Below are 57561 nucleotides of genomic sequence, written 5' to 3'. Positions count from 1 at the left end.
CCACGGTAGAAATCAAAGACCAAGACGGCAACGTGATTGGTACAGGAACTGTGGATAGCAATGGTGATTTTAGTGTTGAACTTGAAGAACCGTTAACCAATGGTGAAACCATTGAAGCAACAGTAACCGATCCAGCTGGCAATGAATCTGAACCAACAGAAGCAACTGCGCCAGATACAACAGCACCATCAGCACCAACCGATGTAGTGATATCGGAAGACGGTACAACGGTTACAGGTAAGGGGGAACCTGGATCAACAGTTAAAATAAAAGATAAAGATGGCACCGTGATTGGTACTGCTACTGTTGATTCTGCAGGAAATTTTGAAGTTGAATTGAAAGATCCATTAACTAATGGTGAAAAAGTAGATGTCACACTAACAGATAAAGCTGGCAACGAATCTGAACCAACAGAAGCGACTGCGCCAGACACAACAGCGCCAGTAGCACCAACCGATGTAGTGATATCGGAAGACGGTACAACAGTTACAGGTAAAGGTGAGCCTGGCTCCACAGTAGAAATCAAAGACCAAGACGGCAACGTGATTGGTACAGGAACTGTGGATAGCAATGGTGATTTTAGTGTTGAACTTGAAGAACCATTAACCAATGGTGAAACCATTGAAGCGACAGTAACGGATCCAGCTGGCAACGAATCTGAACCAACAGAAGCAACTGCGCCAGATACAACAGCGCCAGAAGCACCAACAGATGTAGCGGTATCAGAAGACGGTACAACAGTTACAGGTAAAGGTGAGCCCGGCTCCACGGTAGAAATCAAAGACCAAGACGGCAACGTGATTGGTACAGGCCCAGTGGATAGCAATGGTGATTTTAGTGTTGAACTTGAAGAACCGTTAACCAATGGTGAAACCATTGAAGCGACAGTAACGGATCCAGCTGGCAACGAATCTGAACCAACAGAAGCGACTGCGCCAGATACAACAGCACCAGAAGCACCAACCGATCTAGCATTCAACGATACAGGTAGTCAAATTAAGGGTAAAGGTGAAGCTGGAACAATTGTAGAAGTAAAAGATGCAGATGGTAATGTGATTGGTACTGGTACTGTAGATTCTACGGGTCATTTTGTTGTTGAACTTGAAGAGCCATTGGTTGATGGAGAAACAGTTTCTGTAACACTTACAGATAGTTCAAATAACACATCGCCATCAAGTAATGTTGTTGCTCCAGATTTAATAGAAGCCGATGCGGATGCAGATGCGGATGCCGACGCTGACGCGGATGCGGATGCGGATGCGGATGCAGATGCCGATGCCGATGCCGATGCCGATGCCGATGCGGATGCGGATGCTGATGCTGATGCAGATGCCGATGCTGATGCAGATGCGGATGCCGACGCGGATGCAGATGCGGATGCCGATGCTGATGCTGATGCTGATGCTGATGCGGATGCCGATGCTGATGCGGATGCAGATGCAGATGCTGATGCTGATGCAGATGCCGACGCTGATGCCGATGCTGATGCAGATGCGGATGCCGATGCGGATGCAGATGCAGATGCGGATGCCGATGCCGACGCTGACGCGGATGCAGATGCGGATGCCGACGCAGATGCAGATGCTGACGCTGATGCGGATGCTGATGCCGATGCTGACGCTGACGCTGATGCGGATGCCGATGCAGATGCAGATGCAGATGCAGATGCGGATGCCGATGCCGATGCGGATGCGGATGCTGATGCTGATGCCGATGCCGATGCTGATGCAGATGCTGATGCGGATGCCGACGCGGATGCAGATGCGGATGCCGATGCCGATGCTGATGCCGATGCGGATGCCGATGCGGATGCGGATGCGGATGCAGATGCCGATGCCGATGCCGATGCTGATGCGGATGCCGATGCGGATGCGGATGCTGATGCCGATGCCGATGCTGATGCAGATGCTGATGCGGATGCCGACGCGGATGCAGATGCGGATGCCGATGCCGATGCTGATGCTGATGCGGATGCGGATGCGGATGCGGATGCGGATGCAGATGCGGATGCGGATGCGGATGCGGATGCCGACGCGGATGCCGATGCCGATGCTGATGCGGATGCAGATGCCGACGCGGATGCAGATGCCGATGCGGATGCGGATGCTGATGCTGATGCTGATGCCGATGCGGATGCCGACGCGGATGCCGATGCTGATGCCGACGCGGATGCCGATGCGGATGCCGATGCGGATGCAGATGCTGATGCCGATGCGGATGCCGATGCAGATGCTGATGCCGACGCAGATGCGGATGCGGATGCCGATGCCGATGCTGATGCTGATGCCGATGCGGATGCCGATGCGGATGCGGATGCCGATGCGGATGCGGATGCCGACGCGGATGCCGATGCTGATGCGGATGCAGATGCCGACGCGGATGCAGATGCCGATGCGGATGCCGATGCGGATGCGGATGCGGATGCTGATGCTGATGCGGATGCCGATGCGGATGCGGACGCGGATGCCGACGCGGATGCCGATGCGGATGCCGATGCGGATGCAGATGCTGATGCCGATGCGGATGCCGATGCAGATGCAGATGCCGACGCAGATGCGGATGCGGATGCGGATGCCGATGCCGACGCAGATGCGGATGCCGACGCTGACGCGGATGCTGATGCGGATGCCGACGCGGATGCCGATGCAGATGCTGATGCCGACGCAGATGCGGATGCCGATGCCGACGCAGATGCCGATGCCGACGCAGATGCCGATGCCGATGCTGATGCTGATGCTGATGCCGACGCGGATGCCGATGCAGATGCCGATGCAGATGCAGATGCTGATGCTGATGCTGATGCGGATGCCGATGCCGATGCTGATGCGGATGCAGATGCAGATGCAGATGCTGATGCTGATGCAGATGCCGACGCTGATGCCGATGCGGATGCCGATGCTGATGCAGATGCCGACGCTGATGCCGATGCGGATGCCGATGCGGATGCCGATGCGGATGCAGATGCTGATGCTGATGCTGATGCCGATGCCGATGCCGACGCTGACGCGGATGCAGATGCGGATGCCGACGCAGATGCAGATGCTGACGCTGATGCGGATGCTGATGCGGATGCCGATGCTGACGCTGACGCTGATGCGGATGCCGATGCTGACGCTGACGCTGATGCGGATGCGGATGCCGATGCCGATGCCGATGCCGATGCGGATGCGGATGCAGATGCCGATGCCGATGCCGATGCTGATGCGGATGCCGACGCGGATGCAGATGCGGATGCCGATGCTGATGCTGATGCTGATGCTGATGCGGATGCCGATGCCGATGCCGATGCCGATGCTGATGCTGATGCAGATGCCGATGCTGATGCTGATGCCGATGCTGACGCTGACGCTGACGCTGATGCGGATGCAGATGCAGATGCAGATGCAGATGCGGATGCCGATGCCGATGCCGATGCGGATGCAGATGCTGATGCTGATGCCGATGCCGATGCCGATGCTGATGCAGATGCTGATGCGGATGCCGATGCTGATGCTGATGCCGATGCTGACGCTGACGCTGACGCTGATGCGGATGCAGATGCAGATGCAGATGCGGATGCCGATGCCGATGCCGATGCGGATGCAGATGCTGATGCTGATGCCGATGCCGATGCCGATGCTGATGCAGATGCTGATGCGGATGCCGACGCGGATGCAGATGCGGATGCCGATGCCGATGCTGATGCTGATGCTGATGCGGATGCCGATGCTGATGCTGATGCGGATGCTGATGCAGATGCCGACGCTGATGCCGATGCTGATGCCGATGCGGATGCAGATGCAGATGCAGATGCAGATGCCGATGCTGATGCTGATGCCGATGCGGATGCCGATGCCGATGCCGATGCGGATACTGACAGTGATAGTTCCGATTTATTAGCAGTAGATAATGATGTTCAACTGAAACTTGATATCACTCCTACAAGAGTTCAACTAGGAGAAGGTGAAAGCTTAGTAGGTCAAAAAGCGACGAGCTTTGGTGTCGCGAGTATCGGACTGGGAGGTGTTGCAAACGTTAGTGCTTTAGCATTTGGATCATATATTGATGTCAGTGTTGGTAATGATCAGGTACGAGATTTGACCTTAAAAGCTGATGGTGGTGGTATTTCTATCGGTGAAACACATGATTTAGTGATATTGAAAGAAGATGAATGGGGGAACTGGAATGTAGTTCAATACCATAAAGATTGGTTCACAATTCCATTGCTTGGTTATATAAAGACTGGAGATATCCGTCTTGATGAACCAGGAAACTATAAAGTTTACCTTGCTAAAACAAATGGTGTAGGCGTACTTTCGGGTTCAGGTTTAGAAATTACTGATGATCAAGTATATGATTACTCAACAGTAACTGCAGTATCTGGTTCGGTATCTGGAAATATTTTGACCGATATTAATAATCAGAATGACTTAGTAGGTTCAGAAAATGGACAAGATATTTTTGGTCAAAATGTCATTATTGAGTCTGTTACTGTGGGTACAGAAATCTATCCTATTGATCAGTTGCAACCGACAGTAATCCAAGGTGAATATGGTGCTTTAACGATAGAGCCAAACGGTCAATATACTTATACTTTAAATGTAGGTGCTAAACCGCCATTCGGTTCGGTTGAGCAATTCAGTTATACATTGAAAGACACTGTGACAGGAGAAACCTCAAGTGCCAACTTGAATATTTCATTAAACAAAGAAGTTTCGGTGATAGATCCTGTTGTACAACATTTAACTTTGGATGTTCAATCGGTTATTACTCCAACAGAAAAGCTACAGGACTCAAGTCAAGTCAATGTTGCTAGTATTGGTTTAGGTATTGCAGATATTAAAGTTGCTACGATTGAAAAAGGTATGACCATCAATGTTGCTGAAGGTCACACACGAGAGATCAGTTTCTCTTCAAGTGGTGGTGCGCCTGTTGCATTAGGTGCGACCCCAGTCAGTCTAGCGATTTACAAATACAACGAAACCAATCAGAACTGGGAATTATATGCATTCAAAGAAAATTGGTATACCGTAGTTGGAGTGGTGATTGGTGCAGGCGTGTCTACAGAAAACGTAGATGTACTATTTACGGAAGGCACTTATAAAGCAGTGACCATGAGTGTGACAGCCGGTATTTCAGTATTGCCAACTATTGTATTAAAAGCAGATACTGACATTTTATATGACCATACCCAAACGTCGACGCAGCAACAGTTGCAAGGAGATCTAACAACGGGTGACTATGCAAGCTTTGAAATGCGTAGTGTGAATGATCAACCAGTAGATGGTACGCCGATACAAGGTAAATATGGAACATTGTATATTAATGCCGATGGTACATATCAATACATTGTAGATCAAAATACTGCTGCAAATTTTGGTGATATTGATACCTTCTCATATAGTATTAAAGATCCAGTAACTGGTGAATTGGCTACAGGTACCTTAAATATTCAACTTGATATTGTAGAAGCGAAAGATGATCAAGATCATGCTAAATTTGGCTTAGATAATATCGAAGATTATACTGGTTGGCATGTTGATGAGAGAACTGCAAACTCTTCAAGTGTTAAAGAATTCAGCCATGAAATTACCGTTGGGAAAAATCAAATTCTTGATTTGCAATTAGCTTATGCATTTGATCAATTTGCAACTAGTTCAAAAGCAGATCAGTATTTAATTACGCTAACGAATTTAGTTACTGGTCAAGTTATAGAAATTCTAAATACTTCAATAGACAGTATTCAAAATACTATAGCTTTACCATCATTAACTGAAGGTAAGTATAGAATTGATGTGACTGTTGATAATAGTTTGTCGTGGCAAGTTAATGTTAAATTAGATTTGACAGGAACAGTAACAACGCTAGATGGGTTTAGTGCGCAAGAATCTAATCTTGTGCTTGCAGAAGGTGATTTATTAGCAAATGACATTTACTATGAAAACCAAATTGCGAGTCTGAAAATTCAAGGGCAAACATTAGCGTTTGATAAGTACGGTCAGTATGAACATGCGGCAAATACTTCAATAGTATTACAAGGTCAACATGGTGTTTTAACTGTCAAAGAAGATGGTACATATAGCTATGAGGCATCAGGTGATTCCTATGGTGTAGAGAGGTTCGAATATATTTTGAATTCTATCCATGGTACTTCACAGTCAGCAGAGTTAGTGATTAATGTCGGTAAAAATATGACTGGCTCAAAATATGATGATGTAATAAGTGGTAGCGATGGACAGGATTCAGTGATCTTTAAATTACTGGATGAAGCAGATGCAACTGGTGGCAATGGTAAAGATACTTGGTCTGATTTCCATGTCGGAGATGTTGAAACTGATGTTGATGCAGATAAGATTGATGTAAGAGAGTTAATTTCAGGTAGTAGTACTGATATTAAAGATTATATTAGTTTGAAAGATGATGGTAATGGCAATACTATTCTTTCAATTGATCGTGATGGATCTGTAACAGATATGACTTATAACCCAACAGAACTGTTGGTTCTACAAGGTGTAACGAAGACAGATGAGTTGCTAGATCAACTGATTAATAATGGTCAACTATTATTTTAAATAACTAAATAAAAAAGAGGATCTTCGGATCCTCTTTTTTATTTTATGTGAACAAATATTATTTTTTATGAGAAGTACATGTTGGTAAAGGCTTTGTTGCATAAACATTCAGAAACTAAACGTTCCCCAAGTTATCACTTAAATTTGGATGGATTGGGGGGGATAACTCACCTTTTTAATTTTTAAGAAAAAAGCTATAAAATATTGTAATTTAAGTGGTTTATTGAAAATTTTCCAGAATTACCTATAGTATTAGTAAACTAAATATAATCAAGTATATTTGACAAAAGAAGTGTTCTAACAGACTCTAATTTTCTACACACACTTTATAACATATTAATTTTTGGATTTTTTAAATTTTTTGTATGTTATACATCAATTATGTTGTGGAAATCTTATGACCGTCAACCGCCACCAAAAGATATTTTTTGCTAGAATAGAAAATTTTACACGTGGCCGAACAGCTGCTGCTCGAAAATAATCAGGATATTATTGTAGGGGAATTAGCAGAAGAATTAGACATTGCGAAGGGCATCATTTGTAAATATTTTAAATGTAAAAATCAGCTACATCTCGAATTGCTCATTTTGAATGAAAAGCGACTCTTGGAAATCGCTCAAAAAATTAAAACGGATGTGCAAGAGGGAATTAGACAGTTCATGCTCTATCATTTGATGAATTCAAATCGAACGGTATTACTGCGTAGTATTGAAGAGCGAATTACCAGTCAGGAAAGAGGAATAAAAAATAAGTTTGAAGAACTGTACGAAGTTCGAGAAAAAAGAATAGTCGAGGTTAAGGATATTGCGGTCGACTATTTAATTTCTCGCAATTGTGCGATTAGCCTGCGTGATTATCTCTCTTATGTTTTGACCATCACACATGGTGCCTGCCTGTTGTTAAGTTCAACCTATTTCAAAAATCTATTGGTGAAAGTCAGAATTTAATAATTTTTTATATAAAACAAGTTATTAATGTATAGCTTGTACTTTCAGTATTAACTTTCTGGCCAATCTAATTCCAATATACGTCTTAGCTGTTTAACGTTGTCCTTTCCCAAATGTTTTGCGAGTTCTTGCTCAGCTTGATGAATTTCTGCCAATGCAATATCCGACATTTCTTTTCCGTTCGTCGAAAACTTAACCATTTTGATGCGTTTGTCATTTGGACTATCAATAACTTCTAAGAACTGAGAATTAAGTCCTTCAGCGACTAACTGATGTACCGCTTGGCGGGAAATTATTAAGCGACATGCCAATTCAGACATTGGCACAGGTGTTTCGCCAAGATAACTATAAAGCCTCGCCATCGATGGTGTTACGTAGCCATAACCATTTTTTCTGCATTTTTCATTAATTGGTCTTCGATCCATTCGAGACGAGATCGAAGCAAAGTTCTGAGAGATTTCACGGCTAATACATGGTTAAAAATGAGCTCTCAATATAAGCAATATGATTTTTTTCCATTTTTATCTATGCCTTTTTTCTAATTTTTAAAACGTCAAGTATGCTTGACAATATGTTCATATTAAATTAGTTTTTTTTGCTAGGAACGCAAAACAAAAAGGGCACTTTGTACGGAACAATAACAAAATACACAGCGTAATGCTGTGATGACGATTTTAATCTGCTTTCTAATCGCCTTGATTTACAGTCTGCAGATGTTGCTGCTTCGGGTGTCAGCGCAAATTTTGACTTAGATAAATCGAGCCTAGGCTTATTTTTTAGTGCTGCAATTTTAGGATTATTGCCCGGTGGTCTAATTGGTGGTCGATTAGGGGACCGCATTGGCCGAAAAAAAGTATTGGTTATTTCAATTGCTTTTGGATACTCTAGAAAACATACCCGCCATTACATGGAAAGGTGTGGAGGGTTTTACACATTGGCAGTTTATGAATGCTGAAAATCAAAGTGTAGATATAAAATTCAAACCGCGCTTGATTGTTGATGATATCACGATGATGAGAAATGCAGCCCTAGATGGATTGGGGCTCGTTTTGATCCCGTATATCTATGTAGAAAATGTTATCGCCCTAGGCCGTATAATTCACATAGAATCCGAGCTTATTCCCAGAAAAAGCATTATTCGCGCTGTTCATTTAGGTCAAAAAGGCATGCGGTCTGCGGTGCGCCACTTACTTGATTGGTTAAAAGAGCTCACCGTTAATTTGAGATAGTTGAATTTGCTAAATAAGTTTTTTAACGATAGGTTTATGCAACACAGCCCTAATGAGTTAACCAAGGTTTGTTCTGAAAAAATATTTTCAATTTGGTTTAAATGATTATTTAAGATATATAAAGTATATTGAAAAACATAATACAGCCTACGCAATATTTTTAGAAATGATGATGGCAGCTTATAAAATGGTGATCCGTTAAAAAAAACAGGGCTTTGATGATTTATATGAATAAGCAAAATCTGATGAATTAAAAACCTGAACGAAAGTCGAGTAGAATTTCAATGTGTTACTGGATATTTTTATCCTGGATTTGCAACGTATATGTCTAAACCTGAGAAAATTCTAAATTAATTTTATGTATGTCATGATCACTTTCACTATCGTATTGATGAACATGAGCATAATTTGTTAGGTTACGTGGCTTATTTAAACTATTTTGTAGAGTAGATCTTTTGAAAAAAAAATTTATTGAAATAAAAAATGACTTACAGAAGCATAATATTTTCTTCACCAGAAATGGTATAGAGCGTTTCAAAGAAGATGATGAAATTAGTTATCAAGAAGGCATTGTAATTGAGCCATATTGTGCATTTTTAGTGGGTAGAAATATCTGGGAAATGGGAGCTTTTTCTTATAGTTGGTCTACTTTACCTATCACGACTAAAGTAGGGAGATATTGTTCTATAGCAACAGATATCAAAGTGATGGGATTAAGACATCCTTATGAATGGCTAACGACCTCTGCAACAACTTATGATAGAAACTTTATTATTTATCAAAAATATCTTGATGATCAGCAAAAATTACAAAATGCGAGGAAGTTACCTCATATTCATTATAATAGATTAACTATTGGACATGACGTTTGGATTGGTTCAAGAGTAACATTAAAAGCAAATCTATGTATTGGAACTGGAGCTGTAATTGCGGCTGATTCAGTAGTGACGAAAGATATTCCTGCATATGCAATTGTAGGGGGGAATCCAGCAAAAATTTTAAAATACCGTTTTGACCAAGAGACTATAGAGCGGATTTTAAAAACAGAATGGTGGAAATATGATTTTAGTGACATTCAGCATTTAGATATTACTAATATAGATTTCTTTTTAGAGGAATTTGAAAATAAGAAAAGAGTTCTTACTCAAATGAATGTAGATCACTTAACACTTTAATTTATTTGTTTTGGAGGGCTTATTTCACAATATTATTTTCAAACGAATAAGCCTGCACCTAAAATTTACCGTACTCTAAATTGGTCTACATACAATTGCGCACTTATTAATCGTGGGAATATTGCTATTTGGTTCGATCCAAAGACCCAGTGGTATGCACAATCACAAGGCAAGCAAGATCGAAATCAAACTTATTTCGATATGGATATTCAATGCTGCTTAATGATCAAATCTTTATTTAAATTTTCTTTGCGAATGGTCACAGGCTTTATCCAAAGTCTGATTAAGCTTTGTGGATTAGATTGGACAGCCCCGAATATCAGTGATATTCGTATTCCACACTGTGCAGAAGACAAAGGCATATCGATATTGCAATTGGCTATCAAAAAAGTAGTGGTGGTCTCCATCTACTCGTAGACTCTACTTGCCTAAAGTTTTTAGGTGAAGGTGAATGGAAGCGTAAGAAACATGGATCTGAATATCGTCGCCAATGGCGTAAGCTTCATATTGGTATCGGTGTTGAAACTATTCAAATACGTGCTGTACAACTCACCGCAGATAATGTCAGTGATTCCTAGGTACTGGAAGATTTACTTGCTCAGATCCCTTTAGATGAGCAGATTGACTCTGTTTATACGGATGGCGCTTATGACACCAAACAATGTCGTCAGGTCATTGCAGATCGGCAAGCACATGCGGTGATTCCTCCAAGAAAAAATGCAAAGCCCTGTAAAGATATAAAAGCTCATTCATGAGAGCGAAATGAACTCCTTCAAACGGTTAATCTTGCGAAGCAGTGCTTCTCAGGCAGAACACTCTGGAAAAAATAGTCAGGCTATCATCGGCGAAGTCTGCTTGAAACCAAGATGCATTGCATTAAATTACTAGGCGATAAACTCTGCTCAAGGAATTTTAATAGTCAAGTGAATGAGATTCATGCACGCGTAGATGTCTTAAATAGATTCACAGGATTAGGTCGCCCTCATACCCAAGTTGTCACTTAAATATGAGTAGGTATGGGAGATTTTAATTTTTTAATATTTGTGCAACAAAGCCGTAGTGCTTTATACAATGTATGCTATAGCGGATTATTTGAAACAAAAAAGCCGCATTCTATGCGGCTTTTAATTGAACAAATAAATTATGCATCTTCAGTTTCTAAAATTTCAAAGTCATGGGTGATTTCTACACCACCGTCCATCAGCATTTTACTAGCAGAACAGTATTTTTCAGCAGAAAGTTCAACCGCTTTTGCAACTTGCTTTTCCTTCACGCCATGACCAGTGACTACAAAGTGCAAATGAATTTTAGTAAATACAGCAGGAATAGTGTCGGCACGTTCTGCATTTAATTCACAACGAACATCAGTAATGTCTTGGCGTGCTTTCTTTAAAATCGTCACAATATCGAAAGATGCACAACCACCAAGTCCTGTTAAAATCAGTTCCATTGGGCGCGGACCACGGTTTTCACCGCCATATTCTTGTGATCCATCCATCATAACAGTGTGACCACTTTGAGTTTTTGCTTCAAAAGCAACATTCTCTAGCCAATGAACACTAGTTTGCATTGCAAGTCCCTAAAAAAAGCTATAAATTTACGCAGTACCTGTACACTAACATAAATTGAGTTGATAAGGAATTTCAACTCTTACGTGTGACAAGTTCACTTTAGGTCTTGTGCGATCTATAAATTATCCATATTCGGAAACTGTTAGCATGACTTCAAACTTTTCACAACTTAGCACAGATGCGCTATCTCCGGGGCAGTTACCTGAGTCGGTGAAGGCATTATTAAAACGTGCATATATTAATCGTTACCCAAAACGTACAACAATCATTGATGCGGGCTCAGAATCTAAATCTTTGTATTTAATTCTTAAGGGTTCAGTATCTATCATTTTACGCGAAGATGATGAGCGTGAAATTGTGGTTGCGTACTTAAATGCGGGTGACTTTTTTGGGGAAATGGGTCTATTCGAAGCAAATGCACAGCGTACTGCAGAAGTGCGTACGCGTGATGTATGTGAAATTGCTGAGATTACCTATGAAAACTTTCATGAATTAAGCAAACAATACCCAGACTTAAGTTATGCGGTATTTGCACAGCTTGTACGCCGTCTTAAAAATACGACACGTAAAGTCACTGACCTTGCGTTTATCGACGTATCAGGTCGTATTGCACGTTGCTTAATTGATTTATCTTCACAACCTGAAGCAATGATTTTGCCAAATGGTCGTCAGATTCGTATTACTCGTCAAGAGATTGGTCGTATTGTGGGTTGTTCCCGTGAAATGGTTGGTCGTGTTCTAAAAACACTTGAAGAGCAAGGCATGATCGAAACTGATGGTAAAGCGATTCTAATTTTTGATGCATCGCTTGAAGAGAAAAGCCAATTGGCTTCTGACGATTTCGACGACGAAGAATAATCAGTCTTCCGAATCTAAAAAAAGCAAACTCAGGGGTTTGCTTTTTTTATGTCCATTCATTTCTCACTATTATAGCGGAAACAACCTTTCTCACATTTTTTGACAAATAAACAGAAAATTATGATTTAAACAAAGCCGATATCTTATGTAAGCTACTTCGTGACTTATATATTGATATTTAAAATAAAGAGGGAATTTGCGGCATGCAATTTAAACCATTGGCACATAGCGGAATTTTAGTTCCAGAAATTTGTTTAGGCACTATGACGTTTGGTGAACAAAACACCCAAGCAGAAGCTTTCGAGCAACTGGATTATGCTTTAGAGCGTGGTCTTAACTTTTGGGATACTGCAGAAATGTATCCTGTCCCACCGAAACCTGAAACCCAAGGTTCAACGGAAACTATTATTGGTAATTGGATTGCAGCTCGCGGTGGCCGCGATAAAATAATCTTAGCTTCAAAAATTGCAGGACCGTCACAAGGCGGTAGTCATATTCGTGACGGGCAAACTAAATTTATTGCTTCGGAAATTGAGTCTGCACTGGATCATTCTCTTCAGCGCTTACAAACAGATTATCTTGACTTATACCAGTTGCATTGGCCGCAACGTCCAACCAACTTTTTCGGTAAATTGGGTTATGGCAATGCCGAAGCAAACAGTACGCAAACTATTACCAATTTAGAAGAAACATTAGTTGCTTTAAGTCATGAGGTGAAAAAAGGTCGAATTCGCTCAATTGGACTATCTAATGAAACGCCATGGGGAACGTTGAAATTCCTACAACTTGCAGAAAAGCATGGTTTAGAAAAAATTGTCAGTGTGCAAAATCCATATAGTTTGTTGAATCGTACTTATGAAATCGGTTTATCTGAAATTGCACACTACGAAGGCGTGGGCTTATTGGCATATTCACCTTTAGCATTTGGTTATCTAACAGGTAAATTCCGTCATGGTGCACGTCCTGCCAATGCTCGAGTGACACTATTTTCACGCTTTAGCCGCTATTCAAATGCGGAGAGTGAATGGGCAATAGAACAATATGCACAATTGGCTGAACAGCATGGTTTAACGTTGACACAGTTAGCACTTGCATTTATTAAGCAGCAATTCTTTGTCACCAGTACAATTATTGGTGCGACGAATCTAGATCAGTTGAAAGAAAATATTGATGCGTTTGATGTGAATTTATCAGAAGACATTCTAAAAGGGATTGAAGATATTCATCGCCAGCAGCCAAATCCTGCACCTTAAGCTGAACTTTTCAGTGGATTATGTAAAAGCCTGCATGTAAATGTGGGCTTTTTTGACATTTACGTGATTTAAGCTAGTGGAAAATCATTGAATTTTAGTGTCAGAAAGTCAGTTGAGTTGACAAGAAAATTGCCTAAAAATACATTTGTATTTAAATAACATAATAAAGTACTAAATTCTTCAATAATTGACTTGAAAAGTATTCAATTTATACCAATATTATAATTGAGATTTATCTTTATCTTAAAATTAACTCATTGAAAAATATTTAAAAAATGTATTTGAAATTTTAAATATGACTCCCATATATGCTTCAAGTACAGAATTTGTTGTGAGGAATAACAAGAATGCGATTCGAAAAATTCACAAACCGTTTGCAGCAAGCATTATCCGATGCCCAATCTTTAGCAATGGGGAAAGACCATACAGCCATTGAAGGAATCCATATTCTTTCGACATTGCTTGAAGAGCCGTCGAACCAAAACTTGTTACAACAGGCAGGTGCTAATCTTCCTGAGTTAAAAACCAAACTTCAGCAAGCCCTACAGGATACCGCCACCATTGCGACGCCTACAGGGGACATCAACCTAAATCCTGAAGCAGTCAAGGCGCTGAATTTAGCCGACAGTTTTGCTCAAAAAGCGGGTGATGAGTTTCTTTCTACAGATTGGGTGATTCTCGGTTTAGCTGAAACGGGTAAAACCAAAACCTTATTAAATAGTGTAGGCGTAACGACAGATAAATTACGCAAAGCGATTGAACAAATACGAGGCGGTGAACAAGTCATGAGTAATAACCACGAAGATCAACGTGATTCACTCAACAAATATACCTTAGACCTCAATGCACGTGCATTAGAAGGTAAGCTAGATCCGGTTATTGGTCGTGACGAAGAGATTCGCCGTACCATTCAGGTATTATCACGTCGTAGCAAAAACAACCCGGTATTGATTGGTGAGCCTGGTGTGGGTAAAACAGCAATCGTTGAGGGCTTAGCACAGCGTATCGTCAATGGCGAAGTTCCTGAAAGTCTGAAAGGTAAACGTGTACTTTCACTTGACTTAGGTTCATTGCTTGCAGGTGCAAAATACCGTGGTGAATTTGAAGAACGTCTTAAAGCAGTTCTAAAAGATTTAGCCAAATATGATGGCGAGATTATTCTTTTCATTGACGAATTACATACGCTTGTTGGCGCAGGTAAAGGCGATGGTGCAATGGATGCTGGTAACATGCTTAAACCTGCATTAGCGCGTGGTGAGCTACGCTGTGTAGGTGCGACAACACTTGATGAATATCGTCAATATATCGAAAAAGATGCGGCTCTAGAACGTCGTTTCCAAAAAGTGATCGTTGATGAACCGAGTGTGGAAGACACCATTGCGATTTTACGTGGTCTAAAAGACAAATATGCAACCCATCATGGTGTGCAAATTTTAGACTCTGCGATCATTGCTGCGGCAAAAATGTCGCATCGTTACATAACAGACCGTCAGTTGCCAGACAAAGCCATTGATTTGATTGATGAAGCTGCATCACGTATCAAAATGGAAATTGACTCAAAACCTGAGCCATTAGACCGTTTAGATCGTCGCCTAATTCAATTGAAAATGCAGTTAGAAGCAGTGAAAAAAGATGCAGATTCAGTCTCTAAAGCTGAAGTTGAGCACCTAGAGAAACAAATTGCTGAAGTTCAAAAAGAATATAGTGATTTGGAGGAAGTGTGGATTGCGGAAAAACGTTTGGTTGACGGCACGAATCAAGCTCAAATCGAGTTAGATAAAGCGCGTACTGCCTTTGAAAAAGCACAACGTGAAGGTGATTTAGCAGAAGCTAGCCGCTTGCAATATGGTGTTATTCCTGAGTTGCAAAAACGCTTGAATGAAGAAGAAGTTGCCGAGGTGAACGAAGAGCCAAAACTGATTCGTACCAAAGTCACTGAAAATGAAATCGCTGAAGTGGTAAGTGCGGCTACAGGTATTCCTGTTGCGAAAATGCTGCAAGGTGAACGTGAAAAACTCTTACACATGGAGGAGTTTTTACATAACCGTGTAGTGGGTCAAGATGAAGCTGTCGTAGCAGTGTCGAATGCGGTGCGTCGTTCTCGTGCAGGATTATCCGATCCAAACCGCCCAAGTGGTTCATTCTTATTCCTTGGGCCTACAGGTGTAGGTAAAACTGAGTTAACCAAAGCTTTAGGTAATTTCTTATTTGACAGTGATGATGCGATTATTCGTATCGACATGTCAGAGTTTATGGAAAAGCATTCGGTGAGCCGTTTAGTGGGCGCGCCTCCAGGCTATGTGGGTTATGAAGAAGGCGGTGTATTAACCGAGGCCGTGCGTCGTAAACCTTATAGTGTGGTGTTGTTTGATGAGGTTGAAAAAGCTCATCCAGACGTGTTTAACATCTTGCTTCAAGTGTTGGATGATGGTCGATTAACAGACTCACAAGGCCGTGTGATTGATTTCAAAAACACCGTGATCGTGATGACCTCGAACTTAGGTTCAACCGATGTTCGTGAATTAGGTGAAAACCCGTCGAAAGACGAAGTTCGCGCTGTGGTTATGGCTGCGGTATCTGAACATTTCCGACCTGAATTTGTGAACCGTATTGATGAGTTGGTGGTTTTCCACTCTTTACAAAAAGCGCAAATTCGTGGCATTGCGGATATTCAGTTGGATCGCTTACGTTCTCGTTTGGCAGATAAAGATATGAGTTTGGCGGTTGAAGATAGTGCCTTTGAATTACTTATCGATGCTGGTTTTGACCCTGTGTATGGCGCACGTCCTCTGAAACGTGCTATCCAACAACAAGTTGAAAATACATTGGCACAGAAAATCTTATCAGGTGCTTTCCAGCCGGGCGATACGATTGTCGTTCAAGCGGAAGGAGATCATCTAACTTTTGAAAAGTTAAAACTCAACTAAAAAGCACAAATCTGCTACATCCAGTTGTAAAAACAGAAACCCGGTTTAGACCGGGTTTTTTAATTTTACGCTTGTCGTAATTTTCGTTTAAATACGTAAAGTTCATTGCATTTCATCATTTTCACCCACTAAGATGACGTCCGCACACATCCAACGAGATGACTGTGTTCTGTAAAACAAAAACAATATCGCTCGTTCATCATGAATGAATGGCAACAGGGAATTATGATTATGATGGAATTTAAACTGCTTAGGCAGATCAAAAAAGAACCTTATAGTTTATATAAACGTACAGATGACATCACTGTTCAAGAACTCAAACGCATGTATGGTATTTACCAAAAATATTATGCCAATACCCGTTATGAAATTTTTGAACGCGACTTCTTAGAAAAAACCGGTGTTTTTTTCATTATTGAACCGAAAAATAATCAAATTGTCGGATTCTCGACGGTTATGGAGCGTGACTTTATTGTTGATGGTAAAGCCCGACATGCTTTTTTCAGTGGTGATACCATTATTGAGAAAGAGTATTGGGGGAATCGTGCATTAACTCGAGCAATGTTCCGTTATATTATTAGTTTTAAATTTCGTCATCCAAGAACCCCTGTATATTGGATTTTAATCTCTAAAGGCTTTAAAACTTATCTGCTCTTAGCCAATAACTACTACAGCTACTATCCACATTATGGTGAGAAAAATGCTCATCTCAAAGACTTTGTCGAATCGTACTGTAAAGAATATTTCTCAGAATATTATAACCATGAAACAGGTCTTCTGAATTTTGGCGAAGACTACCAGCCACTCAAAGCAGATGTTGCGCCAATCACCCATGAGATGCGCGAAAACAATACCAAGATTGCTTTTTTTGAAGATAAGAACCCAACGTGGGTCGATGGAACTGAACTACCGTGCATTGGTGAATTACGTTGGAGCGATTTATACCGTTATGTAAATCGATTCTTAACCAAGACCACCAGTGTGAGTAAACATGAAAGCAAGTTACCTTATAAGTCTCGTACATTGCATATTGCGACAGGTTCAGACTCGAAGGTGGCCTAATGGGATTGCTTCTCACCACTGCACATCAAGTTTTGAATATTGCCTGCCGTAAAGCATTTCAACGCTATACACAGCAGGCAAATCAGCTGGAAAATGTGCAACGTAAAAAATTAAGCCATTTTTTAAAGCAGCACATTTCGCAAAATCTAAGCTATGAGCAATTTTCCAAAAAATATCCGCTATCGCGTTATAGTAATTGGAAAAGCCAAATTGAACAATCCAGACAAAGTGGCAAAAATTGTTTGGGGCCTGAAAAAATTGTCCGTTTTCAACCGACCAGTGGGTCGAGTGAAGCAATTAAATTCATTCCCTATACTCAGGCTTTTTTAGATGAATTGGATGAAGCTATTGGGTTATGGCTCACCAATTTATACCGAACTCATCCACAACTGAAAAATTCAACGCATTATTGGTCGGTTTCATGGTTGCCTGAAAGCCAGCGAAAGCTTTTAGAAAATAGTAATTTGAATGATGACAGTGCGCTGCTTAATCTGTCGAAGCGAGTGTTGAGTAAAATTACCCAGTCGGTACCGACTGAAATTGCGATGGCGAATTCAGCCGAAGATGCCATGTTTGCAACCGCGGTGTATCTCGTTGCAGATAAGCATTTAGGCATGATTTCGGTATGGAGTCCTACATTTGCTTTGCAATTGTTGGATATCATTCATGAACATCAAGCTGAAATTGTGCAGGTCTTAAAAACTGGACAATGGCAACGTGAGGGTTTGAGTTTTCTGCAAGTTCCTAAATCTTGTCAACAATGCTATCGCTTACAAGACTTGGATTTGACCCAAGCAACGGCGTGGAAAAAACTGTGGCCTAAACTCAGTCTGGTTTCGAGTTGGGATACTGCGAGCGCAGAGCAGTGGGCAGTACAACTCCAGCAACGAATTGCAGGTGTGGCATTTGAAGGTAAAGGTTTATGGGCAACTGAAGGCGTAGTAACGATTCCATTTGCAGAGCGTTTTACCTTAAGTTATCAGTCACATTTTTATGAATTTATTTTGCAGGACAGCCAAAAAGTGGTGCCATCTTGGCAACTGAAAATAGGCGATATCGTTAGTCCTGTGATCACGACAGGTTCAGGATTAATTCGTTATGTGATTGATGATGAATTAGAAGTCACAGACTTTTATCAGCAAGTGCCATGCTTCAAATTTTTAGGTCGCAAAATGACGGTAGATTTGGTCGGAGAAAAGCTCGACCACAATGCTGCAGTTAAAGTTCTTGCAGAGTTTAAACAAGCGGATTATTTGCCGATTAGTATCTTGGGTATCGAACAATGTTCGGTTAAGAAACCACACTATATTTTGCTTAGTGAAGGTAATGTAGATAAACAACCATCCGCTCAAGCACTAGACCGTTTGCTTAAACATAATTTTCATTATGAATTGGCACGAGATCTAGGGCAGTTGGATGAACCTGAAGTGGTACATGTACAAGATGCTTGGGATTACTACAAAACACTAGCCATGAATAATGGCATGATTGAAGGGAATATTAAGCCTGAGCCGCTTAAGAAAATGAAAACAAAAATAATTGAGTATTGAGATGGATATCGATGTGTTAGATGCACCGTTCGATGAAACGGCGCTATATCGTTCAAAGAATGAAACTAAGTTTGCGGTTCGAAATGCGACTGTAGAAGATGATGAGCAACTAATGAAAATTAGTGCTGAGAGTGTGCCAAGTAATGGCATTACCTTATCTTATGAGCGTCACCCGAGTTATTTAGCTGCTAGCTATGCACAGTATAATCGACCAGATTTAAAAGTGGTTGTCCCTGTGGACGATCCATCTATCGTGATTGCGATGATGAATTTGGGGTGGCGTTATTGTTATATCAATGGTCAGCCTGACCTAATACGTTATGTTGCCGATTTAAGAATGAATCCGGCGTATCGTGGTGCCAAAGTCATGCGATTATTAATGGACTATGTCCATGATGAAATCCCGCAAGATACGATTTTTGAAAGTGTAGTTTTAAACGCCAATATTGTCGCAGCTAGTATTTTACATCATGAAAGATCAGGTTTTCCGTTGCCATTTTTTTATGATGAAATTCGAACCTTTACTGTTTCACAGGCAATGAGACCAAAAACTTTCAATCAATATCAATTTAAAATGCTGACTGCTGAACGTGTAGATGAAGCGAATGATTTCATTTTAAAAATGAAAGACCATTATAATTTTTTACCTAGCTATGATTTTAATGCGTTGGTTGATGGTCAAAATCCATTTTGGGCAGGCTTAAATCTGGACGATTTTTATTTGATTTATGATCAGCACAATCAGTTGGTTGGACTCTATGGATTATGGAATCAAAAGAGTTTTAAACAAACCCGCGTAATCGACTATTCGCGTTCATTAAAGTTGATGAAGCCTTTTTATAATGCCTACGCCAGTGTGCGTGGTGTATTATCACTGCCAAAAATTCAGGGAACTTTCGATTATTTAATGCTGCATAGTCCACTATGTCATCCTGAACATCTAGATGTATTTGCAAGTTTAGTTTTTCATGCCAAGCAACAGACCAAGCGACGTGGCAAAGAAACCTATTGCATCACTCTGGCAGAGAAGGACCCACGTATAGGATGGATGAAAAATACCACCTCTCACGTGTTAAAAGCCAAACACTATTTTCATAGTTTTAAAGGCAATCCATATGCAGCTTTTGATCGTAAACGTATAAGTTATTTTGAAGCTGGGCGTATATAGTTGAAGTGATAGCCATCAAAAAATCAATTAAAACTGCCAAATCAATCATTTAATATCATTCTAATTGTGTACTTATGTAACTGGGTTCTTCAGTATACTGCGCAAAGAATAATCAGAATGAGAAAGACATGTCAAAATTGATATGGGGAATTGGCAGTTTAGCGGTGCTTTCAGCAGCTGTGGTGGGAGGAAATTTATATGCAGATAAATCTCTTGCCCAATTTTATACACAGAATAATTGGTCAGCAGCTGTACAAGATGTTGATGTAAAGTACAGCAATTATCAAATGGGTTTGATGGGTGGAACGGTCGATTGGGTATTAACCCTGAAAACAGACCCGTGTAAACCCAAAGAAGTGATCGTGTTGAAGGGTACCGATCAGATTCAACGTGGGTTGAAAGGTTATAACATCAACTCGAACTTTAAGATTGTTCAACAACAAAGTACGTCCGAATATGCCAAGCTTTTTGATACGGACTTAACGGCAAAAACTTTGGTCAATTGGATTGGTCAAAGTAAAACAGATCTAAAGATTCCTGCATTTAAAACGACTGCACAAGGTGCAACAGTACAAGCTGATGCAAGCCAATTGCAAATTCGGATCAGTAGTCTACCGGGGCAGGCCACTAAGGTCTCTGAGCTTTCAATCCATTTACCTGTGGTTCGGTTGAGTGAAGGTCCAATGCAAACCTTGGTGCAAAATTTTTCGATGAAGACCAATCAAGGTCTAAATCAGAAAAATCTTGAAAATGGTTTTGTTGAAATTCAAGCGGGTTCTATCAAACGTTTAGATCAAAAGTTCTCAGGCGGTATGCGTGGTATGCAACTGCGTTGGGAGACCGAACTAAATAAACATGATGTGGACTTTGAAGGCTACTTAAAAGCTGATGAGATGGATTTCCCAGGTTCACCCGTCACCAAAGATTTCGCACTGAATTTGGCATTGCATAAAGTTAATCTAGATAAAGTTCGTGCATTTAGTGAACTTTTGCATCAGGTGGAAAATTCATGCGATGCAGTGGGTGAATCAAGTGAAGAAATGATTCAAGCTTTCTTAGCTATCGCAAGCCAAGGTTTTGATTTTGAGTCTAAAGATAACTCGATCAGTATTGGTGGAGGTAAAGCCTCTGCAAATGTCGTGGGGAAAGTCATGCCGGGTCACCATGCTTCAATGGAGTCTTTTATTAAAATGGTGCCGAGCTTACTGGATTTTCAAGCAGACTTAAGTTTTGATAAAAATATGATGACTGCAATCATGAATAACTTTTTGCAATTACAGGGCAAAAGTTTGTCAGGACAGGAAGCCGAAGCCATGTTTGCAGGCTTTGAAACATCAGGGCAAGGCAAGCGCGATGGCAATAACATGGTCATGAGTATGCAATATAAGTTCGGTCAAAAGCTTTTTGGTCAAGCCATACAAAAGAAATAAGCAACCAGTAGTGAGTAGTTAAGTTTAAAAAATATAAAACCGTCATAGATTGGCGGTTTTGTATTTTTGGCTACAGAATTATGATTTTCACTTTATCGGAACACAGTGGCCTAGCCATTGTTGAACAGTTGAAAAGTTGCTAGCGTCAATGGGCAACTAGCCAATCAAAACAACAATAGGAAAGACACGATGTCACACGATTATTTTTTTAGACGGAAACTTGTTCAATCATCCATGCCTAAATGTTCTTGGGTAAAACATAGTCTTATTAGTAGCATTTTTTTAATCGCTGTTCAGTCTATAGCTTTTGCGGGTACTTCAATTTCAGATCAACGCTTGTCGAATGAAACGCAAGGGAAAAAACAGTTTAGTGAAGAAACCTTAGATATTATTGAGAGTGAAGCAGCTAAACCCAAAGAAGAGCAGCAGAAAAATTCAAATCATAAATCTAATCGTAATAATAAGATCATTCAAGAGACCCAGCTCGAAGGCTCAACCATGAGTGATTATTTGCTTCAAAAGAAAAGGGCAGCGGATCAGGTCGGGTTAATACAATCTCCAGAAGTGGCACCGATTAATCGTATTGTGCTGCAAGAGCGACACGAAAATATTCGAGTAACGTATCCAGACGGCGTCGTGGTTGAAATGAAGCACTGACGTGCTTCATTTCATAGATCAGGAATAGCTAAAGTTAAACCTTAGATTTGTGGATGAGTGATTTTCCATGCACGATGAATTTTGCTGTTACGTTTAAAGTCTAGACCAATGGTTTCATTGCTGATTTCTTCAACGTCAAACATTGCCATGATCACATCGTCCATCTCAAAACCACGGTAGTTGTTTGAGAAGTAAAGCGTACCGTCAGTGGTTAAACGGTTCATGGCACGTTTCAGTAAAGACATATGGTCGCGCTGGACATCAAAAGTACCATAGAACTTTTTAGAGTTTGAGAAGGTTGGTGGGTCAATAAAGATCAGGTCATATTGCTCGTGACCTTCTTTTAACCATTCAAAACAATCGCTAGAGAAGAACTGATGTTGTTCATCTGCATGATCTACAGTCAAACCATTCAGTACAAAGTTCTCTTTAGACCAGTTTAGGTATGTATTTGACAAATCGACACTGGTCGTACTTGCTGCACCGCCTAGCGCTGCATGTAAGCTCGCTGTAGAGGTGTAGCTATATAAGTTTAGGAAGTGTTTACCTTTGGCTTCCTTGGCAATACGTAGACGCATTTGACGATGGTCAAGGAACAGACCTGTATCGAGGTAGTCTGTTAGGTTCACCAAAATCTTAGCTTTACCTTCTTGAACGATGAAACGTTTAGACGCAGTACTTTGTTTGGTGTATTGATTTTTACCTTCTTGGCGGGCACGTGTTTTAATGAAAATCGCATCACGACCTAAGCCTGTTACTGCACGAATCGCTTGCAGTGCTAAGTTAAAGCGTTTTTTGGCTTTTTCAGGGTCAATTTTTTTCGGTGGTGCGTATTCTTGTACGTGTAAACGATCACCATATAAATCTACTGCGACATTAAAGTCTGGCAAATCGGCATCATATAAACGTAGGCAGAAAATATTTTCTTTAACTGCCCATTTTTTAAGATTCTGCATGTTTTTTTGCAGACGGTTAGTAAAGTCTTCTGCACCTTCAATTTTTTCAAATTGTTGAGGTTCCCAATGCTCGAGGAAAGGCTTTTGAACTGCTGCAGGTTTGACTGTACCAAAACGGACGTAAATTGGGAGCTTACCATTCATCAAACGCAAAATTTGCGGATCATTAAAGGCAAGGACATCGGCCTGTTCAACTTGTGCTGCAATAATTGCAGCATGCTGATTTGGGAAGTTCTTTTGTAATAATGCCGATAGACCTAAATATAGTGCGCGGTTAGAGGCTTTATCACCTAAACGCTCGCCGTATGGAGGATTAGTGACAACAAAGCTTTTCTTACCTGTTGCTTGGAAATCTGGCCAGTCTGCAAGTGTACGTTCTTCAATCTTAATTTGATCAAGTACAGATTCGAAACCTGCAGCGATAATATTTTGTTTGGTCGCTTTTACCGCTTCCCAGTCTGCATCAAATGCATAGAATTGTGGGAGAGGGTTTTCAAGTGCGGCTTTATGACGTTCAGCCGCTTCGCCTTTGATCGACATCCAAAGTTCATGGTCATGACCATTCCAACCATTAAAACCAAAACGACGAACAAGGCCTGGCGCACGGTCAGTCAAAATCATTAAAGATTCAATGATAAAGGTCCCTGAACCACACATTGGGTCCAAGATAATATCGGGTTGATGTTGTTTAAGTTTTGCTTTCTGTAAGATGGCAGCCGCTAGATTTTCTTTAATCGGCGCATCTGTCATGTAGCGACGGTAGCCGCGTTTATGCAGAGAATCACCTGATAAATCTAAGCAATAAGTATGTTCAGTTTTGCCAGCTAATACATACAACGTAATTTCAGGTTGCTTAATGTCAATGCTTGGACGTTTGCCCACAGCTTCCATAAAGGAATCGACCACACCATCTTTGACACGTAAAGTTGCGAACTGAGAATTGACTTTAATGTCACGTTCGATGTGTAAACGCACGGCAAATGTACTTTGTGGTGCAAAAATAAGTGACCAATCAAAGTTTATTGCACCTTCATAGAGCTCTTCCGCTACATCACGTGCATCATGCGTGAACTCTAATTCATGTGTATGAATCGGGGTGAGTACACGTGAAGCCAAACGTGACCACATGCAAATACGATATGCATCTTCAAGTGTGCCTTTGAATACAAGACGACCCGGGAACTGTTCAATATTTTGAACACCTAAACCTTCAATTTCCTCGCGGAGTAAGGTTTCCAGTCCATCTGCACAGGTAACCCAATATGTAGAAAGACGCGGTTTCGAATTCATGTAAATTTCCAAAGGCAAAAAAGCAATCGCATATTTTAACGTATTTTCGTGGATTTGGGCGGACGATATTGCGCTGAAACGGGAGAAATATCGGTAGATTTGAATGACTTTATCAAATTTATTCTGTGTACATTGTGAGAAATATCACTTAATGGTACAAAAATTGCTATAACACTGATCAAAATTCGATCTTTATAATATTGATATCATTGGGGGTATTTATGACAGGGCTGGCAATCAATAGTCAATCAAACGCATTTTCAATCGCAACCTTAATCTATGCGCGTTTACGTCGTGTGTCAGGTCGGGTTATTGACGCATTATATGTAGTTGAAAATGTCGAATATGCACGCTTTGTTTCTAATTTGGCTTTGGCAACGGCTGATCCTGAATTATCTCGTTTAGTTGCACGTTTATATAGTGAGTTGAATTTGCATGAAGTTGCAGTTTCAGTACCAGAAGAATCAATGGTTAACTCAGTATCGCATGAAACAGCAGAAATTTTAATGAGCGAACCGACTGCGGAAGATATCTATAAAGCACAGGTTGCACATCGTTATATCGGCGCGTTGCGTTAATTCAATCCTGCTGTGAGCAGTAGGTATATTTTTCTTGCTGCGCACAGCCTGATGTATAAACCAACTTCCTTATTTCAAGAGTTCTTGAACTGCGCAGAAGGCGGCTGTTTATAGCTGAACTTTATCTGTTTGAAAGTATTCAATTCAATCAAAAATAAGGGTAGATGAAAGCCCTATTTGAAGGCTTTTCGAAAGGGGAAAGGTGAAGTTTAATTTAAAACGTTTAATTTATCTAATTGAAATGATAGATAGGAATTTGAAAATTCATTTTGAATAACATCATGCGTTTGCATTGAACGTTGAAAACTTCAACTGCCATTTGCCAAGATTCTCTGTATAATGCGTTAACTTAACGATAAGGAATCTCTCATGCACTTGGCGGCATTGCATACACCGAGCCAGATTCAACTCAACCAAGATGGTAACTTAAAACATTTCCTCACCATCGAAGGTCTTTCTAAAGAAACTCTCACAAAAATATTGGACACTGCACAGTCCTTTTTTAATGACCAAAATCAGCTGATTACCAACAACCTTTTAGAAGGCCGTACGGTAATGAACCTGTTTTTTGAAAATTCAACACGTACCCGTACCACTTTTGAAGCGGCAGCAAAACGTCTGTCTGCAAACGTATTGAACATTGATATTGCACGTTCAAGTACATCAAAAGGCGAGACACTGCGTGATACCTTGTGGAATTTAGAAGCGATGGCGACCGACATTTTTGTGGTTCGTCATTCATCGTCAGGCGCGCCGCACTTTATTGCCAAAGATGTTTGTCCGCATGTGGCAATCATCAATGCAGGCGATGGCCGTCATGCGCATCCTACGCAAGCCATGTTGGATATGTTGACGATTCGCCGTGAAACCAAAAAGAATTTTGAAGACATTTCCATTGCCATCATTGGCGATATTAAGCATTCGCGTGTTGCCCGTTCAGATGTCGCTGCATTACAAACATTGGGCTGTAAAGATATTCGTGTCATTGCGCCTAATACTTTGCTGCCTTACGGTTTTGATGATTATGGCGAAGGCATTCGTCTGTTCAACAACATGGAAGCCGGCATTCAAGACTGCGACGTGATTATTACTTTACGTATTCAAAATGAACGTATTGATTCTCCTGCGCTGTCATCTCAAGCCGAATTCTACAAAATGTACGGTTTGAATAAAGAGCGCTTGGCTTTGGCAAAACCTGACTGCATCGTGATGCATCCGGGACCGATGAACCGCGGTGTTGAAATTGACTCGAGTATTGCCGATGGTGCTCAGTCGGTGATTTTACATCAGGTGACCAATGGTATTGCGGTACGTATGGCGGTACTGGCTTTGGCAATGCAAGGTCAGTTGCAAGAAAAAGGTTTAATTGAAGCGATTGCGGTTTAAGGGATAGTCATGAGTATTGTTAAAGTTGAAAATGTACGTGTCTTAGATCCAATCAATCAAACTGACAGCGTACAGACGGTTTATATTGAAAATGGCCGATTGGTTGCCGAAAGCAATGCCGCTGAAACCATTGATGGTCAAGGCAAATGGCTGATGCCAAGTATGGTTGACCTTTGCGCGCGTTTGCGTGAGCCGGGTCAGCAGCAGCACGGCACTTTAAAGTCAGAAGGGAAGGCTGCACGTGCGAATGGTATTCTGCATGTGTTTACGCCGCCAGACTCTAAACCGATTGTGCAAGACAATGGCGCATTGATTCATGGTCTGGTGGAAAAAGCCATGCTGGACGGCGGTATTTATCTGCAGGTGATTGGCGCGCAAACTCAAGGCTTGTTAGGCAAGCAGCCTGCGAATATGGCGGGTTTGAAAAAAGGTGGCTGTACTGCGGTATCGAATGCTAATGCGCCATTTATGGACGATGATGTGGTGATTCGTACCTTAGAATATGCTGCGGGTCTGAACATGACCGTTGTGTTCTATGCCGAAGAACCGCAGATTGCCAAAGATGGCTGTGTGCATGAAGGCTTTGTCGCATCTCGTCAAGGTTTACCGATGATCCCTGCATTGGCGGAAACCGTAGCCATTGCAAAATATTTATTGATGATTGAAGCTACTAAAGTGCGTGCGCACTTTGGTCTGTTGTCATCAGGCGCATCTGTCGAGTTAATTAAACATGCTAAAGCGAAAGGCTTACCGGTGACTTGCGATGTAGCCATGCACCAATTGCATTTAACTGATCAGTTGATCGACGGCTTTAATTCACTTGCGCATGTGCGTCCGCCGCTGCGTTCTGAGCAAGATAGAGACTTGCTCCGCCAAGCAGTGAAAAACGGTGTGATTGATGCAATTTGTACGCATCATGAGCCGCTGAGCAGCTCAGCGAAAATGGCGCCATTTGCTGAAACACAGCCCGGTTTTACTGCATTTGATACCTATGTACCTTTTGGTATTCAACTGATTCAAGAAGGCCTATTAAGCCCACTGGAATGGGTTGAGAAAGTCACACTCGCACCTGCAAAAGTAGCCAATATGCAACAACGTTGGGCAGATGAAGCGGGTTGGGTACTTGTTGATCCAGAGCATGAATGGACCATCAATAAAGACACGATTGTGTCAAATGGTAAGAACACACCATTAATTCAGCACACAGTCAAAGGCAAAGTGCTTCAAGCTTTTTATGCCGTTTAAGCTGAAGCTCGACATGGAAAATGTTGAGTCTTAGCATTTTAATTTGATATCTAAAAGTCAGCTTCGGCTGGCTTTTTTTATGAGGATTGAAATTAATAGATTGAAAATAAAAAAAGAAATTAATGCGCTGACAAGTCCGAACAAATTATTACATTTGATCAAAAAATAAGCATATAAACTAAAGTACACATGAAAATAATGACAACTGCATGGAGTATAAATATGAATATAGATTTATTAGCGCTGATTAAGCAGCACGTCTCCTCGATTGTGCTGGACGGTGATACACAACACTTAAATGAAAAAAATTCAGCCATTAGCCAGTTTATTCCATTCCTGTTAAATATCTTTCGATCCAAACCTGAATTTATTGATGCCTTTCAAAAACAGTTAAACCCTCGTATTAGTGATATATTTTCAGCAAATCCCACATTAAAAGATCAATTTTTGCAACATCTCGGTGGCGGTACGGCCACAACGTCAGAAATAGAGCAAACCTTAAACCACTCTATAGCTCCAACTTTAGGGGCACTTGAAAATGAAGCGGGTTCATCTGATCCCGTCGCAATCACGCATTTACTTGATAATCATGCAGATAGCATTTTGGCGGCACTACCACAATGGGCAGTGCCTTTACTCGCAGGTTTAGGGGTAAACACTGCAGCTGGCCGTACGTTACACCAAGCGCCTGTTGTTGAACCAACACCTGTTATCGTTGAAGAAAAACGCTCGAATTGGTTATTGCCAATTATTGCGCTGCTTATATTATTGGGTCTGATCGCATTTTGGTTTAAGTCTTGTACTAATAAAGAAGAACCAACCACCTCTGCAACAACGGTTGCACAGCCTGCTGCATCTCAGCCAGCACATTTGCAATTTAGCACCGGTACAGATGGGCAGTTAACCAACTGTCAAATTCAAACTGGTGATTCAAATTATCTTGAAATTTTGCAGCAACAAGTCAAACAGATCTTTAACTTTAATACGGGTTGTGGTGCTTCATCTGATGCCAGTTACCATACGCAATTTATTGATCAAGATACCATTCCAACGGTTCTGCAAAAACTTAAAGGTGTGCCAAATACCACTTTAACCTGGACAGAAAATCAGTTATCGATTTTGTCGCAAAATCCTGCGGATGCTCAAAGCCTTGCCAATCAAATTAAGCCTTTAGCAAAAAATATGACGGTATTGGTTCAAGAAGGTGTGAGTGAACAAACTGCAGTAGATAACAGTATTACTGATGCACAAAAAGCATTAGCGAGTATTAACCCTGAACAAGTTCGTGCTCTAGATGTTGCGACTGCGCTGAACTTACAAATTATTAATTTTGCGACAGGTTCATCTGATATTCCTGACGTGAATAAATCGATTTTGGATCAGGCGGCAGCGTTAATGCAGCGCGCAACACAGGTACATCTGACTGTACAAGGTCATACCGATGCTGTGGGTAATGCGGAAGCGAATAAAGCTTTATCGCAAGAGCGTGCACAAGCTGTGGTGGATTACTTGGTGTCGAAAGGCGTTGATCCTGCACAGCTTCAAGCGGTGGGTTATGGTCAAGAAAAACCGGTAGCAGAGAACAGCACCAAAGAAGGTCAATTCAAAAACCGTCGTATTGAGTTTGAAGTTTTAAATACCGAGAATGGTAAAGTACGAGATGTCACCAGCGAAGGCGTAACTGAAAAGACCAATTAAAACCGTACTAAATGAGATGATATATAAAAAATCCCTGCACATGCGGGGATTTTTCTCGTCAAAGCGCTGTAATTTTGAGTAAAATACGCCCGAAGAATAAAATCATAATGGTACTTATACAATGAAAAAAATAGTCATCACGAGCCTCATGTTGTCTGCGGCATTGATATCCGGCTGTGATAATTTTAAAAATAAAAAAGATACTGAAGCCAAAACGGAAGCGCCTGCTTTGGAAGATTGGAGTTGTACTGCACAAGCCAATATTGACCAATTGCAAGATCATTTAAAAAAAGAATATCTCAAAGAATTAAACAAAGAAATACGTCAGTCAGATTATGAAGCCGATCAGCAACTCATGGATCTGATTGTAAAAAATCTAAAATTTAACATTCAAAATGTCACGACTTTAACTGAAGACCCTAATAAAGCCAAAACATTGGAATGTAGCAGTCAATTGTTGGTGGTTTTCCCGAAAGGATTACAAAAGCGTGCTGAAAACGCCTATGCTGAACGACCATGTAACGAAGGCTGTGAAGAACGTGGTAATTATACTTTGAATGATTCACTCGAAGATGGTGAGTCAGGCTTAAGCATGGACAATGATCAGCTTAAAGGGAACTTTAGCTATAGCATCACTAAAACGGACAAAGATGGTTTAAGTTTAAGTGTCCCAAGTCAAAATGACGTAATTGATAGCGTTGTAACAGTGACACGTCATGCGGTGCTATATGCGGCATATAGTGCTCAAAATAAGCGAGACGAAGAATCCTATCAGCAAGGGATGGAGAGTCAATCTCAACAAATGAGCCTTGCACAAAAGGCGATGGATATTCGTAAGAAAGAGCTAGATCAGGATAATGCCAAAGTGGTGGACCGTCTCAATCAGACTTGGGATCGTTTTAGTGATGAACAAAAGGCGCAGTTACAGCAAGATCAAGCAGACTGGTTTGAAAAGCGTGATATCGACTGTAAAGTGCTTGCACAAAAAAGTGTTTATTCATTAAATGAAAGTGAAAAAGAGACTTATCAAAAGCATTCGCAATACTGGGATGATGCGATGAATACGCAAAATCAAGAGTTGCAATATACCAAATGTTTTAATCAGAAAACTACAGAACGAATTGTGTATTTAAATAACGTGTTTAATTGATCTAAAAGAAGAAAAGCCCTCAATTGAGGGCTTTTTTATGAATCTTAGTTTACTGCTTGATGATCAAAACAGGAATTGGGCACTGCGTTAAAATATTTTGTGCTACGCTGCCCAGCATGGCTTTTTTTAAACCTGTGCGTCCATGCGAACCCATGATGATTAAATCCGCAGAGATTTCATCAGCCACTTGTAAAATCCCTTCAGTTGGCGATACACCATGAATCAAACGAGTTTTAACTTCGATACCATCACGTACAAAGGTTTGTTTGATATCTTCTAAACGCAGCTGAGCACTTTTTTCAGCTTGCATAAAATATTCAGTGATTGCAGGTGCAACAGCATAGAAATCGACACCAACGAATGGATCAACAGCAACAACACTGACAATGGTCACTTGTGCATTTTGACTTTTAGCCAAGCTGAGCGCATGTTCAACAGCAGAATATGAAATTGGAGATTCATCCACAGGGACTAAAATTTGTTGATATTGACTCATATCTGCTTCCTTAATATTTTAAATGTTATCAATCTAATCTTGCTCTATTCACGATATTGTATGAATTAGACAAAAGGGTAAGCCTATGGGTGAAGGGTGTGCTGAATAGAAAAAAGCCCACATGATGTGGGCTTAGTCATCTTAAGCTTTTACAACCAACACAGGTAATTCAGTATTACTGAGTACATCTTGTGCGAAGCTGCCGAGTAGCATTTTCTTAAAGCCTTTACGACCATGTGAACCCATCACAATCAAATCGGCTTTGACTTCATTGGCTGCTTCTACCACACCTTCAGCAGAAACTTGGCCTTTAATGATTTTACTTTGTGCTTCTACACCCACTTCAGTTGTAATTTGCACAGCTTCTTTCAAAGCAGATTCAGCATTTGCATAAGCTTGTACGAAATATTCTTTCATGATTGATGAAGAATAATAGAAGTCTGCATCGGTAAATGGGTCTTCAGCAACAAGGCTGATTAAAGTGAGTTGGCTGTTAAACGCCTTGGCAATAATTGCAGCTTTTTTAACTGCAGAAAACGAGATTTCTGAACCATCGACAGGTACTAAAATGTTTTGATATGACATGGAACAATCTCCTGTAATTTTGCTTTTAAACCCTATAGATTATTGATAACACATTGTCGTGCATGGTTCAATTTATTAATCTAAAAAATATTGTAAATTCATAAAATTACATAAATTAATGTCGATAAGTCGTCAAATAAATCTGAGTGGAAAACTCGGACTTTGCTCAAAAAATATTAAAATAAAATCGACTAATTTTCTCGGATTTTGAGCTTAAAAGATCAATTTGAACTTTATAAAAATAAGCCTAAACTATATACAGTTTTAAATCTAAGATTTATAACAGAATTGATGCGATTGGATAGTTAGATATGTCATATAAATTAGGGTTGGTTGCACTCAGTATTTGTGCAGTGTTGCATTTGTCTGGTTGTCAAAACACGCAAAGCAGTACCAAAGTGATTGCAGGCGCATTTAACTTATCGACACAAGTTCAAAAGACATTTATCAACTTACATGCACCTGACAATGTTATTGTGCAGTCAAATATTCAATATCTCCAAAATCCAAATTTAAGCTTGGATATCTATCAACCTGAAACTAGTACGGTTATTGCACCAAGACCAACGATTGTTTGGATCCACGGGGGCGGTTGGGTCTCTGGCTCAAAAGAACATGCAGGTGGATATTTTAAACGGCTCGCAGCCCAAGGTTATAATGTGGTTTCTGTTCAATATCAGTTTGCACCTGAAGCCATTTATCCTGCACAGCTCAACCAAATAGATGCAGCATTGACGTTTTTGAATCTACATGCGGCACAATATGGCATTGATTCGCAAAATATGTATTTGGCTGGGGATTCTGCAGGTGCAAATATGGCCAGTCATTATGCCGCCTTGGTTACGAATCCAAATTTTGCGCAAGCGTCAAAGATTCAACCTGTATTAAAGCCTTCACAGCTTAAAGGGCTGATTTTACATTGTGGTATTTATGATTTAAACAGCTTTGTAAATACTGCACCCGACGAGATTGGCCTGATCGAGTGGGGCGTCTATAACCTGGTTCAGGCGTATACCGGAGACAAAAAAGATGATGCCGAGTTTTTAACGCATATTTCGACGGCCTCAAATATTAATGCAAATTATCCGCCTGTATTTATCAGCGGTGGCAATAAAGATTTTTTAACCAAAACGCAATCTGAGCCTTTTGTAGAAAAATTGCAGGCAAATAATGTACCTGTGACAGCGGTTTTTTATCCAGATTCGAAAGAATTTTTGGTACATGAATATCAATTTATGATGAGTAAAAAGGCCAGCCAGCAGACCTTTGATAGCACTTTAGAATTTTTGCAACAACACACACAGACCGTCAAAAATTAAAAACAGACTTAAAAGGCTTGCAGAATAATCTTTAACTTAATAACATACCTACCAGTTGGTATGTTTGTTTTGGAATGAATAATGAATTCGGTAACATTGGCCTATGGCTTACTGTCATTGGCGATTATCTCAGAAGTAATTGGTTCGACATTTTTGGTGAAGTCAGAAGGGTTTACCAAACTTGCGCCTTCATTGGCTGTCGCAGTTTTATTCTGTTTGGCATTTTATTTATTGTCTCAGGTGATTAAAGTCATACCACTTGGTATTGCTTATGCCATTTGGGCAGGTGTTGGTATTGTTTTAACTGCACTAATTGGCTACTTTATCTTTCGTCAAAGTTTAGACCTCCCAGCCATGTTAGGGATAGGCCTGATTGTTTCAGGTGTGGTCGTGATCAACCTGTTTTCAACTTCAGCTGGACACTAATATGGATAATCCGCATCAGCGCAAGAAAGAGCCTCAACTGATACGCCAAAGTATTTTGCAGCATGCAATCCGTCTTGCTGCAGATAAAGGAGTTAATGGGGTGTCGATTCAAGCCGTTGCGGATTTAGTTGGGGTTACAAAAGGTGGTGTATTTCATCATTTTTCAAATAAGCAAAAGCTCTTAGAGTCCATGATTGTGATGCTTTTGGCTCAATTAGACGAGGTCGTTGACCGTTTAATTGAGGAAGACCCTGAGCCATACGGTCGTTTTACCCGTGCCTATATTGAAATTACCTTAGAAAAACAAATCATGGGTTTGCAACAGTCATGGTCCGCGATTTCGATGACCATGCTGACCGATAAAACTTTTAATGAATATTGGATCGAATGGATGAACTCACGTTTAGAGCGACATCATCAGACCGATTCAAATATAGAACTCAAAATTGTTCGTTATGCAGCTGATGGTATTTGGCTCACCGCTTTTACAGAAGTGGAAGACGAAAGTGAAACCCAATTATTAAAACAAGAACTGATCGCCCGAACGTATCGAGCGAAATAGACAAAAGATCTCTGTTTTGAAATGTGCGCTTAATTTCTTTTATATTTGAAAATAGCATGCACGACTAAACCAAAGACCAAACCCCAAAATGCAGAGCCAATACCAAAAAACTGTACGCCCGATGCACTAAACAAGAAGGTGAGTAGAGCGGCTTCACGTTCGCTAGCTTCTTGGAAAGCAATGACGATGTTGTGTCCAATGGTGCCAAGTAGGGCAATCCCTGCTAAAGCGGTAATAAACACCAGTGGAAAAGCGGTTAAGAAACTCACCAAAGTGGCTGCAAACAGGCCCATCAAAATATAAAAGAAGCCACAGGTCATACCTGCGATATAACGTTTTTTCTCATCGGGGTGGGCTTGGTCATCTAGACTGATGGCGGCACTAATCGCAGCAATATTGACACTAAAACATCCAAATGGCGCGAGTAGCGTTTGGGCTGTACCAGTCCAACCAATCAGTTGATTGACGTGGGGTTGATAACCATAACTTTTAATCATGGCTAAACCCGGTAAATACTGAGAGGCCATATTGATTACAAAGAGTGGTAGCGCCAAACCCAGTATTGCTGAGATCGAAAATTCAGGTGTGACCCAAACCGGCTGTGCGAGTTCTAAATTAAGCGCCGGTAATTGAAAGCCAAGTAATAATGGACAAAGCATAATGCCAATGATTACTGTAATGACAATGCTATAACGTGGTAACAGCCGTTTACTGATGACATAAGCCGCGAGTAAACCCAGAACGAATGCCCATTCATTTTGTAAACTGACAAATAGCTCAATACCAAATTTTAGAAGTACGCCCGCCAACATTGCACTGGTGAGACTTTGCGGGATATAGCGCAGTATTTTTTCAAAAATGCCTAAAAATCCAAGTATTGCTGTCAATAAGCCACAGACCAAGAAAGCACCTAGGGCGGCATTCATGCTGTAACCATTTGCAGTCGCTAAAATCAGTGCCAGTCCTGCAGTGGACCATGAAGTCGCAACGGGATATTTAAATTTCCAAGACAGAATCAGCCCGCTTAAGCCGATACCCAAACCTAGAGCCCAAAACCAAGAGGTTATTTCTGCAGTGTTGGCACCGAGCATTTGTGCAGATTGGATCACCAAAACAGCCGAGACACTGATCCCGACTAAGAACGTAATAAAACCTGCAAAAGCAGCTGGAATGGAAAAGTCTTGGAGTAGTTTTTGCATAATGATCGAGCTATGATTATTGTTGGCGCAGATTTAGGATGTCATTTTTCAGGATGATACTCTCAAGTCCTGTACAGTAAAAGTGCTTAACAAGATGTTAGGGAAATACTTTATTTATTCACAAATGACACTTTAACAAACGGCACTTTAATAGAACGAATCGACAACCTACATTGAGGATGTTTCAACCATTCAAAATTTAAAAGCATTGTAGATTTTTATAATTTAAAAAATTGAACTATGTCTCACATGTCATTTACAACGTAGATGTCGCAAGTTTTAGACTAAATCCACAAAATAGAAGACCAACCGCTGCCACGCAGCATGCCGTAAATTTATAACGATGGCTAAAATAGGTAGCCAGTTTTGCACCGGAAAAGATCAAAATCGTTAAATAGCTCATGCTGATAATTTGCAGCACGATCGCGAGTGCGGTGAAAGTAATCGCAGGATATGGATATGCAGGATCGACGAATTGTACAAAGAACGATAAGTAAAAAAGAATGGCTTTAGGGTTTAAAATACTGATGGTTAATGCAGTCTTAAACGGTTTCAGTTCGCTCAAACTCAGTTGTTGGGTGTCGAGTTGTTCTGGCGTTTGAACGGCATTCCAAGTTTGGTAGGCAGCCTTGAAAAGTTTGATACCTAAATAACTTAAATACAGCGCACCCACAATTTTTAATAATAAGAATAACCAAGGGAAGGCATGAAGTAAGGATGCAGCCCCCAGAGCGGTGAGTAAGATTAAGATCAAATCGCCAGTATAAACGCCAAAAGCACCTAAATAGCCGACCTTAATGCCATAGCGAGAAGCAACAGACATGACATAAAGTGAATTTGGCCCGGGTAAAATCACAATTAATATCGTACCAATAATAAAGGTCGTTAAGTCTGTGATTCCAAACACTGAAGACACTCAAATAAAAAACCGAAGCTGTAGTATACAACTTCGGTTCTGGATGAAACTGAAAATTTCTAATTTAAGCTTTAATTTCAGCATCTAAGCCAAAAGATTGACGCAGCAAGCTACTCAGCTGCTCACGTGCTTTAATAAAACCATCAATACCGCCCTGTAATAGTTGGAAAGACATTAAGTCTTTTTCAACTTCAGCTTTGAAAGTTTGCTTGTCGAGCACTTGTACGTCGTGTTGACAGTGTGCATGCGCATGATGATTAGACAATTGCACTTCCACGGTACGCTGATCTTTTTCCAGTTCTGCCAATAAATTTGGTGAAACTGTCAATAAATCACAACCTGCTAAGCCAAGCACTTGATCAATACTACGGAAGCTAGCCCCCATAATTTCAGTTTTGATGTCATGTTGTTTATAGTAGTGGTAAATCTGCTTAACTGATAACACGCCTGGATCTTTCTCAATCGGGTAGCTATCCACATTTTCAGCTTTTTTGTACCAATCTAAAATACGACCAACAAATGGCGAAATCAGCGTGACTTGAGCATCTGCGCAGGCTTGAGCTTGATGCAAACCAAACAACAGAGTCAGATTACAGTGAATGCCTTCGGCTTCAAGGGCTTTAGCGGCTTGAATGCCTTCCCACGTTGAGGCAATTTTAATTAAGATACGATTTTGATCGATACCATACTGTGCATATAAAGCCAGTAACTCTTTAGCTTTTGCAATGGTGGCATCAGTATCATAAGACAAGGCTGCATCGACTTCTGTAGATACACGTCCTTCGATCAATTTTAAAATTTCTACACCAAATTTGACCGTAAGAATATCGATGGTGCGCTCAACCAGCTCATCATTTTGATAACCTTCTTTACGCGCTTGTTCAAAAGCACTTTCAATCAGTTCTTTATTTTCAGGTTGATTTGCCGCTGCTGTAATTAAAGATGGATTTGTGGTCGCATCCAATGGACGGAATGTATTAATCGCAGCTAAATCACTGCTGTCAGCAACAATCGTTGTTAGGCTTTTTAATTGGTTTAACGCATTTTGAGTCATTTGAAATCTAGTTCTTAATGTTCTTGGTGTACATACTTTTATAACACAATCTGTTTAGAACCCAACCAAAAAACGCCCAATTAGGCAGTCTAAATCGTAGTTTTTCGTGAATTTCGGATGTGATTAATCAAAAAATGAGCAGCCGAGCCGAGTGGTTTTTCACGGTTCCAGACCAAGTCGACGAAATATTCAAATTTGGGTGTGAAATCTTGAAAGCTTAAAATTTTGAGTTGATCTTTGAGCGTCGGATTTTCATTAAACATCTCGAGGGGAAGCACACCCCAACCCAGACCTTGAATAATCATCGAACAGGCAGAGTGGTGATTATCTGTACGCCAACTGTGTTTGGAAAATAACAACTCTGGTTTGATGCTTTTATCACGACTTGCGACCACGATTTGTCGATTTTGCAAAATTTGCTCAAAACTGACTTGCTTAAATTTCGACAGGGTATGTTTTTTCGCCGCAACTGGAACCAGTGCTTCACGCTTTAATTCAACAAATTGTTCATAACTCTCAAGCTGTTCACGTTCAAACATTAGAGCAAGCTGTGCTTGACCTTGTAATAGCATCTTTTGGGCATCTTCTTGAGGCGCAGAAAAAATATTGATTTGCAAAGATGGAAAATGAGTTTCTAGCAAAGAGATATAGTCGGTCCACTGTGTATGTAGCAGTTCTGATACCACCACGATATTCAGTGAAGACTCTAAACCATGACTCAGTGCAATTGCATGCTGTTTCCATTGATTGATTTCTATCAATAATTGTTCAGTTTTTTCATACAGGTTTAGCGCTTGAGCTGTGGGCACAGGTTCACGACCAACCCGCTCAAACAGTTTAAGGTTGAGATCAATTTCGAAGTTGGCAATGGACATGCTGACAGCCGAAGGTACTTTGCCGAGTTGTCTGGCAGCTGCGGAAAATGATCCTGTTTCCATGACTGTTTTAAAAATCATCAGTTGTTCTTGATTAATATTCATGTGCATACAGAAAAAAAAGGAATACAACCTTTCAATAATATTGAAAGAACCTAACTCGATTAATCAATAATATAAAAATAAAATAAGTTTTTTACAAATAATAGAGTGTTTCAAAATGACGATTTCCAAGAGAAGGATTATTCATGCGCTAAGCTATGAGATCATCCTATTGGTGATCATTGCTATTGCTTTAAGTTTTATTTTTAAAGTTCCGATGGAGGTGACAGGTACGCTCGGTATTGCAATGGCGGTCACTTCTGTGATTTGGAACATGATTTTTAATCATTATTTTGAAAAATTTGAAGCAAAAAGAAAGTTAAAAAGAACCTTTGGTGTACGTGTTTTACATGCAATTGGATTTGAGGGCGGTTTAATGCTTGCAACCATCCCAATGGTGGCTTATGCCATGCATATGACCTTATGGCAGGCGATTTTGCTCGATTTTAGTATGACCATGTGTATTTTAGTCTACACATTTATTTTCCAATGGTGCTATGACCAGATCGAAGCGTACCTAGGTTACCAACCACAATATCGTTAAATTTCAATAAGAAAATCACATTGGCCTGTATTGATAAGTACAGGCCTTTTTTGCATTAAAATAGTGCAAAAATTTACAAATAACAATATATAGGCTTTGTTGCACAAACCTATCTGTAAAGGCTTTTTCAGCGATATAATTTTCAAATGAAGAAGCCTACACACAAAATCTATCGCACAACCAATTGGCCCGCATATAACCGAGCACTCATGAGTCGCGGAAATATTGCCATTTGGTTTGATCCTGCTACGCAATGGTATGCTCCATCAAAAGGCAAACAAGGGCGAAATCAAACCTACTCCGACGCAGCTATCCAATGCTGCTTAATGATTAAATCCTTATTCCGTCTATCTTTACGTATGGTCACTGGCTTTGTGCAAAGTCTGATTAAACTTTGTGGATTAAATTGGACCGCATCAGATTACAGTACGCTTTGCAGAAGACAAAAACATATTGATATTGCGATTAATTATCAAAAAAGCAGTGGTGGGCTTAACTTGCTGATAGACTCTACCGGTCTAAAGTTTTTAGGTGAAGGTGAATGGAAAAGGAAGAAACATGGACCTGAATATCGTCGCCAATGGCGTAAACTTCATATTGGTATAGATGCTGAAACCCTTCAAATACGCGCCATTCAACTCACTACAAATAATGTGAGTGATTCACAAGTACTTGGTGATTTACTCGATCAGATCCCACAAGATGAGCAGATTGACTCTGTTTATACCGATGGAGCTTATGACACCAAGCAATTCCGTCAGGTCATTGCAGATCGGCAAGCGCATGCGGTGATTCCACCTAGAAAAAATGCGAAACCATGGAAAGATACAAAGATCAGCTCGCTAGCGCGAAATGAATTACTTCGTACTGTTAATCTTGCGAAGCAGTGCTTCTCAGGCAGGACATTATGGAAAAAATGGTCCGGCTATCATTGCCGAAGTTTGGTCGAAACTAAGATGCATTGCATCAAATTATTGGGGGATAAACTCAGTGCAAGAAAATTTGATAGCCAAGTCAACGAAATTCATGCACGTGTAGCAGTCCTCAACAGATTTACGGAATTAGGTCGACCACTTACCCAAGTTACGCCTTAAATTTGGCTCAATTAGGGGGCTTTGTATTTCAAATCTTTGTGCAACAAAGCCATGTATAGGTATAAAAAAAACCGCTCATATGAGCGGTTTTTTATAGTGCAGATTAATTATTTTTCAATAATTGCTGTCACACCTTGACCACCTGCAGCACAGATCGAAACAAGAACGCGACCTGAACCTTTTTGGTTCAGCAATTTTGCAGCAGTCGCAATAATACGACCACCTGTTGCAGCAAATGGGTGACCTGCAGCAAGAGATGAACCTTTCACGTTCAATTTAGAACGATCAATTGAACCCAATGGGGCATCTAAGCCTAAACGTTCTTTACAGAATTTAGGATCTTCCCACGCTTTTAGTGTAGATAATACTTGAGATGCAAACGCTTCATGAATTTCATAGTAATCGAAATCTTGTAGCGTAATACCTGCACGTTCAAGCATACGAGGCACTGCATACGCAGGCGCCATCAATAAGCCTTCTTTTTTCTCGACAAAGTCAACTGCCGCAGTTTCTTGGAAAGTTAAATAAGCAAGAACTTCGTGACCGTTTGCTTTTGCCCATTCTTCAGAGGCAAGAAGGACACATGACGCACCATCAGTCAGTGGAGTCGAGTTACCCGCAGTCATCGTACGCGCATCGCCTTTACCAAATGCTGGTTTTAACTTCGCAAGTTTTTCTACAGAAGAGTCTGCACGTAAGTTGTTGTCACGTTCTAAACCAAGGAATGGCGTAATCAGGTCATCGAAGAAACCTTCTTCATATGCTGCTGCCATTTTTTGATGTGAAGATGCAGCAAGTTCATCTTGAGCTTCACGAGAGATACCCCATTCAAGTGTCGTAATGGCTTGATGGTCACCCATAGAAAGACCTGTACGTGGTTCACCGTTTTTCGGCGCATCCATCAAATCTTTAACATTAATTTTAGTTAATGCTTTTAGGCGGTCTTTACCCGTTTTTGCGATGTTCAGTTCAAGTAGTGCTTTACGTAAACCATCACCAAAAGCGATTGGCGCATCAGATGTTGTATCTACACCGCCTGCAACACCCACTTCAATTTGACCCAAGGCAATTTTGTTTGCAACAAGGAATGCCGCTTGTAAGCCAGTGCCACATGCTTGTTGAATATCGTAAGCAGGTGTTTCAGGAGCAAGTTCTGTATTCAGTACACACTCACGAGTCATGTTAAAGTCACGACTGTGCTTTAAAACAGCACCAGCAACAACTTCACCTAAGCGTTGACCTTGAAGATTAAAACGTTCAACAAGACCATTTAATGCTGCGGTGAACATGTCGCTGTTTGAAGCAGTGAAGTAAGCGCCGTTAGAACGAGCGAAAGGAATACGATTACCACCGATAATAGCAACGCGGCGAACTGTGTTTTGACTCATGGTATTATCCTGTTGAACAGATGTTTGAGTTGTTGATTTTGAAGCTGTTTTAGTATTTGAAGCTGGTGTTTTAGTACGAGTAGATGCACTACGAGGACGAGTCGTTTTAGCCGCACCACTGTTTGACTTGGTTGCTGCGCCAGTACTTTTAGCGGTACGTGGTGTACTCTTTGATGTATTTGACACAGTTTCCGTGGTCGGAGTTTCGACTGCTGGATTTTCTTGAGTTGTTTTGCTCATAAGGCTTTTCCAAGCATGTGGATGATCTTCTTGTTGGGTACATTAGCATATTCACCAAAGGGGTAAATTGACTAAAATGACATTAGCAAAAGCATTCAGGTCAAGCCATCCGTTGTTTAACTCAAGTATGATTCCATGGAAACTGATGGAACTATTGAAATATAAGTATCTGACATCATCTTGAAGTTAAAGGGATATCTTAAGATCCATCAAAAATTAATCCGTATGAGAGATAATAAACATGACTGATCAATACCAAACATTTGCAAAATCTCCTATTGGTAAATTTGTCATCAAAAATTTAGGTTTACCATCACCGACTTTCTTAGAGCGTTTTGAGTCTGCAACACCTGTAGTAAAAGGCGCTGTTTTATTAGGTGCGGCACCAGCTTCAACATTGTCAGGTGCAATTGCTCAAGTATTGGCAAATATTCATGCCAACAGTTATGCAGGTAATAATGCGGAACTACAGCAAGCTGCTGCCAAGTCAGGTTTAAACCTAAGCGCATTTAATGAAGGTGATAAAGAGTCTAAGTTTAAAGTTGTAGTTTTTGATGCATCTGGTATTCAAAATTCAGAGCAACTTCATACGCTTTATGCATTCTTTAATCCAATTGCTCGTCAAATTCAGGCATCTGGTCGTGTTGTGGTCGTGGGTACAACCCCTGAAACAGCGAAGACCGTGAAACAAGCTATTGCACAACGTGCGCTTGAAGGTTTTGTGAAGTCTATCGGTAAAGAATTCAAAAAAGGCATTGCTGTTCAACTTGTCTATGTAGATGAAGGGGCAGAAGCAAACTTAGAGTCTGCGCTGCGTTTTGTTATTTCACCACGTTCAGCTTATGTATCTGGTCAAGTAATTCGTGTTTCGAAAGCAGACGTTGTTGATGTTGATTGGAACAAACCGCTAGCAGGCAAAACTGCGGTTGTGACGGGTGCAAGCCGTGGTATTGGTGAGGCAATTGCGCATGTATTGTCACGTGATGGCGCGCATGTGATTTGTTTAGACGTTCCACAGCAGCAAGCAGACCTTGACCGTGTTGCAGGTGAAATTGGCGGTTCTACGCTAGCGATTGATATTACTGCAAGCGATGCCGGTGAAAAAATTAAAGCGGCTGCAGCTGCTCAAGGTGGTTTGGATATCATCGTGCACAACGCAGGGATTACCCGTGACAAAACTTTGGCCAATATGAAGCCTGAGCTTTGGGATTTGGTGATTAACATTAACTTGTCTGCGATTGAGCGTGTAAATGATTACCTTCTTGAAAATGATGGCTTCAATGCAAATGGTCGTATTGTTTGCGTATCTTCTATTTCAGGTATTGCAGGTAACTTAGGTCAAACCAACTATGCGGCATCGAAAGCAGGTGTGATTGGTGTAGTGAAATTCACAGCACCATTACTTAAAAATGGTGTAACCATTAATGCTGTTGCTCCAGGCTTTATTGAAACGCAAATGACTGCTGCGATTCCATTTGCAATCCGTGAAGCAGGTCGTCGTATGAACTCGATGAGTCAAGGTGGTTTACCTGTAGACGTTGCAGAAACGATTGCGATGTTTGCTTCAACTGCGTCGACTGGCTTGAACGGTAACGTGGTACGTGTGTGTGGTCAAAGCTTGTTAGGGGCTTAATACATTCCTCTTAAAATTCCCTCTCCTTTTAGGAGAGGGCTAGGGAGAGGTAAAAATTTGCTATAAATGAATGGGTCTAACCCTCATTCTAGCCTTCTCCTTGAGCTATATATGGCGCAAGAGAAGATGCTTTTAAAACATTGAAATAAAAACTTCCAAAGGTTTAGTATGAATACTCGCCATTTTAGTCAACTTCCAAAACCTTATTTAGCCTATCCAAAAGTGATTCAAGGCTTGATTTTTAAAAAGCCTAAAGCTGAAAAAGTGCTGCCGCAAGTTGAATATGTGGTGGATTCATTTAAGGTCGATCAAAAACATTTAAAAGCTTATAACGAAGTCTGTGGCTTTAAAAACAATGGTTATATCCCAGCGATTTATTTGGCTGTGCTTTCTCAAAGTTTGCAAATGCATATGATGACTACGGAAGCTTTTCCATTTGCGATCTTAGGTTTGGTACATATTCGTAACCAAGTGAAGCAATATCGCAAAGTTGGTGTGAATGAAACACTGTCATTGTCATGCAAATTTGGTGAATTACAGCCACATGATAAAGGCGTGCAATTTGACTTTATTACCACTGCAAAAGTGGGCGATGAAGTGGTTGTAGAATCATTAACCACGTATTTAGCACGTCAAAAAACAGAGAACAAAGCTGCGGCAAAATCTACCGAAACAAAGTCAGCTGAGTTGCAAGTTCAAGCTGAATGGAATGTTTCTGAAAATACCGGTCGCCGTTATGCGTTGACTTCTGGTGACTTTAACTTGATTCATATTCATGCTGTAACCGCTAAAGCGTTTGGTTTTAAACAAGCCATTGCACATGGTATGTGGAGTAAAGCCAAAGCCTTGTCGAGCTTAACTTTGCCAGATGCCTATGAAGCGGATGTCTGGTTTAAATTACCGATGTATTTGCCTTCTCAAGTTGAGTTCCTTACTGCACAAACGGGTAAAGATACAGAGTTTGCTATTCGAAATAGTAAGAACAAAAAGCCGCATGTCGCGGGAAGTGTAAAGGCACTTTAAGACTTAAGCCTAAATCGATATCGGTTTAGGCTTTTTTGTTTTAATCTCAAGCGATTCATATTCAAAGGAATGATGATGCAGGCGCTCAAAGAATATCTATTTGCACAGAAGAATAATTTTCAAGGTACGGTTGACGAGGCGTTTCAAGATTTGGCGGCGCAATTTAGCCGGATGCAGGATGCTCGAACCCACTTAGGCGGAGCTGCCTTAGTGGTGTATTTTAAAGGTCAAAAAGTCGTAGATATTTGGACTGGTAAAAAGTCAGCCGAAGAAGCGTGGCAGGCCAATACACCCTCAGTCTGTTATTCCACGGGTAAAGGCGTACTTGCAACGCTTGCACATATCTTAGTGAGCGAAGGCTTTCTAGATTACGATACTCCCGTTGCCGCATATTGGCCGGAGTTTGCTCAAAATGGTAAGTCGGATATCACATTAAGGCACATGCTGAGTCATCAAAGTGGTTTATACGATATCCGTAATATCATCGAAACAGCATCTGAAATGGCTGATTGGCCACATATGCTTAAAGTCATCGAACAAGCTAAGCCGCGTTTTGAGCCATCAACTGATGCAGCATATCAACCGTTAACCTTCGGTTGGCAAGTCGGTGGTGTACTTGAAAAGGCCACAGGTCGACCGCTTACAGAATTGATGCAACAGTATTTGGTTGAACCTTTAGAGTTGGATCATGCTTTTTTTGGTGTACCAGAGCATCAACTTGGTAAGGTTGCACGCTTGATTCCGAAAAAGAAAAAAGAAGAACGCACTGTAGATGCTTCTGTTCAAGAAAATACCCAAGCGCAGACAACGAAAAAAAAGACCGAGACACGAAAACCGTCAATCTTTGATCAGCTCCTGCAAATTTCAGGACAAAATTTGCAAGACTTTCAAGATGGTATGATTCCAAAAGGGATGCGCAAGTTTTCATTTTTTAGTGATGAGGGTTTGCAAGCCATTATTCCTGCGGCAACAGGCGTATTTAGTGCCAATAGTTTAGCGAAAATCTATGCAATGCTAGCCAATCATGGCCAGTGGCAAGGACAGACCTTAATCACAACACAAGTTTTTGATTCTTTAAGTGAAATTCAATATAAAAAACGTGATCGTATTATGCCTTTACCGATGAATTGGCGTTTGGGATATCATCGAATTTTGACTTTAGGCAAATCGAGTCAAGGTTTTGGACATATTGGTTTTAATGGTTCTGGGGCCTGGTGTGATCCGCAGCGTGATTTAAGTTTTGCGTATACACATAACTTTGCGACAGGTTCAATCACGGGTGACTATCGTTTATGGGGCCTAACTCAAGAAACTTTACGCTGTGCAGATAAAGTATTAAAAGGGCGTAAAGGCTGGATTTAAGATACTTCGGAATAGAACAGAAATTGGGGAAATGTGAAAAATATGCTATTTTCCCTCGCAGTTTTAGACTGCTGTGATATCCCTATGAAAAAAGTTGTTTTGATTCCCTTAGTAGCAACGTCGGCAATGTTGGGTTGTCAGGATTCAACTCAAACGAAATCAAAGGAGATAGAAGCAATTACTGCTGAAAAACAGCATGCAGCATGGGTCGGTAATTTTAAAGGCATAACACCTTGTATGGGCTGTCTTTCTCGTTGTGAAGATTGTCCCGGTATGGCTGTGGCACTTGAGCTACATGAAGATCAAACTTATACACTCACTCGTGAAAGTTTAAGCGGTCATAACGGCGTTGAAGTGCTAAAAGGTGTAATTCGTTTTAAAGATGAATCAAAGCAGCAGCTAGAACTTATGAATGTGCAAACGCGCAATCTTTTGTATGTAGATTTGGATCAGCAACTGCTAGAAATTCGTGAAGACCAGACGGCGAAACGCTATCAAATGCAGAGTGATTTCCTTTTAAATAAAGCAGTTTAAGCATTCGTAATTTATATTAAATTTGCCTGATCATTGTGATAGCTCAAGATCGGATTTTTATTGTCCAAACTCTGCCATTTATTTCACTATTAGACAAAAAAACAGTATGCTTACACCTGTAAAAAGGAGCATACATGTATCAAGTACTTGCACGAAAATACCGTCCACGAAATTTCATTGAACTCGTGGGACAAAGCCATGTGTCACGCGCACTTACCAGTGCCCTAGAACGTGGTCGGTTACATCATGCGTATTTATTTACAGGTACTCGAGGTGTGGGTAAAACCACTATTGCCCGTATTTTGGCAAAATGTCTGAACTGTGAAACAGGTGTAACATCAACGCCGTGTGAAGTCTGCCCAACGTGTAAAGCAGTAAATGAAGGTCGTTTTATTGATTTAATTGAAATTGATGCGGCATCACGGACTAAAGTTGAAGATACCCGAGAGCTTCTCGACAACGTTCCTTATGCACCAACCCAAGGTCGCTTCAAGGTTTATCTAATCGACGAAGTGCATATGCTCTCTACGCATTCATTTAATGCGTTATTAAAGACTTTGGAAGAACCACCAGAGCATGTGAAGTTCTTATTTGCAACTACAGATCCACAAAAATTACCGATTACTGTCATTTCACGTTGCTTGCAATTTACTTTGCGTCCTTTAGCGGTGGATGAAATCACATCGCATTTGACTGATATCTTACAAAAAGAACAAATTCAAGCGGAGCAAGATGCGATTTGGCAAATTGCTGAATCGGCTCAAGGTTCACTGCGTGATGCATTGTCACTAACTGATCAAGCAATTGCCTATGGTCAGGGTTCAATTCAGCACCAAGATGTTAAAGACATGTTGGGCCTAATTGACCGTACGATCATTTATGATTTGATTTTAGCCATTCATCAAAATCAGCGTGAACGCGTGAGTGCTTTACTCATGCAATTCCGTCAACAAGCGCTGGATGTTTCGCTGGTATTAGATCAGTTGATTTCAACGTTACATGAACTGGCATTATTACAATACTTGCCAGACTTAGCGTTGAAATATAGCGCTGAGATCAATCAAAAAATTATGCAATTGTCGCAGTTGATTTCAGCTCAAGATTTGCAGTTGTATTATCAAGTCGCATGCAAAGGTCGGGCAGACTTGCAGTTGGCAGTCACGCAAGAGCAAGGTTTTGAGATGTGTGTGCTGCGTCTATTAGCATTCCGACCATTACAGCCAAACGAAATGTTGGTCTCTGCCGTACAGCAAGAGTCAGCCGCACAGCCACAGCTTGCTCAAAATCAGGCCGAAACAGTTCAGCCGACTCAAACACAGTCTTTGCAGCAACCCAATACCGTTGTTGAGTCTGCTGCACAGGTTGCCACTGTTGAGCAGCCTGAAGCTGTACCCGCTGTAGACACATCGCCAGCTTTCGATGATTTTGATGATTCACATTATGATGACGATGATGGCTATGTTTCTGCACCTGCAGTCGATGAACCTTCATCTGATGATTTTTTAGATGATCCTGAAGAAGACGCAATAAGCCAAACTTCTACAGCATCTACAGCAAATGGCACTCTAGATACGCAAGAGGTTGCACCGGTTGAGTCTGTATCGACACAGCAAAATGACACGCTTGTTATGGATGCCGTGGCAGAAGATACATTATTTGATTTAGATCCGACGCCGAGTACTGAAACTGAAGAAGTTGATGTGAGCGCTATAAATTTTGAAGATATTGCACCTTTAGAACCAACAGCTTTAGAGTCAAAAAGTGTAGAGCCTGAAACAGCTCAGCCACATTTGATAAATGCCATTGAACCACAACATGTGGTGAATGAATCAGTTTCGGGTGCTCAAGGCGACAATGGTTTTGATCTAGCATCAGCACAAGTTACGCAAAGTTCCGTTTCTTCGGATGCTGTTCAAACGGGTTCATCTTCTACCTTGATGCCACAAGATATTTTGACTTTACAGCCTCAAACCCTTGAAGGTGAGTGGACGGTCGAAAAGTGGGAGTATTGGTTCCGAAATAGTCAACTTTCACCTGCGGTACAAGAGTTGGCTCAGCATGGCATCATGCGCGGTACGATTGACGGTGTATCGACTTTCCATATTCCAAAGCGATACGAAGCTTTAGTGACTCAATTGCAGCATGTATTGGAACAAGCCATTCATGCGCAATGGTCAAAATGTCGTTTCCATATCAACTTTGAAGATGTCGAAGAAACCACACCGTATGCTTTACAACATGTCCGCAAGGAAAAGGCCTTTGCACGTGCAAATGAGTTATTACATGCAGAGCCTGTTGTGAAAGACTTACTCAAAAGCTTTGATGGTGAGTTGCAAAATATCCAGCTCAAATAAGTTTTAAGCTAGATATAAAAATTAAAGTAAAAATTGAGTTAAAGCATCTCGCATATCATCGGGTATCGAGGTGCTTTTTCGTGTTTGGCGGTCAACAAACACATGAACGAAATGTCCTTGGGCTGCAGCCTCATTTTGTCCTTGTTTAAAAATAGCCAAGTCATAGCGCAGTGAAGAATTACCAATTTTTTCAATCGCAACCCCAACTTCAATGATTTCTGGATAGGACAGCTCTTGTAAAAAGCTGCAGGCTGAATCGACCACTAAACCAATGATCGGGGTATTTCGCAAATCAAAACCGGCATGTTGAATCAAGAGTGCATTTGCAGCAGTATCAAAATAGCTGTAATAGGTGACATTATTGACATGACCATACATATCGTTGTCTGCCCAACGTGTTTGGATTGGAAATAAAAATCGATAGTTTTGGCGGCGTTTAGTTTCAGGTTTCATCGTTGGTATTTTCTTTATTTCAAAATGAGTGAACTTTAGGCATAGATCGATTGGTAAATCTGGCGAGCGTCTTCAAACTGCAGTTCTCGCGGATTATTTTGTAATAGTCGCGTTTGTAATAGCGCATCTTCTGCTAAACGATCAAGCATATTTTCAGGCACATTGAGTTGACTGAGTTTAAGCACTAAACCGCTCTGATCTAAATGATTTTGCATATGATCAATAAATAAATCACATAAACCATCGGTACAGCCCGTACTGTATGGATCTAGCCAACTCATGAGTTCTGCATAATGCTGCTTGGCCTGAGGTGCATTAAACTTTAACACTTCAGCGAGAACCAGTGCATTGGTATGACCATGCGAGAGATGAAAGTGTCCACCGAGTGGATAGGCGAGTGCATGCACCGCTGCAACTGGCGCATTAGCAAAGGCCTGACCTGCAAGCATTGAACCGACCAGCATGTGCTGACGCGCTTCGAGGTTATGTCCGTCGTGTAAAACCAGCGCTAAATTTTTATTTAATAAACGCAAAGCTTGTTTAGCAAGCATATCCGCATACGGATTTTTTTTAATTTTTGATGTATAGGCTTCAATGGCATGCACCATGGCATCGATACCGGTTGCTGCGGTAATGTGTGCGGGAAGATTTAATGTAAAGTTCGCATCGAGGATACAGACATCGGCATACAGTACAGGGGAGACGATACCTGTTTTGGTGGTTTCACCTGTAGTGACGATAGAGATTGGTGTGACTTCAGAGCCGGTCCCTGCCGTTGTCGGAATCAAAATGAGTGGCAAGCGTGGTCGTTTTGCATTAGCTACACCATATAAATCACTGATCCGCTGTGTTTGCTTAGGATGAGCCAAAATCGCAATAATTTTAGCTACATCCATTGAACTGCCACCGCCAAAACCAATAATCAAATCTACTTTTTCATTTTTGGCAAATTGAACTGCATCTAAAACTATATGTTCTGCAGGGTCAGCTTGAATACTGGAATAAATTACATAGTCTTTATGGATACTTTCTAAAATATCCAAAATGGGTAAATGTAATTGTTGTTGCAACATACCGGGGTCGGTCACAAGCATGACACGTTTGGCTTGAAAGTCGCCTAGGACCTCTCTCAGTTGGGAAATAGAGCCTAAGCCTGAAATAATATTGCTGACGGTTTGAAACTGAAATTGACTCATTGGCTTATCCCTAATTTTTTATATCCAAATAAACATTATTCTTGAGTGTTGATATAGGATTCATCCTGTAAATAACTTAACATAAGACGCTTGAAATAAAAGTAGTCTTGAGGTTGTTATGTCATCCAGCACGCCATATAAGGTGTTGTGTGTTTGTTTAGGAAATATTTGCCGTTCACCTACGGCTGAAGTGGTTCTCAGACATTTTTGTGATGAAGCGCAACTTAATATTCACGTCGACTCTGCGGGTACGAGCAATTATCATCCGGGCAAAGCGCCTGATCTTCGTAGCCAACAGCATGCAAAATTACGAGGCTATAACTTATCTGCATTACGCGCACGTCAGTTAACGGTTCATGATTTTATTGAATTTGATTTGATTTTGGCCATGGACTACGAAAATTTAGACAATATTCAAAACCTCATGCAAAAGGCGCAGCAACAATTCGGTCAACTACGTGCACAAGTGTCTTTGATGAGTCAACATGATCACCAATATCCGCAACAAGAAGTACCAGATCCGTACTATGGTGGTGATGCAGGGTTTGAACATGTATTAGATCAATGCGAATCTAGCAGTCAGGCTTGGGTCAATTATTTAAAAACTCAGTTACAAGCACAGCAAAAAAATTAAGGTTTAAGAATGCAAATTCAAACACAGGTTCAGCTTAAGCCATTTAATACATTAAGCCTCGATGCTGTAGCATCTCATTATGTACGTGTTCAATCGGTAGAAGAAATTAAAGCAGCGCTCGACTTTGCCAAAGCTGAGCAATTAAATGTATTGGTGCTTTCAGGAGGCAGTAATATGCTGTTGCCTGAGCAAATACATGCTTTAGTGATGCACATGGATATTCAAGGTATTGAATATGTACAAGACGATGCTGATACACAGACTTTAAAAGTGGGTGCAGGGCAAGTGTGGCATGACTTTGTGCTATGGACGACGGCACACCAGTTTTATGGCTTACAAAATTTAGCATTGATACCCGGTTTAGTCGGTGCTTCACCTGTGCAAAATATTGGAGCTTATGGTGTTGAAGCGGGTGAATTTATTGAATCTGTGCAGGTCTATGACCGAGTAACAGAACAGCAAAGTAGTATTAGCGCTGCCGATTGTCATTTTTCATATCGCCATAGTATTTTTAAAGATGAGCCAGAGCGTTTTATTATTACGCATGTGACTTTTAAACTTTTAAAACATGCCGATTTAAAATTAAATTATGGTGATTTAAAGCAGGCGGTAGGCGAAGACTTAAGTGCAGAAAACCTACAACAACAAGTCATTCATATCCGTCAAACCAAACTTCCAGATCCGAAAGAATTTCCAAATGTCGGAAGTTTCTTTAAAAATCCTGTGATTAGCCAGCAAGCCTTTGACCAAATTGCGCTGCAATTTCCAAATTTACCTCATTATCCACAACCGAATAATGCGGTAAAACTGGCAGCTGGCTGGTTGATTGATCAAGCGGGTTGGAAAGGGAAATCTGTGGGTTCAGTGGGTATGTTCCATAAGCAAGCTTTGGTGTTGGTCAATTATCAGGACGCCACGCTGCAAGATGTACGTACAACATACAAAGCTGTACAACATGATGTTTTTGAAAAATTTAATATTGAACTACATCCTGAGCCTGTATTATTTGATACAAATGGCTTGATTCGATCTCACGCAGATCAATAAAAACACATAGGTTTTAGATTTATGCATAAAACACATTGGATGGTTCGCTTAGTACAAATTGCTGCAGTGCTATTTGTACTTTTGGGCTGTCTAGTGATTTTTATCTATACGCCGTTTTATTCTAAATTGATCGTTAAAAGTTTAAATTATTTCGTTCCTGTAGAAGTCAATCAGCTCGCAGCGCAAAGTCAAAAACTCGGCGCTTTGAGTGATGATGATAACTATGAGCCGGGTTCTGACTTATGGATAGCACGCCAAGCATATTTAAAACTCATGGAGCAAGCAATACAGTCCGATGAACCTCAAGATTTAACCCTTATACAAGCACGTTATAAGGCGTTACAGCAGCTCATTGAAGAAGAACATGAAAAAGAAAAGAATGATAGTCAAAAGGACATACCGAAAGTACCTCTGCTGAATCCTTCTGCGTCCGAGGCGGCTTCTTCTGAAGCATTGGCGGAAAATCCTGCTCAAAAAATGAAAGAGCTGCTTGAGCTCAATAGTGCGGAAAATAAAGGACTGATGACTCAATATACCGAGTTCTTAAAAACCCATGAAATTGAGCAAGCGGCTTCAGAAGCGGAACCGATCGATGATGAAACATATCTTGATCTTGCCAAAATGAAAGATAAAACCCTGAAGCAGCCAACCGCAGAGCCGTATGCGATCGTGGTGTTAGGTGGTGGTTTAACCTTAGATAAAAATGATAAAGATATCGTAGTGAATGACTACACACGACTTCGACTGGAAAAAACACTCGATGTTGAACGAGCCAATAAGTTACCGATTGTACTGAGTGGTGTTGAAGCACCGTATATGCAAGCATGGTTGAAGCAATATGATGTTGATGCGAAATTGCTTGAAGACCGCAGTATGAATACTTGCGAAAATTCGCGTTTTAGTTCGTTGCTTTTACAGAAAAAAGGTGGGGCACCGACGGTTATTTTAATCACTGACCAATATCATATGCCTCGAACACGTCGTTTATTTGCATTAAATGGTATCGAAACCATTCCTGTTGTTGCACCCATGCCAACAACATTAACTACATGGCGACCAAGTGAAAAAAATTATGACCATAGTCGTCGTGCTAATTATGAATTATTAGCCACCTTACGTGATGTTTGGTTTGGCTCAAGTGACTGTCGGGAGGTCCCATAATGTCAGATATCCCATTTCTTAATCCTTCGATCCTTAAACAATTAGATCTTCCTGTTCCAAGTCGAGAATTAACCCCACAAGTATTAGAACCTCTAAATTTAAATCGACCTTTTGAGCCTAGTGTTGAAATACAGTCTTATAGACGACTTTATGGTTTAGATGCCTTGAACTGTGAACATTGGCAAGGCTATGTAGAAATGCCTTTGTTCAAATTACATGTACAAGTATTTCAACCGAAACTGAAGACTGAAACGGATGTCATTAAAGGCACAGTATTTTTATTGCATGGTTATTTAGAGCATAGTGGAATATATCAGCCAATTATTCGTGAACTCTTAGATCAAGGTTTTAGTGTTTTAACCTATGATTTACCGGGGCATGGTCTAAGTAATGGCTCGCCAGCCAGTATTCAAAACTTTGACCATTACCAACAAGTTTTGGAAGCGGTATATCGTTATGTTAAACATGCGGCTCAATTACCGACGCCATGGTTAGGGATTGGACAGAGCACGGGTGGTGCGATTTGGCTGCATCATCTGTTAGATTTTGCTGAACATCGCAAAAACCCATATGTCGAACGGGTTTTATTATTATCTCCGCTGATTCGTCCTGCAAAAACGGCATGGTGGCATAACTCGGTTGGATTAGGCATTATTCGTCGTATTAAACGTGAAGTGCCACGTCATTTTAGACGGAATAATCATAACCCTGAGTTTTTACGTTTTGTCCGCTTAAAAGATCCACTACAACCTCGAATGATGGGGATGGATTGGATTTTGGCCATGTCAAAATGGATGCAGGAGATGGAAGAACGCCCAGCGTGCCGTATTCCAGTGTGGTTAGCGCAAGGCGCACAGGATCAGACGGTAGATTGGCGTTATAACATTGAGTTTATACGTCGTAAATTTCGTTTACAGACGCTTCTCATGCTTGAAGAAGGTTCGCATCAGCTGATTAATGAACGTGCCGATATTCGTGCTGCATTAACAGGTTTGATCCCGGCATTCTTGCATGCTCAATCCAACAGTAAGTCTTATTACTAACTGATGTTACGCACTAACATCAGGAGCGTAATTTGATTCAAATAAAAGTACGATACGCGGGAAGGTCATCCGCAAGTATTTGAGACTGGACTACTCCTAATCAAAAATGTTTTTGCAATACTTTGAATAATTTGACGCTAGTGAACGAGTTTTGTTGGTGAGATGCATTGCACCGCAAGATGGTTTCCTTGCGAAGCTTTGCTTCTCATTTTGCCGAAACAAAAGTACCTCCAGCCGAAGGCTAATCCCGTTATTTAAGCCCTAGATGTAAGACTCCGTCGAATAGGCTTAAAAATTATTTTAAAAATGCGTAATTACTTTTACGCGCGTAACATCAGTTACTAATTGACGATTGAGCACAGCCTACCTTAATCGGTGTGATGGATCTAGACGAAAAAAGAGGCGTAGTCGCCTCTTTTTTTATGGGGTAGGAATCAGAACTTTTCTAGATGTGCCATATTCCACATACGGAAATAGAAGTTTTCTTCATCTTTATTTTCACAGCTGAGTAACTCCCCATCTTTTAACCAAAAATGTAGCTGTGCATAGTTTTTAATTTCACGGTTGTTAATACGCTGTGCTAGATGGTGTGCACGGATATCCGACGGGTGTTGTAAACCCGCAGAGGCAATAAGTTCAGATAAACCATGCAAGGTATTTTTGTGGAAATTAAAAACACGCTCTGCTTTAGTTGGGACATGAATGGCTTTTTGACGGTCTTTGTCCTGCGTTGCAACGCCAACAGGACATTGGTTGGTGTGACAGCTTTGAGCCTGAATACACCCGACTGCAAACATAAAGCCACGAGCCGAATTGACCCAATCTGCGCCAATTGCCATGGTACTGGCAATATCAAAAGCACTAATAATTTTACCACTGGCACCGACTTTAATTTTTGAACGTAAGCCTGCACCAATTAGGGTGTTATTAACAAAGAGTAGGCCTTCACGCAGTGGCGTACCCATATTATCGATCAATTCAATCGGCGCAGCGCCAGTCCCACCTTCAGAACCATCCACTACGATAAAATCAGGTGTAATCCCTGTATGTAACATGGCTTTTACGATACTCATAAATTGCCATGGTTGCCCGATACACAGTTTAAAACCCACAGGTTTGCCTTCTGACAGTTCGCGCAATTGCTGAATAAATTGCATCATTTCAATAGGGGTGCTAAAGGCAGGATGGCTAGATGGAGAGATACAGTCATGTTCACGGCTGACACCACGGATTTGAGCAATCTCTTCGGAAATTTTGTCTTTAGGTAAAATGCCACCATGGCCTGGTTTTGCACCTTGAGATAATTTGATCTCAATCATTTTGACTTGAGGGTGCTTGGCTTGTTCAGCAAAACGTACAGGGTCGAATTGACCATCAATCGTACGGCAGCCAAAGTAACCACTACCGAGTTCCCAGACAATGTCGCCACCATTTTCCAAGTGATACGGACTAATACTGCCTTCACCGGTGTCATGGTAGAAATTGCCCATTTTTGCGCCTAAGTTTAAGGCACGAATGGCATTGGCACTTAAACTACCAAAGCTCATCGCAGAAATGTTTAATATCGATGCGCTATACGGTTGCTTGCATTGTTCATTGCCAATGTTAATACGGAATGTTTCAGGAATGGCAGGAATGCAAGGTGACAAGGAGTGATTAATAAAGCGATAATCATTTTGGTAAACATCAACAATTGAACCAAATGGTTTATCTGCATTTTGATTTTTTGCCCGTTGATAGACCAAGCTGCGTTGCATACGAGAAAAGGGCAATGCATCTTGATCAGATTCAATAAAATATTGGCGAATTTCAGGTCGAAATTCTTCAAATAGAAAACGAAAGTGCCCCATGATAGGGTAATTTTTTAAAATCGAATGTTTATTTTGTATGACGTCATACAAACCCAATAAACTCAAAAGCCCAGTTATGACCCAGATACTATTCAATAAGGTTTGTGGAATAAAATATTGAATATAGCGAGGGGAATAACCTAAATGAAAACTCGAAATGAGTAGGAAGATAAAAATACAAGCAAACCAAATGGAATGCCGAGAAAAAAAAGTATTCAGTAGCTTGTGGCGAATAGTTTGTGCTGGACTGGCCATATTTTGAAAAATCTTATTCTGCTCATTTGCTCATAATTTGCCGAGTTTATGCACAATGCTCAAGCTTTAATTTGTTGATTCAGTGTAGCATTTATAAAAAACAGCATTGAAGTTGGATGAATTTTCCATTTAAAGCCAAATCAGATAAGAAAAGCAGGAATGTTCTTTAAGAAAATTTGTGAAAAGTAGCGCGGTTCTTGTTATTTCACAATGTGCAAAATGGAGGTTAAAGTGATTTTACTTTCTAAACACGAGGTGCTGAATATGACTATGAAATCTATTCGTTATAATAATGCCGACCTAGCCTGTCTATGTCAGTAATTGATTATAGCCATGAGAAATTAGCGCTACGGCATAAGGTATTCAGCAGATACTTATGCTGTAGTTCCTTTGACCTAAACGACTAAAATTACAAAAATATTCTAAGAAATTATCCAGTCCCAGCGTTGGGACTTTTTTTATGTGTTGGTATTTTAATGGAAAATTTAAGCCTAAATTATGTGCTAAATATTTATTATGAAATAAAAGTTGCCACCTCAAATTGAACATTTCAGGTAGCAGAAAGTCTGAGATCGGTTTAGTCATTGCGTTGTTGTACAACCATAGCGACTTCTTCAGGTTCAATTTTCTGAATCTTTTTACCAAAACTACGCAGCCACCATGTTAACTGAGAGGTAAAAGGTACTGTTGCACTAACTTCCACCCAGCCATCTTCGGTTTTTTGAATCACTTGATCTTTACTTAGCTGACTTTCTTCAAAATAAACAGCCTCTGCTTCAGACATGGTTAATTTGAGCTGAATCATTTCAGTCGGTTTATTGAAGTCCACACGGAAGCCAAGCGCTCCAGAGTCAATATAGGCATCAATATCAAAATCGACAGGGTGTAATGCACGTGAATTTAAGACCGTAGCAGATTTAAAACGATGTAAAGCAAAGGTTTGGATGTCTGTTTTGTCATGACGTGTGCAAACCAAATAGATAATTGCACCTTTTTGGACCAAAGCCAGTGGATTTAAAATATAGGTCTTTTCTTCACTTTGTTGTCCACGACCTTGATAAAGACATTCGAGTTGTTTGTCTTGTAGTAAGCCTTCATAAATTGATTGCTGTGCAGCTTTTTCAACCACAGGGGGAATCAATGGCTGAGTTGCTGGCACGATTCGCACGCGGTTAATCCACTGACGGACATTATTTTGTGACGACAGGCTCCGACGTGCGAGGTCAAACCAAGGATTCATTTCTTCAATTAAGCTCGGTGGAAGCAAATGTTTTAAGTGCTCCTCAACCATCATAAAGGTGACCGCTTGTGAGCTAGTCATATGAGGCAAGCTTTGAATTGGTGCATCGGAACGCCAACGCCAGCCTTGTGGAGTTGTTTTACTACTCTCAATTGGGAAACGCAGAGAAATTTGATTTAAGTCACGCTGAATAGTGCGTAGGCTGATATCAATGCCTTCACGGTTCAGGATTTCTTGTAATTCACGCGTACCCATCCACTTACCTGTGGACAGTCGTGAAAGAATTTGCCACTGA

45 protein-coding genes and 2 pseudogenes (1 of these 47 running past the window's edge) are annotated in these 57561 nt (G+C 40.8%); 33 read left to right on the top strand and 14 right to left on the bottom strand.

Annotated elements, in window-relative coordinates:
• The first annotated feature begins 11 nt into the window (after positions 1–11).
• Positions 12–6551 carry a BapA/Bap/LapF family large adhesin gene (locus FTT92_RS11490; RefSeq protein ID WP_373684116.1) on the top strand — a complete coding sequence of 2180 codons (6540 nt, stop codon included), beginning with the start codon at positions 12–14 and terminating at the stop codon, positions 6549–6551.
• A 443-nt stretch (positions 6552–6994) separates the two neighbouring features.
• A pseudogene (locus FTT92_RS11485) lies at positions 6995–7533 on the top strand (TetR/AcrR family transcriptional regulator).
• A gap of 15 nt (positions 7534–7548) precedes the next feature.
• Here the strand turns inward: FTT92_RS11485 and FTT92_RS11480 are convergent.
• On the bottom strand, positions 7549–7923 hold the full coding sequence (locus FTT92_RS11480; protein ID WP_218951578.1) for a MarR family winged helix-turn-helix transcriptional regulator: 375 nt from the start codon (positions 7921–7923) through the stop codon (positions 7549–7551).
• 254 nt (positions 7924–8177) lie between these two features.
• Here FTT92_RS11480 and FTT92_RS11475 point away from each other — a divergent pair, with 254 nt between their 5' ends.
• The 4 genes and pseudogenes from FTT92_RS11475 to FTT92_RS11460 all read left to right on the top strand — a co-directional run bounded on the left by FTT92_RS11475 (position 8178) and on the right by FTT92_RS11460 (position 10906).
• On the top strand, positions 8178–8453 hold the full coding sequence (locus FTT92_RS11475) for an MFS transporter (RefSeq protein WP_257231694.1): 276 nt from the start codon (positions 8178–8180) through the stop codon (positions 8451–8453).
• Entirely contained in the window at positions 8338–8727 is a 390-nt protein-coding gene (locus FTT92_RS11470; protein ID WP_257231692.1) for a LysR substrate-binding domain-containing protein, read from the top strand. The genes FTT92_RS11475 and FTT92_RS11470 overlap by 116 nt, the downstream gene beginning before the upstream one ends.
• A gap of 455 nt (positions 8728–9182) precedes the next feature.
• A complete protein-coding gene (locus FTT92_RS11465; protein ID WP_180172171.1) occupies positions 9183–9902 on the top strand; it encodes a CatB-related O-acetyltransferase in 720 nt (239 codons plus the stop codon).
• A gap of 21 nt (positions 9903–9923) precedes the next feature.
• A pseudogene (locus tag FTT92_RS11460) lies at positions 9924–10906 on the top strand (IS5 family transposase).
• A 137-nt stretch (positions 10907–11043) separates the two neighbouring features.
• On the opposite strand, the gene FTT92_RS11455 reads toward FTT92_RS11460, so the two are convergent.
• A complete protein-coding gene (locus tag FTT92_RS11455) occupies positions 11044–11472 on the bottom strand; it encodes an OsmC family protein (protein WP_078191820.1) in 429 nt (142 codons plus the stop codon).
• A gap of 148 nt (positions 11473–11620) precedes the next feature.
• Between FTT92_RS11455 and crp the strand changes: the two genes are divergently transcribed.
• The 8 genes from crp to FTT92_RS11415 all read left to right on the top strand — a co-directional run bounded on the left by crp (position 11621) and on the right by FTT92_RS11415 (position 22378).
• A complete protein-coding gene (gene crp / locus FTT92_RS11450; RefSeq protein WP_078191819.1) occupies positions 11621–12331 on the top strand; it encodes a cAMP-activated global transcriptional regulator CRP in 711 nt (236 codons plus the stop codon).
• 203 nt (positions 12332–12534) lie between these two features.
• A complete protein-coding gene (locus FTT92_RS11445) occupies positions 12535–13584 on the top strand; it encodes an NADP(H)-dependent aldo-keto reductase (RefSeq protein ID WP_180172170.1) in 1050 nt (349 codons plus the stop codon).
• Between the two features lie 347 nt (positions 13585–13931).
• Positions 13932–16511, top strand: coding sequence for an ATP-dependent chaperone ClpB (clpB, locus tag FTT92_RS11440; protein ID WP_180035308.1), 2580 nt, complete (start codon positions 13932–13934; stop codon positions 16509–16511).
• A 225-nt stretch (positions 16512–16736) separates the two neighbouring features.
• Entirely contained in the window at positions 16737–17573 is an 837-nt protein-coding gene (locus FTT92_RS11435) for a hypothetical protein (RefSeq protein ID WP_306672621.1), read from the top strand.
• Positions 17573–19123 (top strand): GH3 auxin-responsive promoter family protein, encoded by a 1551-nt coding sequence (locus FTT92_RS11430; RefSeq protein ID WP_180172168.1) that lies wholly within the window; start codon positions 17573–17575, stop codon positions 19121–19123. Before FTT92_RS11435 ends, FTT92_RS11430 begins: the two co-directional genes overlap by 1 nt.
• A gap of 1 nt (position 19124) precedes the next feature.
• Positions 19125–20291, top strand: coding sequence for a GNAT family N-acetyltransferase (locus tag FTT92_RS11425; RefSeq protein WP_180172167.1), 1167 nt, complete (start codon positions 19125–19127; stop codon positions 20289–20291).
• 128 nt (positions 20292–20419) lie between these two features.
• On the top strand, positions 20420–21721 hold the full coding sequence (locus tag FTT92_RS11420; protein WP_180172166.1) for a DUF945 family protein: 1302 nt from the start codon (positions 20420–20422) through the stop codon (positions 21719–21721).
• Between the two features lie 189 nt (positions 21722–21910).
• A complete protein-coding gene (locus FTT92_RS11415) occupies positions 21911–22378 on the top strand; it encodes a hypothetical protein (protein WP_180172165.1) in 468 nt (155 codons plus the stop codon).
• 41 nt (positions 22379–22419) lie between these two features.
• On the opposite strand, the gene rlmKL is transcribed toward FTT92_RS11415, so the two are convergent.
• Complete coding sequence (rlmKL, locus tag FTT92_RS11410) at positions 22420–24624, bottom strand: bifunctional 23S rRNA (guanine(2069)-N(7))-methyltransferase RlmK/23S rRNA (guanine(2445)-N(2))-methyltransferase RlmL (protein ID WP_180172164.1); 2205 nt, start codon at positions 24622–24624, stop codon at positions 22420–22422.
• Between the two features lie 221 nt (positions 24625–24845).
• Between rlmKL and FTT92_RS11405 the strand changes: the two genes are divergently transcribed.
• From FTT92_RS11405 to FTT92_RS11385, 5 genes are all read left to right on the top strand, one after another.
• Positions 24846–25202: a hypothetical protein gene (locus FTT92_RS11405; protein WP_111884255.1), complete on the top strand. Its 357-nt coding sequence runs from the start codon at positions 24846–24848 to the stop codon at positions 25200–25202.
• Positions 25203–25571: 369 nt separating this feature from the next.
• Complete coding sequence (locus FTT92_RS11400; RefSeq protein ID WP_078188620.1) at positions 25572–26588, top strand: aspartate carbamoyltransferase catalytic subunit; 1017 nt, start codon at positions 25572–25574, stop codon at positions 26586–26588.
• A 9-nt stretch (positions 26589–26597) separates the two neighbouring features.
• A complete protein-coding gene (locus FTT92_RS11395) occupies positions 26598–27833 on the top strand; it encodes a dihydroorotase (protein ID WP_180172163.1) in 1236 nt (411 codons plus the stop codon).
• 222 nt (positions 27834–28055) lie between these two features.
• Positions 28056–29531 (top strand): OmpA family protein, encoded by a 1476-nt coding sequence (locus FTT92_RS11390; protein WP_180172162.1) that lies wholly within the window; start codon positions 28056–28058, stop codon positions 29529–29531.
• A 121-nt stretch (positions 29532–29652) separates the two neighbouring features.
• On the top strand, positions 29653–30681 hold the full coding sequence (locus FTT92_RS11385) for a DUF1311 domain-containing protein (protein WP_180172161.1): 1029 nt from the start codon (positions 29653–29655) through the stop codon (positions 30679–30681).
• Positions 30682–30730: 49 nt separating this feature from the next.
• Here FTT92_RS11385 and FTT92_RS11380 read toward each other — a convergent pair whose 3' ends face one another.
• Together FTT92_RS11380 and FTT92_RS11375 are read right to left on the bottom strand one after the other, a co-directional pair.
• Positions 30731–31177, bottom strand: coding sequence for a universal stress protein (locus FTT92_RS11380; RefSeq protein ID WP_078188616.1), 447 nt, complete (start codon positions 31175–31177; stop codon positions 30731–30733).
• A gap of 141 nt (positions 31178–31318) precedes the next feature.
• The gene (locus FTT92_RS11375; protein ID WP_078191806.1) at positions 31319–31762 is read right to left on the bottom strand and encodes a universal stress protein; all 444 of its coding nucleotides are present in this window, start codon (positions 31760–31762) and stop codon (positions 31319–31321) included.
• A gap of 311 nt (positions 31763–32073) precedes the next feature.
• Between FTT92_RS11375 and FTT92_RS11370 the strand changes: the two genes are divergently transcribed.
• The 3 genes from FTT92_RS11370 (at position 32074) to FTT92_RS11360 (ending at position 34069) form a co-directional block, all read left to right on the top strand.
• Positions 32074–33081 (top strand): alpha/beta hydrolase, encoded by a 1008-nt coding sequence (locus FTT92_RS11370; RefSeq protein ID WP_180172160.1) that lies wholly within the window; start codon positions 32074–32076, stop codon positions 33079–33081.
• An 81-nt stretch (positions 33082–33162) separates the two neighbouring features.
• Complete coding sequence (locus tag FTT92_RS11365; RefSeq protein WP_078188613.1) at positions 33163–33507, top strand: SMR family transporter; 345 nt, start codon at positions 33163–33165, stop codon at positions 33505–33507.
• A gap of 1 nt (position 33508) precedes the next feature.
• Complete coding sequence (locus tag FTT92_RS11360; RefSeq protein ID WP_180172159.1) at positions 33509–34069, top strand: TetR/AcrR family transcriptional regulator; 561 nt, start codon at positions 33509–33511, stop codon at positions 34067–34069.
• 29 nt (positions 34070–34098) lie between these two features.
• Here FTT92_RS11360 and FTT92_RS11355 read toward each other — a convergent pair whose 3' ends face one another.
• The 4 genes from FTT92_RS11355 to FTT92_RS11340 all read right to left on the bottom strand — a co-directional run bounded on the left by FTT92_RS11355 (position 34099) and on the right by FTT92_RS11340 (position 38218).
• On the bottom strand, positions 34099–35268 hold the full coding sequence (locus tag FTT92_RS11355; RefSeq protein WP_180172158.1) for a benzoate/H(+) symporter BenE family transporter: 1170 nt from the start codon (positions 35266–35268) through the stop codon (positions 34099–34101).
• 256 nt (positions 35269–35524) lie between these two features.
• Positions 35525–36175 carry a leucine efflux protein LeuE gene (gene leuE / locus FTT92_RS11350; protein WP_180172157.1) on the bottom strand — a complete coding sequence of 217 codons (651 nt, stop codon included), beginning with the start codon at positions 36173–36175 and terminating at the stop codon, positions 35525–35527.
• Between the two features lie 73 nt (positions 36176–36248).
• Positions 36249–37238, bottom strand: coding sequence for a transaldolase (tal, locus tag FTT92_RS11345; RefSeq protein WP_168377762.1), 990 nt, complete (start codon positions 37236–37238; stop codon positions 36249–36251).
• Positions 37239–37327: 89 nt separating this feature from the next.
• The gene (locus FTT92_RS11340) at positions 37328–38218 is read right to left on the bottom strand and encodes a LysR family transcriptional regulator (protein WP_180172156.1); all 891 of its coding nucleotides are present in this window, start codon (positions 38216–38218) and stop codon (positions 37328–37330) included.
• A gap of 115 nt (positions 38219–38333) precedes the next feature.
• Here FTT92_RS11340 and aceI point away from each other — a divergent pair, with 115 nt between their 5' ends.
• Together aceI and FTT92_RS11330 are read left to right on the top strand one after the other, a co-directional pair.
• Entirely contained in the window at positions 38334–38759 is a 426-nt protein-coding gene (aceI, locus tag FTT92_RS11335; protein ID WP_078191799.1) for a chlorhexidine efflux PACE transporter AceI, read from the top strand.
• A gap of 146 nt (positions 38760–38905) precedes the next feature.
• Positions 38906–39853: an IS5 family transposase gene (locus FTT92_RS11330; RefSeq protein WP_180172155.1), complete on the top strand. Its 948-nt coding sequence runs from the start codon at positions 38906–38908 to the stop codon at positions 39851–39853.
• Between the two features lie 107 nt (positions 39854–39960).
• Here the strand turns inward: FTT92_RS11330 and FTT92_RS11325 are convergent, their stop codons facing one another.
• Positions 39961–41481, bottom strand: a complete 1521-nt coding sequence (locus FTT92_RS11325; protein ID WP_180172154.1) for an acetyl-CoA C-acetyltransferase — start codon at positions 41479–41481, stop codon at positions 39961–39963.
• 241 nt (positions 41482–41722) lie between these two features.
• Here FTT92_RS11325 and FTT92_RS11320 point away from each other — a divergent pair, with 241 nt between their 5' ends.
• The 5 genes from FTT92_RS11320 (at position 41723) to dnaX (ending at position 48387) form a co-directional block, all read left to right on the top strand.
• Positions 41723–43114 carry a 3-oxoacyl-ACP reductase gene (locus tag FTT92_RS11320; RefSeq protein WP_180172153.1) on the top strand — a complete coding sequence of 464 codons (1392 nt, stop codon included), beginning with the start codon at positions 41723–41725 and terminating at the stop codon, positions 43112–43114.
• Positions 43115–43282: 168 nt separating this feature from the next.
• Positions 43283–44137: a MaoC/PaaZ C-terminal domain-containing protein gene (locus tag FTT92_RS11315; protein ID WP_078188603.1), complete on the top strand. Its 855-nt coding sequence runs from the start codon at positions 43283–43285 to the stop codon at positions 44135–44137.
• Positions 44138–44212: 75 nt separating this feature from the next.
• Entirely contained in the window at positions 44213–45499 is a 1287-nt protein-coding gene (locus tag FTT92_RS11310) for a serine hydrolase (protein ID WP_180172152.1), read from the top strand.
• An 84-nt stretch (positions 45500–45583) separates the two neighbouring features.
• Positions 45584–46033: a copper resistance protein NlpE N-terminal domain-containing protein gene (locus FTT92_RS11305; RefSeq protein ID WP_180130392.1), complete on the top strand. Its 450-nt coding sequence runs from the start codon at positions 45584–45586 to the stop codon at positions 46031–46033.
• A 134-nt stretch (positions 46034–46167) separates the two neighbouring features.
• A complete protein-coding gene (gene dnaX, locus FTT92_RS11300; RefSeq protein ID WP_180172151.1) occupies positions 46168–48387 on the top strand; it encodes a DNA polymerase III subunit gamma/tau in 2220 nt (739 codons plus the stop codon).
• 21 nt (positions 48388–48408) lie between these two features.
• Here the strand turns inward: dnaX and FTT92_RS11295 are convergent, their stop codons facing one another.
• Positions 48409–48840, bottom strand: coding sequence for a thioesterase family protein (locus FTT92_RS11295; RefSeq protein ID WP_180093557.1), 432 nt, complete (start codon positions 48838–48840; stop codon positions 48409–48411).
• 35 nt (positions 48841–48875) lie between these two features.
• On the bottom strand, positions 48876–50036 hold the full coding sequence (locus FTT92_RS11290; RefSeq protein ID WP_180172150.1) for an iron-containing alcohol dehydrogenase: 1161 nt from the start codon (positions 50034–50036) through the stop codon (positions 48876–48878).
• Positions 50037–50154: 118 nt separating this feature from the next.
• On the opposite strand from FTT92_RS11290, the gene FTT92_RS11285 reads away from it, so the two are divergent.
• The 4 genes from FTT92_RS11285 to FTT92_RS11270 are packed head-to-tail and all read left to right on the top strand — an operon-like array spanning position 50155 to position 53921.
• Complete coding sequence (locus FTT92_RS11285; protein ID WP_111884272.1) at positions 50155–50670, top strand: low molecular weight protein-tyrosine-phosphatase; 516 nt, start codon at positions 50155–50157, stop codon at positions 50668–50670.
• A 9-nt stretch (positions 50671–50679) separates the two neighbouring features.
• The gene (murB, locus tag FTT92_RS11280) at positions 50680–51717 is read left to right on the top strand and encodes a UDP-N-acetylmuramate dehydrogenase (RefSeq protein WP_180172149.1); all 1038 of its coding nucleotides are present in this window, start codon (positions 50680–50682) and stop codon (positions 51715–51717) included.
• Between the two features lie 21 nt (positions 51718–51738).
• Positions 51739–52878 (top strand): YdcF family protein, encoded by a 1140-nt coding sequence (locus FTT92_RS11275; protein WP_180172148.1) that lies wholly within the window; start codon positions 51739–51741, stop codon positions 52876–52878.
• On the top strand, positions 52878–53921 hold the full coding sequence (locus FTT92_RS11270; RefSeq protein WP_111884274.1) for an alpha/beta hydrolase: 1044 nt from the start codon (positions 52878–52880) through the stop codon (positions 53919–53921). Before FTT92_RS11275 ends, FTT92_RS11270 begins: the two co-directional genes overlap by 1 nt.
• A 434-nt stretch (positions 53922–54355) precedes the next feature.
• On the opposite strand, the gene FTT92_RS11265 is transcribed toward FTT92_RS11270, so the two are convergent.
• Complete coding sequence (locus FTT92_RS11265; RefSeq protein ID WP_078188593.1) at positions 54356–56026, bottom strand: FMN-binding glutamate synthase family protein; 1671 nt, start codon at positions 56024–56026, stop codon at positions 54356–54358.
• 577 nt (positions 56027–56603) lie between these two features.
• A protein-coding gene (locus FTT92_RS11260) for a YafY family protein (protein WP_078193976.1) crosses the window boundary here: on the bottom strand, positions 56604–57561 show its 3' portion. 41 nt of this gene lie beyond the right edge of the window; 958 of the gene's 999 nt are visible here — the last part of the coding sequence; its start codon lies off the right edge, out of view; the stop codon is at positions 56604–56606.

It is taken from the genome of Acinetobacter sp. YH12023, from assembly GCF_013420135.1.
Taxonomy (GTDB): Bacteria; Pseudomonadota; Gammaproteobacteria; order Pseudomonadales; family Moraxellaceae; genus Acinetobacter; species Acinetobacter amyesii.
This window is presented reverse-complemented; position numbering and strand designations above follow the sequence as displayed.

Coding starts and splice junctions, on each gene's coding strand:
- murB (WP_180172149.1), top strand. CDS start 50,680: ATGCAAATTCAAACACAGGTTCAGCTTAAGCCATTTAATACATTAAGC.
- FTT92_RS11420 (WP_180172166.1), top strand. CDS start 20,420: ATGTCAAAATTGATATGGGGAATTGGCAGTTTAGCGGTGCTTTCAGCA.
- FTT92_RS11315 (WP_078188603.1), top strand. CDS start 43,283: ATGAATACTCGCCATTTTAGTCAACTTCCAAAACCTTATTTAGCCTAT.
- FTT92_RS11270 (WP_111884274.1), top strand. CDS start 52,878: ATGTCAGATATCCCATTTCTTAATCCTTCGATCCTTAAACAATTAGAT.
- FTT92_RS11295 (WP_180093557.1), bottom strand. CDS start 48,840: ATGAAACCTGAAACTAAACGCCGCCAAAACTATCGATTTTTATTTCCA.
- FTT92_RS11340 (WP_180172156.1), bottom strand. CDS start 38,218: ATGAATATTAATCAAGAACAACTGATGATTTTTAAAACAGTCATGGAA.
- FTT92_RS11320 (WP_180172153.1), top strand. CDS start 41,723: ATGACTGATCAATACCAAACATTTGCAAAATCTCCTATTGGTAAATTT.
- FTT92_RS11360 (WP_180172159.1), top strand. CDS start 33,509: ATGGATAATCCGCATCAGCGCAAGAAAGAGCCTCAACTGATACGCCAA.
- FTT92_RS11445 (WP_180172170.1), top strand. CDS start 12,535: ATGCAATTTAAACCATTGGCACATAGCGGAATTTTAGTTCCAGAAATT.
- FTT92_RS11330 (WP_180172155.1), top strand. CDS start 38,906: ATGAAGAAGCCTACACACAAAATCTATCGCACAACCAATTGGCCCGCA.
- FTT92_RS11395 (WP_180172163.1), top strand. CDS start 26,598: ATGAGTATTGTTAAAGTTGAAAATGTACGTGTCTTAGATCCAATCAAT.
- FTT92_RS11355 (WP_180172158.1), bottom strand. CDS start 35,268: ATGCAAAAACTACTCCAAGACTTTTCCATTCCAGCTGCTTTTGCAGGT.
- FTT92_RS11380 (WP_078188616.1), bottom strand. CDS start 31,177: ATGAGTCAATATCAACAAATTTTAGTCCCTGTGGATGAATCTCCAATT.
- FTT92_RS11310 (WP_180172152.1), top strand. CDS start 44,213: ATGCAGGCGCTCAAAGAATATCTATTTGCACAGAAGAATAATTTTCAA.
- FTT92_RS11455 (WP_078191820.1), bottom strand. CDS start 11,472: ATGCAAACTAGTGTTCATTGGCTAGAGAATGTTGCTTTTGAAGCAAAA.
- FTT92_RS11385 (WP_180172161.1), top strand. CDS start 29,653: ATGAAAAAAATAGTCATCACGAGCCTCATGTTGTCTGCGGCATTGATA.
- FTT92_RS11415 (WP_180172165.1), top strand. CDS start 21,911: ATGTCACACGATTATTTTTTTAGACGGAAACTTGTTCAATCATCCATG.
- crp (WP_078191819.1), top strand. CDS start 11,621: ATGACTTCAAACTTTTCACAACTTAGCACAGATGCGCTATCTCCGGGG.
- FTT92_RS11265 (WP_078188593.1), bottom strand. CDS start 56,026: ATGGCCAGTCCAGCACAAACTATTCGCCACAAGCTACTGAATACTTTT.
- FTT92_RS11425 (WP_180172167.1), top strand. CDS start 19,125: ATGGATATCGATGTGTTAGATGCACCGTTCGATGAAACGGCGCTATAT.
- FTT92_RS11390 (WP_180172162.1), top strand. CDS start 28,056: ATGAATATAGATTTATTAGCGCTGATTAAGCAGCACGTCTCCTCGATT.
- FTT92_RS11285 (WP_111884272.1), top strand. CDS start 50,155: ATGTCATCCAGCACGCCATATAAGGTGTTGTGTGTTTGTTTAGGAAAT.
- FTT92_RS11375 (WP_078191806.1), bottom strand. CDS start 31,762: ATGTCATATCAAAACATTTTAGTACCTGTCGATGGTTCAGAAATCTCG.
- FTT92_RS11430 (WP_180172168.1), top strand. CDS start 17,573: ATGGGATTGCTTCTCACCACTGCACATCAAGTTTTGAATATTGCCTGC.
- FTT92_RS11370 (WP_180172160.1), top strand. CDS start 32,074: ATGTCATATAAATTAGGGTTGGTTGCACTCAGTATTTGTGCAGTGTTG.
- rlmKL (WP_180172164.1), bottom strand. CDS start 24,624: ATGAATTCGAAACCGCGTCTTTCTACATATTGGGTTACCTGTGCAGAT.
- FTT92_RS11305 (WP_180130392.1), top strand. CDS start 45,584: ATGAAAAAAGTTGTTTTGATTCCCTTAGTAGCAACGTCGGCAATGTTG.
- tal (WP_168377762.1), bottom strand. CDS start 37,238: ATGACTCAAAATGCGTTAAACCAATTAAAAAGCCTAACAACGATTGTT.
- clpB (WP_180035308.1), top strand. CDS start 13,932: ATGCGATTCGAAAAATTCACAAACCGTTTGCAGCAAGCATTATCCGAT.
- FTT92_RS11275 (WP_180172148.1), top strand. CDS start 51,739: ATGCATAAAACACATTGGATGGTTCGCTTAGTACAAATTGCTGCAGTG.
- FTT92_RS11480 (WP_218951578.1), bottom strand. CDS start 7,923: ATGGATCGAAGACCAATTAATGAAAAATGCAGAAAAAATGGTTATGGC.
- FTT92_RS11435 (WP_306672621.1), top strand. CDS start 16,737: ATGATTATGATGGAATTTAAACTGCTTAGGCAGATCAAAAAAGAACCT.
- FTT92_RS11405 (WP_111884255.1), top strand. CDS start 24,846: ATGACAGGGCTGGCAATCAATAGTCAATCAAACGCATTTTCAATCGCA.
- FTT92_RS11290 (WP_180172150.1), bottom strand. CDS start 50,036: ATGAGTCAATTTCAGTTTCAAACCGTCAGCAATATTATTTCAGGCTTA.
- FTT92_RS11400 (WP_078188620.1), top strand. CDS start 25,572: ATGCACTTGGCGGCATTGCATACACCGAGCCAGATTCAACTCAACCAA.
- FTT92_RS11365 (WP_078188613.1), top strand. CDS start 33,163: ATGAATTCGGTAACATTGGCCTATGGCTTACTGTCATTGGCGATTATC.
- dnaX (WP_180172151.1), top strand. CDS start 46,168: ATGTATCAAGTACTTGCACGAAAATACCGTCCACGAAATTTCATTGAA.
- aceI (WP_078191799.1), top strand. CDS start 38,334: ATGACGATTTCCAAGAGAAGGATTATTCATGCGCTAAGCTATGAGATC.
- FTT92_RS11325 (WP_180172154.1), bottom strand. CDS start 41,481: ATGAGCAAAACAACTCAAGAAAATCCAGCAGTCGAAACTCCGACCACG.